The organism is Devosia sp., assembly GCF_035944845.1.
Classification (GTDB): domain Bacteria; phylum Pseudomonadota; class Alphaproteobacteria; order Rhizobiales; family Devosiaceae; genus Devosia_A.
This window is the reverse complement of record NZ_DASZAW010000071.1, coordinates 56,711-111,771: the sequence shown is the minus strand read 5'-3', so window position 1 is coordinate 111,771 and position 55,061 is coordinate 56,711. Positions and strand designations below refer to the sequence as shown.

The 55,061-nt window shown below is 64.7% G+C and carries 58 protein-coding genes (1 of these 58 cut by a window edge); 22 read left to right on the top strand and 36 right to left on the bottom strand.

Features of this window, described 5'->3' with window-relative positions; all coding sequences use genetic code 11:
• Window positions 1–61: 61 nt before the first annotated feature.
• Both VGV07_RS14220 and VGV07_RS14215 read left to right on the top strand, forming a co-directional pair.
• A complete protein-coding gene (locus VGV07_RS14220) occupies window positions 62–631 on the top strand; it encodes a GcrA family cell cycle regulator (RefSeq protein WP_326869367.1) in 570 nt (189 codons plus the stop codon).
• A 77-nt stretch (window positions 632–708) separates the two neighbouring features.
• A complete protein-coding gene (locus VGV07_RS14215) occupies window positions 709–1,269 on the top strand; it encodes a DUF1697 domain-containing protein (protein ID WP_326869366.1) in 561 nt (186 codons plus the stop codon).
• Window positions 1,270–1,387: 118 nt separating this feature from the next.
• Here VGV07_RS14215 and VGV07_RS14210 read toward each other — a convergent pair whose 3' ends face one another.
• From VGV07_RS14210 to VGV07_RS14195, 4 genes are read right to left on the bottom strand one after another with little or no spacing between them, the layout of a single operon-like run.
• The gene (locus VGV07_RS14210) at window positions 1,388–1,807 is read right to left on the bottom strand and encodes a hypothetical protein (protein ID WP_326869365.1); all 420 of its coding nucleotides are present in this window, start codon (window positions 1,805–1,807) and stop codon (window positions 1,388–1,390) included.
• A gap of 55 nt (window positions 1,808–1,862) precedes the next feature.
• On the bottom strand, window positions 1,863–2,537 hold the full coding sequence (locus VGV07_RS14205; RefSeq protein WP_326869364.1) for a dienelactone hydrolase family protein: 675 nt from the start codon (window positions 2,535–2,537) through the stop codon (window positions 1,863–1,865).
• A gap of 37 nt (window positions 2,538–2,574) precedes the next feature.
• Window positions 2,575–3,615, bottom strand: coding sequence for an aldo/keto reductase (locus VGV07_RS14200; RefSeq protein ID WP_326869363.1), 1,041 nt, complete (start codon window positions 3,613–3,615; stop codon window positions 2,575–2,577).
• Complete coding sequence (locus tag VGV07_RS14195) at window positions 3,600–4,241, bottom strand: ThuA domain-containing protein (RefSeq protein WP_326869362.1); 642 nt, start codon at window positions 4,239–4,241, stop codon at window positions 3,600–3,602. Before VGV07_RS14195 ends, VGV07_RS14200 begins: the two co-directional genes overlap by 16 nt.
• Before the next feature lie 163 nt (window positions 4,242–4,404).
• On the opposite strand from VGV07_RS14195, the gene VGV07_RS14190 reads away from it, so the two are divergent.
• Window positions 4,405–5,886 (top strand): amidase, encoded by a 1,482-nt coding sequence (locus tag VGV07_RS14190; protein ID WP_326869361.1) that lies wholly within the window; start codon window positions 4,405–4,407, stop codon window positions 5,884–5,886.
• A 133-nt stretch (window positions 5,887–6,019) separates the two neighbouring features.
• On the opposite strand, the gene phoB is transcribed toward VGV07_RS14190, so the two are convergent.
• The 7 genes from phoB to VGV07_RS14155 all read right to left on the bottom strand — a co-directional run bounded on the left by phoB (window position 6,020) and on the right by VGV07_RS14155 (window position 13,769).
• Window positions 6,020–6,721 carry a phosphate regulon transcriptional regulator PhoB gene (gene phoB, locus VGV07_RS14185; RefSeq protein WP_055047977.1) on the bottom strand — a complete coding sequence of 234 codons (702 nt, stop codon included), beginning with the start codon at window positions 6,719–6,721 and terminating at the stop codon, window positions 6,020–6,022.
• A 98-nt stretch (window positions 6,722–6,819) separates the two neighbouring features.
• Window positions 6,820–7,515: a phosphate signaling complex protein PhoU gene (gene phoU, locus VGV07_RS14180; protein ID WP_326869360.1), complete on the bottom strand. Its 696-nt coding sequence runs from the start codon at window positions 7,513–7,515 to the stop codon at window positions 6,820–6,822.
• Between the two features lie 20 nt (window positions 7,516–7,535).
• Window positions 7,536–8,345, bottom strand: a complete 810-nt coding sequence (gene pstB, locus VGV07_RS14175) for a phosphate ABC transporter ATP-binding protein PstB (RefSeq protein ID WP_414649952.1) — start codon at window positions 8,343–8,345, stop codon at window positions 7,536–7,538.
• A 21-nt stretch (window positions 8,346–8,366) separates the two neighbouring features.
• A complete protein-coding gene (pstA, locus tag VGV07_RS14170) occupies window positions 8,367–9,686 on the bottom strand; it encodes a phosphate ABC transporter permease PstA (protein WP_326869359.1) in 1,320 nt (439 codons plus the stop codon).
• Window positions 9,683–11,152, bottom strand: coding sequence for a phosphate ABC transporter permease subunit PstC (pstC, locus tag VGV07_RS14165; protein WP_326869358.1), 1,470 nt, complete (start codon window positions 11,150–11,152; stop codon window positions 9,683–9,685). The genes pstA and pstC overlap by 4 nt, the downstream gene beginning before the upstream one ends.
• Before the next feature lie 104 nt (window positions 11,153–11,256).
• A complete protein-coding gene (locus tag VGV07_RS14160) occupies window positions 11,257–12,279 on the bottom strand; it encodes a substrate-binding domain-containing protein (protein ID WP_326869357.1) in 1,023 nt (340 codons plus the stop codon).
• 209 nt (window positions 12,280–12,488) lie between these two features.
• Window positions 12,489–13,769: an ATP-binding protein gene (locus tag VGV07_RS14155; protein WP_326869356.1), complete on the bottom strand. Its 1,281-nt coding sequence runs from the start codon at window positions 13,767–13,769 to the stop codon at window positions 12,489–12,491.
• Window positions 13,770–13,871: 102 nt separating this feature from the next.
• Between VGV07_RS14155 and ppk2 the strand changes: the two genes are divergently transcribed.
• From ppk2 to VGV07_RS14105, 10 genes are all read left to right on the top strand, one after another.
• On the top strand, window positions 13,872–14,729 hold the full coding sequence (gene ppk2 / locus VGV07_RS14150) for a polyphosphate kinase 2 (protein ID WP_326869355.1): 858 nt from the start codon (window positions 13,872–13,874) through the stop codon (window positions 14,727–14,729).
• A 125-nt stretch (window positions 14,730–14,854) separates the two neighbouring features.
• Window positions 14,855–15,700, top strand: coding sequence for an N-formylglutamate amidohydrolase (locus VGV07_RS14145; RefSeq protein ID WP_326869354.1), 846 nt, complete (start codon window positions 14,855–14,857; stop codon window positions 15,698–15,700).
• On the top strand, window positions 15,693–16,202 hold the full coding sequence (locus tag VGV07_RS14140) for a TRAP transporter small permease subunit (RefSeq protein WP_326869353.1): 510 nt from the start codon (window positions 15,693–15,695) through the stop codon (window positions 16,200–16,202). Before VGV07_RS14145 ends, VGV07_RS14140 begins: the two co-directional genes overlap by 8 nt.
• The gene (locus tag VGV07_RS14135; RefSeq protein WP_326869352.1) at window positions 16,202–17,527 is read left to right on the top strand and encodes a TRAP transporter large permease; all 1,326 of its coding nucleotides are present in this window, start codon (window positions 16,202–16,204) and stop codon (window positions 17,525–17,527) included. Before VGV07_RS14140 ends, VGV07_RS14135 begins: the two co-directional genes overlap by 1 nt.
• Window positions 17,528–17,584: 57 nt before the next feature.
• Window positions 17,585–18,649 carry a C4-dicarboxylate ABC transporter gene (locus VGV07_RS14130; protein ID WP_326869351.1) on the top strand — a complete coding sequence of 355 codons (1,065 nt, stop codon included), beginning with the start codon at window positions 17,585–17,587 and terminating at the stop codon, window positions 18,647–18,649.
• Window positions 18,650–18,721: 72 nt separating this feature from the next.
• The gene (locus VGV07_RS14125; protein WP_326869350.1) at window positions 18,722–20,083 is read left to right on the top strand and encodes a glutamine synthetase family protein; all 1,362 of its coding nucleotides are present in this window, start codon (window positions 18,722–18,724) and stop codon (window positions 20,081–20,083) included.
• A gap of 56 nt (window positions 20,084–20,139) precedes the next feature.
• On the top strand, window positions 20,140–20,577 hold the full coding sequence (locus tag VGV07_RS14120; protein WP_326869349.1) for a DUF7662 domain-containing protein: 438 nt from the start codon (window positions 20,140–20,142) through the stop codon (window positions 20,575–20,577).
• 1 nt (window position 20,578) lies between these two features.
• On the top strand, window positions 20,579–20,983 hold the full coding sequence (locus VGV07_RS14115) for a type II toxin-antitoxin system VapC family toxin (RefSeq protein WP_326869348.1): 405 nt from the start codon (window positions 20,579–20,581) through the stop codon (window positions 20,981–20,983).
• Between the two features lie 21 nt (window positions 20,984–21,004).
• Window positions 21,005–22,387, top strand: a complete 1,383-nt coding sequence (locus VGV07_RS14110) for an aldehyde dehydrogenase family protein (RefSeq protein ID WP_326869347.1) — start codon at window positions 21,005–21,007, stop codon at window positions 22,385–22,387.
• A 143-nt stretch (window positions 22,388–22,530) separates the two neighbouring features.
• Window positions 22,531–23,688, top strand: coding sequence for an iron-containing alcohol dehydrogenase (locus VGV07_RS14105; protein ID WP_326869346.1), 1,158 nt, complete (start codon window positions 22,531–22,533; stop codon window positions 23,686–23,688).
• A gap of 198 nt (window positions 23,689–23,886) precedes the next feature.
• On the opposite strand, the gene VGV07_RS14100 is transcribed toward VGV07_RS14105, so the two are convergent.
• Window positions 23,887–25,365 carry a mannitol dehydrogenase family protein gene (locus VGV07_RS14100; protein ID WP_414649951.1) on the bottom strand — a complete coding sequence of 493 codons (1,479 nt, stop codon included), beginning with the start codon at window positions 25,363–25,365 and terminating at the stop codon, window positions 23,887–23,889.
• Window positions 25,366–25,557: 192 nt separating this feature from the next.
• On the opposite strand from VGV07_RS14100, the gene VGV07_RS14095 reads away from it, so the two are divergent.
• Window positions 25,558–26,475, top strand: a complete 918-nt coding sequence (locus VGV07_RS14095; protein WP_326869345.1) for a sugar kinase — start codon at window positions 25,558–25,560, stop codon at window positions 26,473–26,475.
• Window positions 26,476–26,502: 27 nt separating this feature from the next.
• Here the strand turns inward: VGV07_RS14095 and VGV07_RS14090 are convergent, their stop codons facing one another.
• The gene (locus VGV07_RS14090; protein WP_326869344.1) at window positions 26,503–26,835 is read right to left on the bottom strand and encodes a hypothetical protein; all 333 of its coding nucleotides are present in this window, start codon (window positions 26,833–26,835) and stop codon (window positions 26,503–26,505) included.
• A 110-nt stretch (window positions 26,836–26,945) separates the two neighbouring features.
• Window positions 26,946–27,857, bottom strand: coding sequence for a transcriptional regulator GcvA (gene gcvA / locus VGV07_RS14085; protein ID WP_326869343.1), 912 nt, complete (start codon window positions 27,855–27,857; stop codon window positions 26,946–26,948).
• Between the two features lie 141 nt (window positions 27,858–27,998).
• On the opposite strand from gcvA, the gene VGV07_RS14080 reads away from it, so the two are divergent.
• Genes VGV07_RS14080 through VGV07_RS14070 form a run of 3 tightly spaced genes read left to right on the top strand, consistent with a single transcriptional unit; the run spans window position 27,999 to window position 29,497 of the window.
• On the top strand, window positions 27,999–28,247 hold the full coding sequence (locus VGV07_RS14080; RefSeq protein WP_326869342.1) for a hypothetical protein: 249 nt from the start codon (window positions 27,999–28,001) through the stop codon (window positions 28,245–28,247).
• A gap of 12 nt (window positions 28,248–28,259) precedes the next feature.
• Window positions 28,260–28,715 carry a VOC family protein gene (locus VGV07_RS14075; RefSeq protein ID WP_326869341.1) on the top strand — a complete coding sequence of 152 codons (456 nt, stop codon included), beginning with the start codon at window positions 28,260–28,262 and terminating at the stop codon, window positions 28,713–28,715.
• A gap of 50 nt (window positions 28,716–28,765) precedes the next feature.
• Window positions 28,766–29,497 carry an SDR family oxidoreductase gene (locus VGV07_RS14070; RefSeq protein ID WP_326869340.1) on the top strand — a complete coding sequence of 244 codons (732 nt, stop codon included), beginning with the start codon at window positions 28,766–28,768 and terminating at the stop codon, window positions 29,495–29,497.
• A 34-nt stretch (window positions 29,498–29,531) separates the two neighbouring features.
• Here VGV07_RS14070 and VGV07_RS14065 read toward each other — a convergent pair whose 3' ends face one another.
• Both VGV07_RS14065 and VGV07_RS14060 read right to left on the bottom strand, forming a co-directional pair.
• Complete coding sequence (locus VGV07_RS14065; protein ID WP_326869339.1) at window positions 29,532–30,947, bottom strand: HAMP domain-containing sensor histidine kinase; 1,416 nt, start codon at window positions 30,945–30,947, stop codon at window positions 29,532–29,534.
• Window positions 30,944–31,600 carry a response regulator transcription factor gene (locus VGV07_RS14060; protein WP_326869338.1) on the bottom strand — a complete coding sequence of 219 codons (657 nt, stop codon included), beginning with the start codon at window positions 31,598–31,600 and terminating at the stop codon, window positions 30,944–30,946. The genes VGV07_RS14065 and VGV07_RS14060 overlap by 4 nt, the downstream gene beginning before the upstream one ends.
• 175 nt (window positions 31,601–31,775) lie before the next feature.
• On the opposite strand from VGV07_RS14060, the gene VGV07_RS14055 reads away from it, so the two are divergent.
• Entirely contained in the window at window positions 31,776–32,450 is a 675-nt protein-coding gene (locus VGV07_RS14055; protein ID WP_326869337.1) for a Spy/CpxP family protein refolding chaperone, read from the top strand.
• Between the two features lie 31 nt (window positions 32,451–32,481).
• Here the strand turns inward: VGV07_RS14055 and VGV07_RS14050 are convergent, their stop codons facing one another.
• The 5 genes from VGV07_RS14050 to VGV07_RS14030 form a co-directional block, all read right to left on the bottom strand.
• Entirely contained in the window at window positions 32,482–33,687 is a 1,206-nt protein-coding gene (locus VGV07_RS14050) for a TCR/Tet family MFS transporter (RefSeq protein ID WP_326869336.1), read from the bottom strand.
• Between the two features lie 304 nt (window positions 33,688–33,991).
• Window positions 33,992–34,360, bottom strand: a complete 369-nt coding sequence (locus VGV07_RS14045) for a DUF2200 domain-containing protein (protein WP_326869335.1) — start codon at window positions 34,358–34,360, stop codon at window positions 33,992–33,994.
• 10 nt (window positions 34,361–34,370) lie between these two features.
• Window positions 34,371–34,994, bottom strand: a complete 624-nt coding sequence (locus tag VGV07_RS14040) for a LysE family translocator (RefSeq protein ID WP_326869334.1) — start codon at window positions 34,992–34,994, stop codon at window positions 34,371–34,373.
• Window positions 34,995–35,235: 241 nt separating this feature from the next.
• Window positions 35,236–35,586, bottom strand: a complete 351-nt coding sequence (locus VGV07_RS14035; RefSeq protein WP_326869333.1) for a hypothetical protein — start codon at window positions 35,584–35,586, stop codon at window positions 35,236–35,238.
• Window positions 35,587–35,721: 135 nt separating this feature from the next.
• Complete coding sequence (locus VGV07_RS14030; protein WP_326869332.1) at window positions 35,722–36,264, bottom strand: DUF924 family protein; 543 nt, start codon at window positions 36,262–36,264, stop codon at window positions 35,722–35,724.
• A gap of 99 nt (window positions 36,265–36,363) precedes the next feature.
• Between VGV07_RS14030 and VGV07_RS14025 the strand changes: the two genes are divergently transcribed.
• On the top strand, window positions 36,364–36,576 hold the full coding sequence (locus tag VGV07_RS14025) for a hypothetical protein (RefSeq protein ID WP_055887892.1): 213 nt from the start codon (window positions 36,364–36,366) through the stop codon (window positions 36,574–36,576).
• Window positions 36,577–36,618: 42 nt separating this feature from the next.
• On the opposite strand, the gene VGV07_RS14020 is transcribed toward VGV07_RS14025, so the two are convergent.
• Window positions 36,619–37,620 (bottom strand): zinc-binding alcohol dehydrogenase family protein, encoded by a 1,002-nt coding sequence (locus tag VGV07_RS14020; RefSeq protein WP_326869331.1) that lies wholly within the window; start codon window positions 37,618–37,620, stop codon window positions 36,619–36,621.
• A 96-nt stretch (window positions 37,621–37,716) separates the two neighbouring features.
• Here VGV07_RS14020 and VGV07_RS14015 point away from each other — a divergent pair, with 96 nt between their 5' ends.
• On the top strand, window positions 37,717–38,742 hold the full coding sequence (locus tag VGV07_RS14015; RefSeq protein WP_326869330.1) for a low specificity L-threonine aldolase: 1,026 nt from the start codon (window positions 37,717–37,719) through the stop codon (window positions 38,740–38,742).
• A 129-nt stretch (window positions 38,743–38,871) separates the two neighbouring features.
• On the opposite strand, the gene VGV07_RS14010 is transcribed toward VGV07_RS14015, so the two are convergent.
• The 4 genes from VGV07_RS14010 to VGV07_RS13995 all read right to left on the bottom strand — a co-directional run bounded on the left by VGV07_RS14010 (window position 38,872) and on the right by VGV07_RS13995 (window position 42,183).
• A complete protein-coding gene (locus tag VGV07_RS14010; RefSeq protein ID WP_326869329.1) occupies window positions 38,872–39,789 on the bottom strand; it encodes a VOC family protein in 918 nt (305 codons plus the stop codon).
• Between the two features lie 276 nt (window positions 39,790–40,065).
• Window positions 40,066–40,950, bottom strand: a complete 885-nt coding sequence (locus tag VGV07_RS14005) for a hypothetical protein (protein ID WP_326869328.1) — start codon at window positions 40,948–40,950, stop codon at window positions 40,066–40,068.
• Window positions 40,947–41,831, bottom strand: a complete 885-nt coding sequence (locus VGV07_RS14000; protein WP_326869327.1) for an ABC transporter ATP-binding protein — start codon at window positions 41,829–41,831, stop codon at window positions 40,947–40,949. The genes VGV07_RS14005 and VGV07_RS14000 overlap by 4 nt, the downstream gene beginning before the upstream one ends.
• Window positions 41,824–42,183: a GntR family transcriptional regulator gene (locus VGV07_RS13995; RefSeq protein WP_326869326.1), complete on the bottom strand. Its 360-nt coding sequence runs from the start codon at window positions 42,181–42,183 to the stop codon at window positions 41,824–41,826. The genes VGV07_RS14000 and VGV07_RS13995 overlap by 8 nt, the downstream gene beginning before the upstream one ends.
• A 182-nt stretch (window positions 42,184–42,365) precedes the next feature.
• Here VGV07_RS13995 and VGV07_RS13990 point away from each other — a divergent pair, with 182 nt between their 5' ends.
• Window positions 42,366–43,358, top strand: coding sequence for an NAD-dependent epimerase/dehydratase family protein (locus VGV07_RS13990; RefSeq protein ID WP_326869325.1), 993 nt, complete (start codon window positions 42,366–42,368; stop codon window positions 43,356–43,358).
• 336 nt (window positions 43,359–43,694) lie between these two features.
• Entirely contained in the window at window positions 43,695–44,900 is a 1,206-nt protein-coding gene (locus tag VGV07_RS13985) for an MFS transporter (protein WP_326869324.1), read from the top strand.
• 152 nt (window positions 44,901–45,052) lie between these two features.
• On the opposite strand, the gene VGV07_RS13980 is transcribed toward VGV07_RS13985, so the two are convergent.
• From VGV07_RS13980 to VGV07_RS13935, 10 genes are all read right to left on the bottom strand, one after another.
• Window positions 45,053–46,066 (bottom strand): lactonase family protein, encoded by a 1,014-nt coding sequence (locus VGV07_RS13980; protein ID WP_326869323.1) that lies wholly within the window; start codon window positions 46,064–46,066, stop codon window positions 45,053–45,055.
• A 213-nt stretch (window positions 46,067–46,279) separates the two neighbouring features.
• Window positions 46,280–47,125, bottom strand: coding sequence for a sugar phosphate isomerase/epimerase family protein (locus VGV07_RS13975; RefSeq protein ID WP_326869322.1), 846 nt, complete (start codon window positions 47,123–47,125; stop codon window positions 46,280–46,282).
• A gap of 163 nt (window positions 47,126–47,288) precedes the next feature.
• Window positions 47,289–48,422 (bottom strand): Gfo/Idh/MocA family oxidoreductase, encoded by a 1,134-nt coding sequence (locus VGV07_RS13970; RefSeq protein ID WP_326869321.1) that lies wholly within the window; start codon window positions 48,420–48,422, stop codon window positions 47,289–47,291.
• A gap of 219 nt (window positions 48,423–48,641) precedes the next feature.
• A complete protein-coding gene (locus VGV07_RS13965) occupies window positions 48,642–49,691 on the bottom strand; it encodes a TIM barrel protein (RefSeq protein ID WP_326869320.1) in 1,050 nt (349 codons plus the stop codon).
• 174 nt (window positions 49,692–49,865) lie between these two features.
• Window positions 49,866–50,936, bottom strand: a complete 1,071-nt coding sequence (locus tag VGV07_RS13960) for an ABC transporter ATP-binding protein (protein WP_326869319.1) — start codon at window positions 50,934–50,936, stop codon at window positions 49,866–49,868.
• 9 nt (window positions 50,937–50,945) lie between these two features.
• Entirely contained in the window at window positions 50,946–52,109 is a 1,164-nt protein-coding gene (locus tag VGV07_RS13955) for an ABC transporter ATP-binding protein (protein ID WP_326869318.1), read from the bottom strand.
• Window positions 52,102–52,392, bottom strand: a complete 291-nt coding sequence (locus tag VGV07_RS13950) for a hypothetical protein (RefSeq protein ID WP_326869317.1) — start codon at window positions 52,390–52,392, stop codon at window positions 52,102–52,104. Before VGV07_RS13950 ends, VGV07_RS13955 begins: the two co-directional genes overlap by 8 nt.
• A complete protein-coding gene (locus tag VGV07_RS13945) occupies window positions 52,389–53,348 on the bottom strand; it encodes a carbohydrate ABC transporter permease (protein ID WP_326869316.1) in 960 nt (319 codons plus the stop codon). The genes VGV07_RS13950 and VGV07_RS13945 overlap by 4 nt, the downstream gene beginning before the upstream one ends.
• A 1-nt stretch (window position 53,349) precedes the next feature.
• Entirely contained in the window at window positions 53,350–54,240 is an 891-nt protein-coding gene (locus VGV07_RS13940) for a carbohydrate ABC transporter permease (RefSeq protein ID WP_055888021.1), read from the bottom strand.
• 81 nt (window positions 54,241–54,321) lie between these two features.
• On the bottom strand, window positions 54,322–55,061 hold the 3' portion of the coding sequence (locus VGV07_RS13935) for an ABC transporter substrate-binding protein (protein ID WP_326869315.1). It continues 574 nt past the right edge of the window; 740 of the gene's 1,314 nt are visible here — the last part of the coding sequence; its start codon lies off the right edge, out of view; the stop codon is at window positions 54,322–54,324.

Below are 55,061 nucleotides of genomic sequence, written 5' to 3'. Positions count from 1 at the left end.
GCAACGGCACGGCTGAGGAGTCTGTCAGAGTCCTGAATGGCGGTTTAGGAGCGGATAGTTGATGGGCTGGACTGAAGAACGCGTCGAGCTGCTCAAGAAACTTTGGCTTGAGGGGCTGAGCGCCAGTCAGATCGCGGGCGTTTTGGGTGAAGGCGTGACCCGCAACGCGGTGATCGGCAAGGTACATCGGCTGAAGCTCTCGGGCCGCGCCAAGCCGGCGACATCGACTCCGCGTGTCCGCAGCGCACCGCGTCCGGCGGCCCGCCGCGTCTCCTCGCCGGCCAGCACGTCGCGGTCGAGCGGGCTCGGCACGGTGATGAAGACCCGCAACTCGATGAATGTCGGGGGCGGCGGTGGTGGCGGTGGCGCCATCCAGGGCGCCACGGCGCTGAAGATGGAAGAGGAATTCGCGGTCGAGATGGAGATCGCGCCTCAGGCGGCCGAACTCTTCATCCCGGTCGAGCAGCGGCTGACCCTGCTGCAGCTCAGCGAACACACCTGCAAGTGGCCGATCGGCGACCCGCTGACGCCCGATTTCTACTTCTGCGGCCAGCACTCGAACGAGGGCAAGCCCTATTGCGAGTTCCACTCGCGCCGGGCTTATCACCAGATCGACAAGAAGAAGCGCTAAGCCGCACGTGAAATTTCGAACGAGGCCGGGAGCGATCCCGGCCTTTGTCGTTGGGCGCGGCAAAGCGGGAGGACGGCATGGCGACGACGACCTATCTGGCGTTGCTGCGCGGCATCAATGTCGGCGGCAAGAACAAGGTGCCGATGGCGGGGTTGAAGAAACTGCTCGAGGAGATCGGGCTCGAAGGCGTTTCGACCTATATCGCCTCCGGCAATGCCATGTTCCGATCGAAACTGATGGCGTCGACCATTGCCCGAAAGATCGAGGAAGGACTGACCGCTAGGTTCAAGCTCGATGACGAGCTGGTCAAGGTGCTGGTGCTCAGCCACGAGCAACTCAAGGCCGTGGTCGACAAGCGCCCCAAAGGGTTTGGCGACGAACCGACAAAGTATCACAGTGATGCAGTGTTCCTGATGGACATCGACAGGGACGAGGCGTTCGCGGTGTTCAAGCCGCGCGACGGCGTCGACAAGGTGTGGCCCGGCGAAGGGATGATCTATTCGCAGCGGCTCAGCGCCGAGCGCACCAAAAGCCGGCTCAGCAGCATCATGCAGTCGCCGCTCTACAAATCGATGACCATCCGCAGCTGGCAGACGACACAGAAACTGCTCGAGCTGATGGGGGCGATGGAGGAGTAGGTACGGGCCCGGTGCGTGGGGCTCCCCCCTCCACCGGCTCCGCCGGTCCCCCTCCCCCGCAAGCGGGAGAGGTGCGCCGACTGGACACTCAGAGCAGTTATGCGCCAGGTGGATGCCGTCAGGAGTCCTCTCCCGCTTGCGGGGGAAGGGGACCGGCGGAGCCGGTGGAGGGGGGTGCAAAGTTCACCAGGCCCAGCGCCGCGACCGCCGCCACCAACACTTGATGCACGTCCTGCCTTGCACCATCCGGCTCAACGATGCGCAGGCGCTGCACCGTGTGCCCATTGTAGAGGCTGACCATGAAGTCCTCGACACCGAGCTTGCCGTAGTCGGCAAGCGGCACTTCGACGGCTTCGGTGACGAGTTCGGCCCGGCCGGCGACCAGGTCGAAAACCGTGGCGAGCGCCGGATGGGCCGTCGCCAACCCAGCGCGAAACTCCAGTACATCAGCGGCCGGCTCGGCCCGGGCGGTGAACAGGCGATCAGCATAGGCATCGACGAGGTGCGCTGCCAGCATCGCCTTCCGGCGCGACAGCATCGCTCTGCCGGCCTCGGCGATCGCCTCCTCGAGATAGGCGAGGTGACGGGCGAGGTCAGCCGAGGTGCTTATGGAAGAACTCCAGCGAGCGCACCGAAGCCTTGGTGCACGAGGCTTCGTCGAACTTGTCCGGGCGGTCGCTGTTACAGAAGCCGTGGTCGCCGCTGTAGACGTAGATGTCGGCTTCGGGGTGGCGGGCCTTCAGCTGCTCGACCTGCTCGAGCGGGATGCCCTGGTCTTTGTCGCCATAGTGCATCTCGATCGGCACCTTGGGGGTGAGCTCGATGTAGTTGGGCACGCCACCGCCATAGTAACCCGAGGCGGCGCTGAGACCCCCGAGCTTGCTGGCGGCGATCCAGCTGATACGGCCGCCGAAGCAATAGCCGGTAATGCCGACCTTGCCGGCTTCGGAGGCTGCCGCGATGGCGGCCTCGACATCGGTCATGGCGGTATCCATCGAGAACTTCTTCATCAGCTCGCCGACCAGGGCGAAGTGGTCGGCGCCGTAGTTCTCGCTCTCGAAGCCGTACTCGGCGCGATCGAACATCGCCGGGGCGATGGTCAGATAGCCGTGGCGGGCCCAGCGATCTGCGACGGCGCGGACCCAGTTGCTGAGGCCCCACACCTCCTGAATCAGCACGACCCCGCCGCGCGGCTTGCCTTCCGGCACCGCGCGATAGGCGTTGAGGACGAAGCCGTCGGACGCAGTGAGTTTGATGCGTTCACCCATGGGGACCTCCGGTGGGACAGGTAACGAGTAAACCAGCTTACGCCAGTATCGGGGTAACGGGACCGGGCGCGTTCGGATGCAGCAGCCCCCCTGCGCGAAGCTCGGCCCAGAGCGCGTCCGGGATGGCCTTGCGGTAGCCGGCGAGGTTGTCATTGAACTCGGCGACATTGGAGAAGCCGGGAATAATCGCGGTGATCGCCTCATGGCCGAGCGGGAAGTTGAGCGCGGCGCGGATCAGCGTGGTGCCATGCTTGCTGCATAGTTGCTGGATGCGCCGGGTCTTCTCGATCATCTCGGGGCTCGCCTGGGCATAGTCGTAGATCGCGTTCGGGATCGGGCCGGTGGCGAGGATGCCGCTGTTGAGCGGCGCGCCGTCGACGATCGCGACGCCCTCGCGTTGCACCCGCGGCAGCAGGGTATCAATCACCTGCTGGTCGAGCAGGGTGTAGCGGTTGGCGAGGAGGAAAATGTCGAAGCGGGCATGGTTCATCAGCTCGTCGATGATCTGCCACTCGTTGACCCCTGCCCCGATGGCCTTCACCGCGCCAGCGGCGCGTAGCTCCTCGAGCGCACGGATGCCGCCGCCTTCGAGCGCCTGCGCCATGGTCTCGGCATGGCGCTCGCGCTGGCTGAAGGCGCCGATATCGTGGAGGAGCAGGATGTCGATGCTCTCGAGCCCGAGCCGCTGCAGCGAATTGTCGTAGCTCCGCATCACCCCGTCATAGGTGAAATCGAACTTCGGCCGGAACGGCAGGGCGCGCGGATCACCGTGACGTTCCATGGCGAAGGCTCGGTCCGGGACCAGCAGACGGCCAACCTTGGTCGAAAGCACATAGCTATCCCTCGGCTTGTCGCGCAGGAAATCGCCGATCCGCCGTTCCGACAGGCCGGCGCCGTAGAACGGGGCGGTGTCGAAATAGCGGATGCCGGCATCCCACGCGGCCTCAAGCACTTCACGGGCGCCGGCGTCGGTCGGGGCGCGCTTCAGGTCGCCCAGCGGCGCGCCGCCGAAGCCGATGCGGCTGATGTCGAGACCGGTGCCGCCGACCGGACGGGAGGGGATCAGCGGGCTGCCCACAGCAGCCCCCGGTGTAGGATGGTCTTGATCTCGGGCTTGTCGAACTCGGCCGGCTTGTGGCCGAGCGCGGTATAGAAGACCCGGCCATGGCCATAGGCCGACTTGTAGACCACCGGCATCTCGGCTCCCTTCTTCCAGAAGGCGTGCTCGCCCGAAAAGGTCGTGGTAGCGAGGACCTCAACGGTTGGATCGACATGCATGTAGTACTGCTCCGAGGTGTGCTCGAAGCTGCCGATGCCGGCCATGATCGGATCGTCGTTCGGCTTGGGGTCGACCCGGTAGCTGATGATATCGCCCGGATGGGTAGCGAAGGTACAGCCGCCGAGGAAGCGCATCCGCGCGTTGCCGGGGAAGCTGGTGGCCAGCGCGTGATGGAAACCTGCAAGACCCGTGCCGGCCTCGACGGCGGCGCAGAAGCGGATGGAATTCTCGCGGTCGAGTTCGCCGCCGGTGATCTGCGGCACGATCAGGTCGTAGGAGCCGACATTTTCGCCGCCCAGCGCGGTGTAGTCGCCAGTGACGGTGACCTCGAACCCCTCGCCCTCAAGGATCTCGCGCACGATGTGCGCGCCCTTTTCCGGCTCGTGAAGCTCGAGCCCACCCCATACGACCAACGCTGTCTTCATAGTCCTCTTCCTTCGCCGCTTACCGGCGGCAGACCTGAACAAAAGCAGCGCCTTAAGGCAAGCGCGAATTGGTATGGTAGTGCGTCGTTCCCCGCCGAAGGGCGCATTGTGCACCCCGCGCGTTCCCGCCGAGTATTCCGGTCAAGACCAAGGGGGGACACGTATGCCGACGACCGACTTTTCCTATCTGAGTGCTACCGAGATCGCCCGGCTCATCCGCCGGCGCGAAGTGTCGCCGGTCGAGGTGATGGATGCGACAGTCGCACGGATCGAGCAGCGCAACCCCAGCCTCAACGGCCTGATCTATCTCGGTTTCGATGATGCGCGTCGCGAAGCGAAGGCGGCCGAGGCGGCGGTGATGAGCGGAACGGACCTGCCGCCGCTGCATGGCGTACCCGCGGCGATCAAGGACCTGTTCGATTTCAAGCCGGGCTGGCCGACGACCTTCGGCGGGGTGCGGGCGCTCCGGGACAACATCGCGCAGTTCCACTGCCCGTTCGCCGAGCGGATCGAGAAGGGCGGCGCGATCCTCGTGGGCAAGACCAACGCACCGGTGATGGGATTGCGCGGGGTCACCGATAACTACCTGTTCGGGCCGACCAATAACCCGTTCGACACGACGCGCAACCCGGGCGGTTCCTCGGGCGGCAGCGCGGCGATCGTCGCCGATGGCTTGGTTTCCATCGCCGAGGGCACCGATGCCGGCGGTTCGATCCGAATCCCGGCGGCCTGGTGTGGAGTCTATGGCTACAAGCCAGCCTTCGGACGCGTACCAGTGGTGATGCGCCCCAACGCCTTTGCCGGTGACCTGCCCTATGTGTTCGAGGGACCGATCACCCGCACGGTCGAAGATGCGGCTTTGGCGATGAGCGTGCTCGGCGGCTACGACCCACGCGACCCCCTGAGCCTTAGCGAGACGGTCGATTATCTCGGCGCGCTGAAGCAGTCGATCAAGGGGTTCCGGATCGGCTACAGCCCGAACCTCGACGTGTTCCCGGTCGACCCGCGGGTGGCGGAAACCGTGGAGCGCGCGGTCGGCGCGTTCACCGACGCCGGAGCGCAGGTCGAGGAGATCAAGCTCGGCATCCGCTATTCGCAGCGCGAACTCAGCGACCTGTGGCTGCGGTTGATGATGCCGCTCAACATGGGGACGCTGGAAGCGGTGAAGGCCGGCGGGCTGGACCTGCTCGCCGACCATCGCGGCGACTTCCCGCCGGAATACCTGCACTGGATCGAAAGCTACGGGCAGACGATGACCGCCGCGGACCTCCGCCGCGACCAGGCGATGCGCTCGGAAATCTACGACGCCTTCCAGGCGGCGTTCGCCACCTACGACCTGGTGATCACGCCGACCGTCGCCGCATTGCCGGTGAAGAACGAAGCGGGCGGCAACACGCATGGACCGCGCGAGGTGAACGGCGAGGCGGTCGACCAGGGCATCGGCTGGTGCCTCACCTACCCGCTCAACTTCACCGGACATCCGGCCGCATCGATCCCGGCGGGGCTGGTGGACGGGCTGCCGGTGGGCATGCAGATCATCGGGCGGCGCTATGCCGATGCCGACGTACTGGCGGCAAGCGCGACGTTCGAACGGCTGCGCCCATGGGCGGAGAGCTATCGGATCTGCGCGGAGCGGGTGATTTAGTACCCGCTTGTCCCAGCCACCGGTGTCATTCCCGCGCAGGCGGGAACCTAGTGCGGACTATCCGCCTTCGCTGGCGTTGAGACATCCCACTGGGTCCCCGCCTTCGCGGGGATGACGCCGGTGGGTTAGTCGCTCAGCTGACCGCCGCAAAGCGCTCGTCAAACGCGTAGCCGGCGCCGCGGACGGTGCGGATGGGATCGGCGTCGCGGTGCCGATTGATCGCCTTGCGCAGGCGCCCGACATGCACGTCGACGGTGCGCTCGTCGACATAAACATCGTTGCCCCAGACGCCGTCGAGCAGTTGCTCGCGCGAGTAGACGCGGCCGGGGTGGCGCATCAGGTATTCGAGCAGGCGGTACTCGGTAGGGCCGAGGTGCACTTCGCGGCCACCGCGACGAACGCGGTGGCTGGTGCGATCGAGCTCGAGATCGCCGGCCTTCAGCACTGCGGTGACGAGCTGCGGGCTCGAACGGCGGAGCAGCGCATTGATGCGGGCCAGCAGTTCGGGGATCGAGAACGGCTTCACCACATAATCGTCGGCGCCGGTGGCGAGGCCGCGGACGCGCTCTTCTTCTTCGCCGCGCGCGGTGATCATGATGATCGGGGTGCGTGCGGTTTCTTCACGCGAGCGCCAGCGGCGGCAGAGTTCGATGCCCGAAAGGCCGGGCAACATCCAGTCGAGCAGGATCAGATCCGGGACGCCATCACGGATGCGTTCCACCGCCTCGTCACCCGAGGCGGCAGTTGCGACCCTGAAACCCTCGGCTTCGAGGTTGTAGCGCAGCAGGACGGCCAGATCGGCCTCGTCTTCGACGATGAGGATAGTGGCGGACATCGAACACCCCTAGAGTGCTTTCAGGACAGCTACGGCCCTGAAAGCTCTGGAAATCAAAGGCTTAGACCTTCGCCGTGGCAACGAAACGGCGAGGTGGTTCAGCGCGGCGAGCGCTGCTGTTCGTCGGCACCGAGATGGCGGCCGGTTTCGAGATAGTAGGCCGCCTCGGCGATGTTGGTGGCGTGGTCGCCGACGCGCTCGAGGCTCTTGGTGCAGAACAGCAGGTGCGTGCACTGCGTGATGTTGCGCGGATCTTCCATCATATAGGTGAGGAGTTCGCGGAACAGCGAGTTGTACATCGCATCGACCTCGTCGTCGCGGCTGCACACCTCGACCGCCGCGGCGGAGTCGCGGTTGAGATAGGCATCGATGGCGCTCTTCAGCTGGCGCGCCACCAGTTCCTTCATGTGCTTGACGCCATTGTAGAATTTTGGCGCGAGCCCGAGCGACTCGATCTGCATGGCGCGCTTGGCCAGTTGCTTGGCCATATCGCCGGTGCGCTCGAGGTCGTTGGCGACCTGGATCGAGGTCACCACCATGCGCAGATCCGCGGCCATCGGCTGGCGCCGTGCGATGATCGACACCGCTGCGTCGTTGATGCGCTGCTGCATCTCGTCGATTTTCTTGTCGAACAGGCGCACGTCCTGGGCCTGCTTGTGATCGAGCTTGAGCAGGGCGACGGCCGACTCGGTGATGGCCTGTTCGACCATGCCACCCATCTCGGAAATGGCCTTGTTGAGGTTGGTGAGTTCGTCCTCGTAAGAGGAAACGATGTGCTCGTTGAGCGATGCCATATTATCGATCCTCTAGGACGTCAGCCGATACGGCCGGTGATGTAGTCCTGCGTCTGCTTGTTCTTGGGATTGGTGAAGATGTCCTCGGTCTTGCCTTCCTCGATGAGCTTGCCGAGGTGGAAGAACGCAGTCTTCTGGCTGACGCGGGCGGCCTGCTGCATGGAGTGGGTGACGATGACGATGGTGAAGTTCTCACGCAGTTCGTCGATCAGCTCCTCGATCACCGCGGTGGCGATCGGATCGAGCGCCGAGCACGGCTCGTCCATCAGCAGCACTTCGGGCTTGGTGGCGATGGCGCGGGCGATGCACAGGCGCTGCTGCTGGCCACCGGAAAGCCCGGTGCCCGGCTCCTGCAGGCGGTCCTTCACTTCGTTCCAGAGGCCGGCTCGACGCAGCGAGGAGTGCACGATCTCGTCGAGATCGGCCTTGTTGCGGGCAATGCCGTGGATCTTGGGACCGTAGGCGACATTCTCGTAGATCGACTTGGGAAACGGATTGGGTTTCTGGAACACCATGCCGACGCGGGCGCGCAGTTCCACCACATCGATCGACGGATCGTAGATATCGTCGTGGTCGAGGGTGATCTTGCCGATCACGCGGCAGCCGTCGATGGTGTCGTTCATGCGGTTCAGCGAACGCAGGAACGTCGACTTGCCGCAGCCCGAGGGGCCGATCAGCGAGGTGACGTTGAACTGCTCGATCTTCAGATCGACGTCGAACAGGGCCTGCTTCTCACCATAAAAGACGCCGACCTTCTCGCCCTGCATCTTGGGCGGGGCGTTGGGGCGCGAGACGGGAGCGGCAATGGTCGCAGCGGATTCGAGGGACATGTCGGTCATCCAGGTCAGGGGTTACCAGCGGCGCTCGAAGCGGCGGCGGAGGAGAATGGCGGCGAGGTTCATCAGGGCGAGGAACAGCAGCAGCACGATGATGGCGCCCGAGGTGCGCTCGACGAAGGCGCGCTCAGCCTCGTTGGCCCACATATAGATCTGCACCGGCAGCGCGGTCGCCGGATCGAGCGGCGTGGTCGGGCGGTCGGCGACGAAGGCCACCATGCCGATCAGCAGCAGCGGCGCGGTTTCGCCCAAGGCACGGGCGAGGCCGATAATGGTGCCGGTGAGGATGCCCGGGGTCGCGAGCGGCAGCACATGATCGAACACCATCTGCATTTTGCTGGCGCCGATGCCCAAGGCAGCGGAGCGGATCGAGGGCGGCACCGAACGAAGCGCGGCGCGGGTGGCGATGATGATGGTGGGCAGGGTCATCAAGGTGAGGACGAGGCCGCCGACGAGCGGCGCCGAACGCGGCATACCGAAGAAGTTGATGAACACCGCCAGCCCGAGCAGGCCGAAGACGATCGACGGCACGGCGGCGAGATTGTTGATGTTCACCTCGATGAAATCGGTGAAGCGGTTCTTCTTGGCGAATTCCTCGAGATAGATCGAGGCGGCGACACCGATGGGCAGCGCACAGAGCAGCACGATCGCCATCATGTAGAGCGAGCCGACCAGCGCCACGCCGAGCCCCGCGGTCTCCGGGCGACTGGACGCGCCGAAAGTGAGAAGGCCCCAGTTGAACGGCGTCGAAATGGCGCCTTCCTGCTTGAGCCGATCGAGCCAGGCGACCTGCTGGTCGGAGACCTTGCGCTTGCTTTCGGGGACGCTGAGATCGATCTGGCCCTTGTTGGCGCTGTCGATATCGGCGGCGGCGAGCAGTGTGACGTTCCGAGTGGTGCCGATCACCGAAGGGTCGTTGACCACGATCTCGCGCAGGGTCGAGCGCGAACCGTCGGAGACGAACTTGCCGATGTCGCGCATCGCCGCCTTGTCGTCGGGCGAGACGCCAAGCGCCTTGGCCACGGCGTTGCGGGCGATGACCGGGTAGTTGGCGGAGACGAGGACGCGCGGGTTGGTGGCGCGCTCATTGTCCTTGTCGATGATGGAGGCCGAGAACTCCACCGGCACGGTGATCGCGGTCTGGACGAAGGCCGTGTAGCCCTTCGAGAAGATCGAAACCAACAGGATGGCGAGGAAGCCGAGGCCGATGACGATGGCGACGATGCCATAGAGGCGGAAGCGAAACTCGGCGGCGTGGCGGCGCTTCAGGCCGAAATCACGACGGGTCGAAGCCGCGGTGGCCACGGTGGCGTGGGGCAAGGCTGCGTCGGTCATTCATACTGCTCCCGATACTTGCGCACGATGTAGAGCGCGTAGACGTTCATGCCGAGCGTCAGCGTGAAGAGGGTGAGGCCGAGGGCGAAGGCGACCAGGGTCTGCGGCGAGTTGAACTCGAGGTCGCCGGTGAGTTGGTTGACGATCTTGACGGTGATGGTGGTCATCGCCTCGAACGGATTGAAGTTGATGCGGGCGGCGACACCGGCGGCGAGCACCACGATCATGGTTTCGCCGATAGCCCGCGAGGCGGTGAGCAGCAGGGCGCCGACGATGCCGGGGAGCGCGGCCGGCAGGATCACCTTACGGATGGTCTCCGACCGGGTGGCGCCGAGCGCCAGCGAACCGTCGCGCATGGAACGGGGCACCGCGGTGATCACGTCATCGGAAAGCGAGGAGACCACCGGGATCAGCATCACGCCCATGACGATGCCGGCGGTGAACACCGACTGCGCCTGGATGAAGGAGAATCCGCCGGCAAGGGCCGCCGAAAGATCGCGGAAGAACGGCCCGAGCGTCACCACGGCGAAGATGCCGTAGACGATGGTGGGAATGCCGGCGAGCAGTTCGAGCAGCGGCTTGACCGTCGAGCGCACCCGGTTGGAGGCGTATTCGCCCATGTAGACGGCGGCCATCAGGCCGACCGGCACGGCGAACAGCATTGACACCAGCGCAATGTAGAGCGTGCCCATGAGCAGCGGGATGAGGCCGAACTGGCCCTCGCTGCCGGTGGAGCCAGCGGCGGCAAAGCGCGGATCCCACACGGTGCCGAAGAAGAAGGTCAGCGGGTTGACCTCGGAGAAGAAGTGGATGGTCTCGCCCAGCATCGACAGGATGATGCCGACAGTGGTGAGGATGGCGACCGTCGAGGCAGCCAGCAGCGACCACAGCACGACGCGTTCGACCTGGTTGCGGGCCCTGAGGCGCAGCCGGATGCGGGAGTAGGCGAAGGCGGCGCCGGCGAGCGCCAGCAGCAGGGTCAGGCCCTGGCCGATCAGCTTGTGGACACCGGCATCGGCATTCACGCCGGCCGCGAGCGGCACCATGTAGTCCTCGCCGCTCTCGGCAAGGCTGATGCCGGACGACGTCGCCATATCGCGCAGCGTAGCGTAGGAAGGCGGAACGTTGGCGCCCGACAGATTGAGCTGGGTCAGCGCGCTCGACGCATTGCGGACGATGCCGATGGAGAGGCTGGCGGCCGCAGGGTCGGCAATGTGGGCCGTGACCTCACTGCGGATACGGCTATCGAGCAAGCCGGCCGAGACGAAACTGACGACGAGAAAGACGAGCAGCGCCGGGACCGTGGCGAAGATGAAGGCGAGCCAACCGTGATAGGTCGGCAGCGAGTGCGCGACTTCTTTGGACCGATCGGTGCCGTCGCGCTGCACGCGGGCGCGCTGGGCGGCAAAGAAATAAGCGACGGCACCAATGGCCAGAACGATTGCAACTACCCAGCCTGCTGACATGACGCCTCACTTGCCCCGGTTAAACCGCCACTCCGGACGGATAGACCCGCGCTATACGCGGGGGGAGACGGCGCGGACCCGAGAGCCCGCGCCGCCAAGTCGGATCAGAGAGCCGTACCGGCTTCGAACTTGGCGCGAATTTCTTCGCGCTCGGCATCGGGAGCCGCCACGAGGCCGTACTGAGCGAGCGGCGAGTCCGGCCCGATCATGTCGTCCGAGATGAAGAAATCGACATACTCCTTGAGGCCCGGGATGACGCCGATATGCGCCTTCTTGACGTAGAAGAACAGCGGACGGGAAACCGGGTATTCACCCGACGAGATGGTGTCGGTCGAGGGGACGATGCCGCCGACGGTCGCGACCTTCAGCTTGTCGGCATTGTTCTCGTAGAAGGCGAGGCCGAAGACGCCGACGCCGGTCTTGTTGCTGTCGATGCGAGCCAGGGTCTCGGTGTAGTCGCCGTCGATATCGACGGCCTTGCCGTCCTTGCGGACCGCGACGCAGGCGTTGAACAGGTCGGCATCGGCAACGCCGGCGGCGGTCAGGGCAGGCTTGTCGCAGCCGGCTTCGAGCACCTTGGTCTCGAACACTTCACGAGTGCCGTGCTTTTCGCCCGGGATGTAGGCGGCGATATCCCACTCGGGGAACGCGGCGTTCACTTCCGACCACTTGGTGTAGGGATTGTCGACGAGCTTGCCGTCAACCACGACCTGGGCGGCGAGCGCCTTGTAGATGTCGACGGGCTGGATGGCGAAATCCGGGCCGGCAATGTCGGTGGCGAAGACGATGCCGTCGTAGCCGATCTTGACTTCCTCGACTTCTGCAACGCCGTTGGCCTTGCAGGTCTCGAGTTCCTCCGCCTTCATGGCGCGCGACGAGTTCGCGATGTCGATCTTGTCTTCGCCGACGCCTTCACAGAACTGCTTGATGCCGGCGCCCGAACCACCGGACTCGACGACCGGGGTCTTGAAATCCGGGAACGCCTCGCCGAACGACTCGGCGACGATCTTGGCATAGGGAAGAACGGTGGACGAACCGGCGACCTGGACCTGGTCGCGCGCCGCGGCCGCACCAAGGCCGGCGGCAAGCGCGATAACCGCGGCGCTCGCGAAAACTGCAATCTTCATGATGTGTTCCCTTTCGGAAGGATCGGCCCTTTCGAGGCCAGTCGACGGTCCCGGTTCCTCCGGCCGCCCTGTCTGCAAGGCGGAACCTAGGGGCGTTGCCACAAGGTTTTATGACACTGGGATTGCATTTCTGTGACAGGCTAGGTCGTTGATTCAAAATGACTATTGTTGATGTCTTTGGTTTCAGCCTGTGGAAACCCCGGCAACTGTCATTTTCTCAGCAGCACGTCGACGCGGGTCCCCTGCCCCGGCTGGCTCTTGATCGAGAGCACGCCGTGATGGCGGGTAACGATGTGCTTGACGATGGCGAGGCCGAGGCCGGTGCCCTTCTTCTTGCGGCTGGAATCGGCATCGACGCGATAGAATCGCTCGGTCAGGCGCGGCACGTGCTCGGCGGCGACACCAATACCGTGATCGACCACCGAAACGACGGCATCGAAGCCGCGCCGGCCGGCATCGGGCGACAGGGTAATATCGATGGTATCGCCGTCCGCCCCGTACTTGATGGCGTTGTCGATCAGGTTCTCGAACACCTCGTAGAGCTCATCGCGGTCGCCGCTGACGACCACAGGCTCGTCGGGCGCCAGGACCTTGAGCTTGGTGCCGGAGTCCTCGGCCAGCTTGTGCAGGCCCTCGGCCACCTCGCGCAGCAGCGCTCCCAGTTCGACCGGAGTGGTCGGACGCATGTGCTGGCGCATTTCGATGCGGCTCAGCGACAACAGGTCCTCGATCAGTTTGGCCATGCGGCCGGCCTGGCCGCGCATCAGGCCGAGGAAGCGCTCGCGCGCCTCCTTGTCGTTGGCGGCGGGGCCGAGCAGCGTATCGATGAAGCCGACCAGCGAGGTCAGTGGGGTGCGCAGCTCATGGCTGGCATTGGCGATGAAGTCGGTGCGCAGCATCTCGAGGCGCTTCTCCTCGGTCTGGCTCTGCAGCGTGATGACCAGCACCCCATCGTTGAGCGGATCGCCGGCGGCGAGCGGCGCCACCGTCGCCTTGTACCAGGTCTCGGTCGGGACGGTCTGGTGCAGCTCGATGGTCTGCGAGGCGCCCAGCCGCGCTGCCTCGATGGCAGCCAGCAGTTGCGGAAACCGCATGCTGAAGGCGATCGGACTGCCGGCGACGACGCCCGGGAAGTGCCGGGCGGCGTGGCCGTTGAGATGGACGATGACGCTGCGACGGTCAATGACGATCGAGGGATCGGGCAGCGCATCGGCAAAATGCCGGACGGCATCGGCGAAGGCCAGCTCCGTGGTGCTGGCGCCAGGGGCGGCGCCGCTGGCGGGCTCACTGGTTTCAGGGACCAGGGCGGCGATGCCCACGATGATGGCGTAGGCGAGAATGTCTAGCCAGGGATCGATGAGGTTGAGCCCGGCCAGGGTCATGAACACCAGCCCCATGGCAAGCAGCATCAGCAGCCGGCCGTAAAGCCGGCTCCTCACCGTATCGAGCCATGTGGTGCCAGCCACCGAGCGCTGCGCTTCTTCCGCCATCGAGTTGTCCTTGGGAGCCAGGGGCGATTCACCCCGGCTTGCCAGATCGGGGTGTTCATAGCACGGTTGTGACACCGTCATGACAGGCCACGGAGTTCGTTCATGTCCGACGCATTGGAGGGCTTCGATCTCGAAGACCCGGTGCTGCCCCGCTCGATCAAGAAGAAGGCGCTCGAGTCCGGGGGCTTTCCTTATGACGAGAAGCTGGATTCGGACGTCTACGAGGCTGAAATGCTGCAGGTGCAGCGACAGCTGGCGCTGCTGCAGCATGACCAGGCCAAGACCGGCAAGCGCATCGTCATCGTGTTCGAAGGCCGCGACGCGGCCGGCAAGGGCGGCTCGATCGCCACCTATCTCGAGAACCTCAACCCGCGCTACAACACGGCCGTGGCGCTTTCCAAGCCGAACGACCGGGAGCGTACGCAGTGGTACTTCCAGCGCTATGTCGACTGGATGCCGGCCGGCGGCGAGCAGGTGCTGTTCGACCGCTCCTGGTACAACCGGGCCGGGGTCGAGCCGGTCATGGGGTTCTGCACGCCCGAGGAAACCGAGAAGTTCCTCGAAGAGGTGCCGGATTTCGAGAAGATGCTGGTGCGAGACGGCATCCACCTGTTCAAGTTCTGGCTCACCATCGGGCGCGAGATGCAGCTCAAGCGTTTCCACGACCGGCGGCATGATCCATTGAAGGTGTGGAAGCTCTCGCCCATCGACCTCGAGGCGCTGAAGCGCTTCGACGATTACAGCAAGGCGCGCAACCGGATGCTGGAGGCGAGCCACACCGAGCACGCGCCGTGGCGGATCGTTTTCAACAACGACAAGAAGCGCGGGCGGCTGGGGATCATCCGCTCGGTGCTGCACGGGCTCGACTACGAGGGCAAGGACGACAAGCTGATCGGCGAAATCGATGGCAAGATCGTCGTCGCGCCGCAGACGTTCATGAAGTCCCACAGCGAGATGTAGCGGATGGATTGACCAGACGGTCAAAAACCCGTCAACTGCCTGTTAACGATCCACTCGGGAGGGGCCCGCGCGGGATCGACAGCAAGGGCGAAGGCTTGGGGCCGGCGCGTCCTACAGGGGTCAGTATGGTGGGCCACGAGGCCGGCGCAAGCCTGGAGGCGAGCGTCATTCCGCCAGTGCTGGTGTTCAACGCCGAGGGGCGCTCGCCTTTCGTGCTGGCCTGCGATCACGCCTCGAACCGCCTTCCCGAACGCTACGGCGACCTTGGCCTGACACCGCACCAACGGCTGATGCATGTCGCCTGGGATCCTGGTGCGATGGCCGTGGCGCTGGAACTCAGTGACCTGCTCGATGCGCCGCTGATCGCCTCGACCGTCAGCCGCCTGGTAATTGACTGCAACCGCGATCGTGACGCGCCTGACCTGATTCCGGTGGTGTCCGAACGGACCGACATTCCGGGCAACCAGGGGATCGGCGACAACGAGCGGGCAGAACGGATCGCCGCCTATCACGCGCCGTTCCACCGGGCGCTGCAGGATGTCCTCGACGCCCGCAAGGCGGCCGGTGTCGCCACGGTACTGGTGACGGTGCATTCGTTCACTCCGGTCTATAGAGATGTGCCGAGGCCCTGGCCGATCGGGCTGATCCACGGACGGGACGAGCGCTTCACCCGGGCGTTGCGCGAGGCGCTCGCAGCCGAAGACGCAAGCCTCGATATCGGCTGGAACCAGCCCTATTCGGCGCTCAACGGCGTCACCTACACGCTCGAGCATCACGGCGACGGACGAGCGCTTGAATCGTCGATGATCGAAATCCGGCACAACGAAATCCTCGAACCAGCAGGGGTGAAGCATTGGGCCGACCGGCTGGCCCGCTGCCTCACTGCAGCGCTGGTGTCGCGCGGCACGGCGGAGCAAGAGCCGCTGCGACCCGGTTCCACGACACAAGCGGAGACCTCGCTGCGTGCCTAAGCCCATCCGCATGTTCGTTCATTTCGTCGATCGGCTGAACCTGTGGGTCGGCCGGTTCGCGATGCTGCTGTTCTACGTTCTGGCCGGGGTGCTGCTGACCTCCACCCTGTCGCGGCTGTTCTTCGGAGCGCCGGTCAACTGGGCGCTGGAGATGAGCCAGTTCATCCTGTCGGCCTACTACCTGCTGGGCGGGGCCTATACGCTGCAGCGCCACGGTCACGTGCGGATGGATCTATTCTGGAGCCGCCTGCCACCTGAACGACGGGCCGGCCTCGACGCGTTCACGGCGCTGTTCGTGATGTTCTATCTCGGGGTGATGATCTGGGGCGGCGTTTCCAGCACGAGCTATGCCATCACCTATGGGCAAAAGAACTACTCGGCATGGGCACCGGTGCTGTGGCCGGTCAAGACCGTCATGACCATCGGGTTGTTCCTGATGCTGCTGCAGTTCATCGCCAACTTCTTCCGCGATATCGCGGCGTCGCGCGGAAAAACCATCTGATGAGTTCAGAACTTATCACCCTGTTCATGTTCGCCACGATGATGATGCTGCTGTTCACCGGGCAGCGCGTGTTCGGCGTCATCGGTTTCGTGGGGTCCGTCGCCGCCTTGTGGCTGTGGGGCCAGGGATCGGCGGAGCTGCCGTTCAATGCGGCGTTCCAGGTGCTCAACTGGTACCCGCTGATCACGGTGCCATTCTTCGTGTTCATGGGCTACATGCTCAGCGAGAGCGGCATTGCCGCCAACCTCTACCGCATGTTCCACGTGTGGTTCGGCCCGGTGCGCGGCGGACTGGCGATCGGCACGATCGGGCTGATGGTGCTGATTTCCTGCATGAACGGGCTGAGCGTCGCCGGCATGGCGATCGGCGCCACGGTGGCGCTGCCCGAATTGCTGCGTCGCGGCTATGACAAGGTGATGGTCACCGGCGTGATCCAGGGCGGCTCTACGCTGGGCATCCTGATCCCGCCCAGCGTCGTGCTGGTGCTCTACGCCATGATCGCCCGGCAGCCGATCCTGCAGCTGTGGCTCGCCGGTATCCTGCCCGGACTGCTGATGGCGACGCTCTTCATCGCCTACATCTATGTTCGCGCCCGACTGCAGCCGGAGATTGCACCGGCCATGCCCAAGGAGGAGCGCGACCAGATCACGTGGCGCGAGAAGCTGGTACTGCTGCGGGCAGGATTTCTCCCGTTGGCGGTCTTCGGCATCATGATGGGGCTCTTCCTGACCGGGGTAACCAGCCTCGTCGAGAGCTCGGTCATCGGGGCTTTGCTGGCCACCCTCGCCGCTCTCGTTTCCGGGCGCCTCACCTGGCAGGTGCTGGAATCGACGACGCGCAATACGCTGGTGATCAGCTCGATGTTCCTGTGGATCATCCTGGGCGCGCTGTGCTTTTCGGCCGTCTATGATGGACTTGGAGCCGTGCGGGCGATCGAGAACCTGCTGCTCAACACCTTCGGCCTCGACCCGTGGGGCATCCTCATCCTGATGCTGCTCAGCTTCGTTGTGATGGGCATGTTCCTCGACGATACCGCCATGCTGGTGATCGTCGCGCCGCTCTACATCCCGCTGGTCAAGGAGCTGGATTTCAACCTGATCTGGTTCGGCATCCTCTACACCATCACCTGCCAGGTCGCGTACATCACGCCCCCCTTCGGCTACAACCTGTTCCTGATGCGCGCCATGGCGCCGCCCGAGATCACGCTGGGAGACATCTACAGATCGGTTCTGCCATTCGCGCTGCTGATGGTGCTCACCATCGTCATCCTGATGCTCTTCCCGCAGATCGCCCTGTGGCTCCCGCAACTGTACACCGGGCGCTAGGCATGAAGCAGACCAGTTGCGGCAACATCGACGGTTCAACAAGGGAAAGGGACGACAATGAGTGAGACTGAAAAGCTCAACAAGCGCGACTTCTTCAAGAAGGCCGGCCTCGCCACCGCCGGTGCGGTGGGCGCCACTGCCCTGGCCATGCCCTATGTCAAGGCCCAGACGCCGATCAAGTGGCGGTTGCAGACCTATGCCGGCCCGGCCCTGTCGGAGCACGTGGTCGGCAACGCGATCGAATGGTTCAATACGGCCGCCAATGGCGAGATGCAGATCGAACTCTACACCGCCGACCAACTGGTGCCGCATGGGGAACTGTTCCGTGCGGTGCAGAGCGGCACGATCGACGCCGCACAAAGCGACGACGACTCGGCGGCCGCACCGGTGGACGTGAAAGTTTTCGGCGCCTATTTCCCGCTTGCGTCACGCTACTCGCTGGATGTGCCGGCGCTGTGGCACTGGCGCGGGCTCAAGGAGATCTGGGAAGAAGCCTATGCCGAGATCCCGGACGTGACGTGGCTGTCGACGGGTGCCTGGGACCCCTGCAATTTCGGTACGACCAAACCCATCCGCAGCCTCGCCGACCTCAACGGATTGCGCGTCTACACCTTCCCGACGGCCGGGCAGTTCCTCGCCAAGTATGGGGTGGTGCCGGTGTCGCTGCCTTACGAAGACGTCGAGCCGGCGCTGCAAACCGGTGAACTCGACGGCATCTGCTGGTCCGGCACGACCGAACTGCACACGGTGGGCTGGGCCAACGTGCTCAAATACTACCTGACCAACCCACTCTCGGGCGCCTGGGCCGGCTCGTACTTCGTCAACACGGCAAAGTGGAATGCGGTGCCGCCGCACCTGCAGCAGCTCTATCGCATGATGATCGACTCTTCGCACTATTACCGGCAGCACTGGTACTGGAACGGCGAGGCAAACTTCCGCATCAACGGCAAGCTGGAACTCACCTCCATTCCAGCCGAGGAGTGGAAGACCGTCGAAAGCGATGCACTGGCGTTCTGGGACCAGATCGCGTCGCAGAGCCCCCGCAGCGCCAAGGTCGTCGAAATCATCAAGCAGTACAACGCCGATATGGAAAAAGCCGGCGCCCCGTATCGCTACAGCTGAGCATAAACATCTGGTCCGGCCGCAACCAGCGGCCGGACTTCAACGACAAGAAACCAGCAACGGGAGGCGGCAATGGCCGCATATTCGCTCGACCAGCTCAAGGCCGACGTGAAAGCCGGCGATATCGACACCGTGCTGGTGGCGTTTCCCGACATGCAGGGTCGACTGATCGGCAAGCGTTTCCAGGCCGAGTTCTTCCTCGAGGGGGCGATCGACGAAACGCATGGCTGCGACTACCTCTTGGCCGACGATATCGACATGGAGCCGGTGCCGGGCTACGAGGCGGCGAACTGGGCCAAGGGCTATGGCGATTTTGTCATGAAGCCGGACCTTGCGACGCTGATGAAGGCAGCCTGGCTGGAGGGAACGGCGATCATCCTCGCCGACCTCGTCGACCACCACCATCACGAGCCTGTTCCGCATAGCCCGCGCGCCATCCTGAGGGCGCAGTTGAAGCGCCTGGAGAAGCTCGGGCTGACGGCGAACTTCGCCTCGGAGCTGGAGTTCTACCTGTTCGACGACAGTTTCCGCTCGGCCTGGGACAAGGGCTACAGGAACCTCACCACCGCCGGCTACTACATCCAGGATTACCACATCTTCCAGACCACCAAGGAAGAAGGCGTGCTGCGCGACATGCGGCGGCAGCTGCAGGCTTCGGGGATTCCGATAGAGAACTCGAAGGGCGAATGGGGCCCCGGGCAGGAAGAGCTCAACGTCCGCTACGCCGATGCGCTGACCATGGCGGACCGGCATGTGGTGATGAAGAACGCCATGAAGGAGATCGCGCACCACCACGGCAAGGCCATCACCTTCATGGCGAAGTGGGACTTCGGCCTCGCCGGCTCGTCGAGCCACATCCACATGAGCCTCGCCAAGGGCGGCAAGAACGCCTTCGTCGACAGCAAGGACAAACTCGGCATGTCCGCGCTGATGAAGCATTTCATGCAAGGGCTGCTGACCTATGCCGGCGACATCACCTATTTCCTCGCCCCGTACATCAATTCCTACAAGCGCTTCCAGGCCGGCACCTTCGCGCCGACCAAGGCGATCTGGTCATCGGACAACCGCACGGCCGGCTTCCGGCTCTGCGGCGAAAACACCAAGGGAGTGCGCGTCGAGTGCCGGATCGGCGGCGCTGACCTCAACCCCTACCTTGCCTATGCGGCCTTGATCGCCGCGGGGCTGAAAGGGGTGGAGGACAAGCTGCCACTGGAGCCGGCTTTCACCGGCGATGCCTATGTGGGCGAAAAGCTGCGCGAAGTTCACAAGACGCTGCGCGATGCGGTAGCCGCGATGGAGAACTCGAGCATGCTGCGCGAGGCGTTCGGCGAGCCGGTGATCGGGCACTACGTGCATACCGGCAACTGGGAGCAGTTCGAGTATGACCGGCGCGTCACCGATTGGGAGTTGAAGCGCGGCTTCGAGCGCAGTTAGCTTTACAGAGATATACACAGTGTGTATGTGTGTGTAAGGTTGCGCAGGAGGGTTCAGTGTCCAAGTACGACCCGCTGACGGTATTCCTGCAGTCCCGGTCCGGCCGGGACGTACGGATGAGTTTCGCTGAGATTGAAGGGATCCTTGGACTGAGGCTGCCCGAAAAATCGAAGCGCATTCGCGCCTGGTGGAGCAACAATCCGAGCAACAACGTGATGACGCGGGCGTGGCTGGCGGCCGGCTATAAGTCGGCGCAGGTGGATGTCGCGGGAGAAACACTCGTATTCGTACGGGTGGATGGGGTCGAAGGATTTGGCGAGATGAAACAGGCGACATTCAAGCCAGAACAGATAGCGAAGCCGGACGGCGGCAAGGGGACAAAGGCAGGTCGCCACCCTGCCTGGGGAGCGTTGAAGGGCATGATCACCCTGCTTCCGGACGTCGACTACACGGCGCCGGCGGACCCAGATTGGGGCAAGGTGTATGAGGAGTAGGTTGCTCTTCGACACTTGCGTGTTGTTGTACATGACCGAGGACGTACCGCTCGCCAAGCCTGCCATTGCAGCGATCGACGAAGCTGCGGGTCTGGGCGAGTCCTGCAGTGTGTCGCCGATCACCGCCTGGGAGATTGGGCTCCTGTCGGAGCGAGGGCGGCTGCCGATGACGGTGACGCCATTGCGCTTCTTTCAGCAGTTCGTAGGGCTGGGGAAGATGCGGATCGAGGAACTAACGCCCGATATTCTCGTCGAGTCGTCGTTCCTCCCCACCCCCGTGCATCGCGATCCTGCCGATCGGATCATCATCGCCACGGCGCGGGCGCTTGACTTGACCATCGTGACGCGCGACCGACTGATCCTCGACTATGCGGCCCAAGGGCACGTGCGAGCATTGGCCTGCTAGTGGCCCGGAGATGAAGCAACAATGACCGACAGGGTCCAGATCGTCTCGCCCATCGACGGGCGAGTGTATGCCGAGCGCAAGGTCGCAACCGGCGCCGAGATCGACGCCGCCGTGGCCAAGACCCGGCGGGCCCGCGAGGTGTGGGGTGAGATCACCGTCAAGGAGCGCGTGAAATTCCTCGAGCACTTCCTCGATGCGCTGCTTGCCAAGAACGACGAGATCGTGCCGGAACTGGCCTGGCAGATGGGCCGGCCGGTGCGCTATGGCGGCGAGAAACGCGGCGTCGAGGAACGTTCGCGCCATATGATCGGCATCGCCGAGGAGAGCCTCAAGCCGTCGATGCGGCCGGACAAGCCGGGGTTCGAGCGCTGGATCGCGCGCGAGCCGCTCGGCACGGTGATGGTGATCGCGCCCTGGAACTACCCTTACCTCACGGCGATCAACACCATCGTGCCGGCGCTGATGGCGGGCAATGCGGTGATCCTGAAGCACGCCTCGCAGACGCTCCTGGCCGGCGAGCGCTTCGCCGAGGCGTTCCAGGCCGCGGGGATGCCCGACGGGCTGTTCCAGAACCTGGTGCTGAACCACGCCGACACCGAGAAGCTGATCGGCTCGGGCAAGATCGACCACATCAACTTCACCGGCTCGGTGGAAGGCGGACGGCGGATCGAGCGGGCTGCGGCCGGCACCTTCGCGACGCTCGGACTGGAACTCGGCGGCAAGGACCCGGCCTATGTGCGCGAGGATGCGAACCTCAGCCACGCCGTGGAAAATCTCGTCGACGGCTCGTTCTTCAACTCGGGGCAGAGTTGCTGCGGGGTGGAGCGCATCTACGTGCACGCGGCGGTCTATGACCGCTTCGTCAAGGATTTCGTCGAGAACGCCCGGGGCTGGACGCTGGGCAACCCGCTCGACGCCGATACCATGGTGGGGCCGATGGCAACGCCACGCTTTGCCGACCTGGTGCGTGGGCAAACGCTCGAAGCGCTGCGCAAGGGGGCCAAGGCGCACCTCAACACCAAGCACGACCTCGACGAGGAAAGTTCGCCTTACCTCGCGCCTGAAGTGTTGACCAACGTCAACCACCAGATGGCGGTGATGCGCGAGGAAAGTTTTGGGCCGGTGGTCGGCATCATGAAGGTGCGCGACGATGCCGAGGCGATCGAGCTGATGAACGACAGCCCCTATGGGTTGACTGCGTCGATCTGGACCGAGGACCTGGGTGCCGCCGCCAAGATCGGCGCGAAAGTCGAAACCGGAACGGTGTTCGCCAATCGCTGCGACTATCTCGATCCGGCGTTGGTGTGGACCGGGGTCAAGGAAACCGGCAAGGGCGGTGCGCTGAGCGAGATCGGCTACGCCAACCTGACGCAGCCCAAGAGCTATCACCTGAGGAAAGTCTGAGGCGCCATTTTGCTGCCACCCACCGGCGTCATTCCCGCGAAAGCGGGAACCTCCGTTTGGGGATGGTGCGGCAAACAGAGATCCCCGCTTTCGCGGGGATGACATCGAGTGTGGGGACGGCCCCAGTGGCCAGGAGAACTGACATGACGACCAAGGCCAACTGGAACTATCCCACTGCCGTGAAGTTCGGCGCCGGCCGCATCGCCGAGCTGCCGGAGGCGCTGAAAACCGCCGGGATTACACGACCGCTGCTGGTGACCGATGCGGGGCTGGCGAGTTTGCCGGTGACGCAGGACACTCTCAAACTGGTGCGTGACGCCGGGTTCGAGGTGGGCTTGTTCGCCGACGTGAAGCCCAATCCGATCTCGGCCAACGTCAACGCAGGCATCGAGGTGCTCAGGCAAGGCGGGCATGACGGGGTGATCGCGTTCGGCGGCGGCTCGGGGCTCGATACCGGCAAGGTGATCGCCTTCATGGCCGGGCAGACCCGGCCGATGTGGGATTTCGAGGATATCGGCGACTGGTGGACCCGCGCCGACCCCAAGGGGATTTTCCCGATCGTCGCGGTGCCGACCACCGCCGGGACCGGCTCTGAAGTCGGCCGCGCCGGGGTGATCACCGACGAGGCGACCCACACCAAGAAGGTGATCTTCCACCCGCTGATGATGCCCAAGGTGGTGATCGCCGATCCGGAGCTGACGGTCGGCATGCCGACCTTCATCACCGTCGGCACCGGGTTCGACGCGCTGGCGCATTGCCTCGAGGCCTATTGCGCCAAAGGCTACCACCCGCTGGCCGACGGTATTGCGGTGGAAGGGGTGCGGCTGGCGCTCGAGAACCTGCCCAAGGTGGTGGAGAATCCCAATGACATCGAGGCGCGCGGCCACCTGATGAGCGCTGCGGCGATGGGCGCGACTGCCTTCCAGAAAGGCCTCGGCGCCATCCACTCGCTGAGCCACCCGGTCGGGGCGCTCTACGATACGCATCACGGCATGACCAATGCTGTGTTCATGCCTTATGTGCTGGTGGCCAACCGCGATGCGATCGAAGCCAGGATCGCCCGGCTTGCCGCCTATTGCGGACTGTCGCCGAACTTCGATGCGTTCCTCAGCGCCATCAATGGGCTCCGCGCCAAGCTCAACGTTCCCAACACGCTCAAGGATTTCAAGGTCACGGGGGAAAAGCGCGACCTGATCGCCGAGATGGCCATCGTCGATCCAACGGCGGGCGGCAATCCGGTGGAGCTGACGAAAAAGCTGGCGCTGGAGATATTTGATCGGGCTATGGACGGGCGGCTGTAGTCGCTCCTCGCTAACGCTCGGATCGCGCGTCGCTTGCAACGCGATACCCCTCATCCGCCCTTCGGGCACCTCGCGGCGAGGGCTACGCCCTCGTCCGCTGACCTCAAGGGGCGAAAGGTGATGCGGCACCATCGCAGTCTTCCCTCTCCCCTTGAGGGAGAGGGTGGCTCGGCGTAGCCGAGACGGGTGAGGGGCAGGTCAGCCGACCCGCCGCACCGCTTCCTTCGCGCCGTTTTCCAGCAGCGATTTCAAATGGTTGGTCACTGTGTCGCGGAACACCGCCACCTCAGGCAGGTCAGTGCCGAACACTTCGGTCACGGCCAGCAGCCCATTCGCCAGCTTCACCGGATCCCGCCCTGCCCCGTCGGCGATCTGCCGTAGCCGTGCCGCCAGCGGATCTTTCACCTCGATCGGCTGGTCGGCTTCGTCGATGCCGGTGATGTAGCGCATCCAGGCGGCGACGCCCAAGGCGAGACGGGGGAACGGCTGCGCCGCCTCGAGCCGGTCGCGGATGGTGCCCAACAGACGCTGCGGCAGCTTCTGCGTGCCATCCATGGCGATCTGCCAGGTGCGGTGCTTGAGCGCCGGGTTGGCGAAGCGCGCCAGCAACTGATCGCGGTAGGCTTCCAGCGTCGCGCGCGGCATCGGCAGGGTCGGCATCGCTTCCTCGGTCATCAGTCCGTGGATCAGCCGGCGGATGTCGGCATCGGCGATGGCCTCGTTGACGTATTGATAGCCCGAGAGATAGCCGAGATAGGCCATGGTCGAGTGGCTGCCATTGAGCATCCTGAGCTTCATCAGCTCGAACGGTTCGACATCCTCGACCAGCTCGGCCCCCACGCTTTCGAAGGGCGGCCGGCCGGTGGGAAAATCGTCCTCGATCACCCACTGGGTGAAGGGCTCGGTCATGATCGGCCAGGCGTCCTCCAGGCCGGTCAGCTCTGCGACGATGGCGCGGTCGGCATCGGTGGTGGCGGGAACGATCCGGTCGATCATGGTTGAGGGGAAACTAACGCCCTGCACGTAGCCGGCGAAGCTCTCGCCCAGGCCCCTCAGCTCGGCGAAGCGGCGCACGATGCGGCCGGCGGTCTTGCCGTTGGACGGCAGGTTATCGCAGCTCATCACCGTGAAGGGCGCGAGGCCACGGCGCTGCCGAAGCGCGAGCGCGGCGACGATGATGCCGGGCGCGCTGATCGGCATCTCAGGGTGCGCGAGGTCGTGGACGATATCGGGGTGCTTCTCATCGAGCTCGCCGGTCGAAGGATCGTGGCAATAGCCCTTCTCGGTGACGGTCAGCGATACGATGCGGATCGCCGGGTCCGCCATGGTTTCGATGAGCTGGGCGCGCTGGGTGTTGGCATCGAGCACATCAAGGATGGCGCCGATGATGCGCGGTTTGGTGCCCGAGGCATCGCGGATGGCGAGGGTGTAGAGGAAATCCTGCGGCTCGAGCGCGTCGCGGGTATCGGGACGGCGCAGCGAGGCGCCGATAATCCCCCAGCTGGGGTTTTTGGCGAGCAGGCTGTCGACATAGGCAGCCATGTGGGCCCTATGGAAAGCGCCGATCCCGAGGTGAACGATGCCTGGGGTGACCGTCGATCGGTTGTAATCGATGACGTCGACGCCACGTGGACGAAGGGTGTCTGACTGGATTTCGGACATGGACAGGCGTGGCATGTGTCGGTGTTCCCCCTGATGACGGCTTCCCCTTCCACCACCCTTGGGGCGGTCTCCCGCCCCCGCCACGCAGGAGGGGATAGGAAGAGGTGCGTGCATCAATACCGGAGCATCCCGGGGACTGCCATACCAGGCGGTTGCGTGGGCAAAATATCCCCGGCATAAGCATTGGGCAGTTGAGGGGAAGACGGCGTGACCAAACGGTTCGTGAGCATCGGCGAAGCCATGATCGAAATGTCTGGCGGCGAAGGCGGCATGTACCGCCTCGGCTATGCCGGCGATACGCTGAACACCGCATGGTACGCGCGGGCCCTGCTCCCCGAGGGCTGGGACGTGGACTATGTCACGGCGCTCGGCGACGACATGTATTCAGGTGAGATGCGGGCATTCATCGGCAAGGCCGGGATCGGCACCGAGCGGATCCAGACCATCGCCAACCGCCGCCCCGGGCTTTACCTGATCCACCAGGAAAAGGGCGACCGGCACTTCACATACTGGCGCGGGCAATCGGCGGCAAAGCTCCTTGCCGACGATGTCGAGGCGCTGGAGGCGGCGGTGGTCGGCGCCGATACTGTGTATTTCTCGGGCATCTCGATGGCGATCCTGGCGCCGCGGGCCCGCGGCAAGCTGATGCGCACCATCGTCAAGGCGCGCGATGCCGGCGCAACGGTGGTATTCGACACCAACCTGAGGCCGGCGCTGTGGACCAGCCCGAAGATCATGGCCTCAACGCTGACGGCGGCCGCGGCGATCGCCGATATCGTGTTGCCGACCCACACTGACGAAGCACCGCTGTTCGGCGATGCCTCGCCCGAGGCGACGGCGGAACGTTACCTGAAGCTGGGGGCCCGGGAAGTGGTGGCCAAGGACGGTTCGAAACCGGCTTTCGTCGCCACGGCCGACGGCGTGCGCCAGTACGTACCGGCGCCGAAGGCGGAGAAGGTGGTCGACGCCACCGGCGCCGGTGACTCGTTCAACGGCGGCTATCTCAGCGGCCGGGCTCGCGGCCTGACGCCGGTCGAAGCCGCCCAGCGCGCCCACCGGGTTGCCGGCGTGGTGATCGGGCACAAGGGCGCGCTGGTCGACCCGTCGCTGGTACGCGAAGTCTAGCGGCGCGCGCCGCACTCGCTCTTCGGCCTACTCCTGCGATTCCTTGAAGACGATCTCCTGCTCGCAGGCATCGTATGTCAGGTGCCAGTACACCCGCTTACCGTCCATCTTCGGCTTGGAGGCGCCGAAGAAGTAGCGATACTCCCTGGAATACTGGGGGTAGTGCTGCACATGGGTGTAACCTTTGCGCAGGAGGATCTTGGCGACCCGTTCAGGCCCAAGGCACTGGTTGAGGTGCTCGCCGCCGAGGTCGAAGCCGCCCTTGGCGCCAGCGGCAAAGGCCTGAGGCGAGGCCAGGGCGGCGACGACGATAGTCGCAGTGAGGCCGAACTTAAGGATCGAGACGCTAGGTGAAAACATCGCTTGCTCCGCAACTGGCGGACAGTGATTTGCCCGCCGACGGGGTACGCTAGGTCGATCGGACTGAATGCCAGCCGACAGCGGCGGTCACCGTATATTCATCAGTCGTATTATGATTCTTTGCCGACCTGCTGTTTGTCGAGAGCACTCTCGGCCAGCAGCCAGTCGCGGAAGGCTCTCACCCGGCGCTGCCGCAGGGCGCTCTGCAGGTAGACGACATAGTATTTGGAACTCGCCTTCAGTTCGAGGCCGAACGGGCGGACCAGCCGCCCGGCGGCGAGGTCGGCCGAGACCAGGGTACTACGCCCCAGCAGCACGCCCTCGCCATGGACGGCGGCCTCCGTGGCATAGGTGGCGGAATCGAAGCGCACGCCGCTATTGGGGTTGATGTCGGTGACCCCGGCTCGCTCCAGCCAGAGCTTCCAGTCGATCGGAAAGCCATCGTGGATCAGAGTGTGATGCTTGAGGTCGGCAGGCTCGCGCAGCGGGTGCTCGCCTTGTAGCAGCTCAGGGCTGCAGACCGGGAATACGTCCACCTCCGAGAGCAGTTCGGACACCGCGCCCTCGTATTCGCCCGCGCCGTAGCGGATGGCGATATCGACGCCGTCGCGGACGAAATCGGCGAGCAGGCCCGAGGTCGAGATGCGCACATCGATATCGCGGTGCGCGCGATGGAAGCGGTAGAGCCGCGGCACCAGCCAGCGACCGGCGAAGCCATCCGAGGTGCTGACATTGAGTACACCGGCCGGGCGCGGCGCCGCCACCGCCATGGTGGCAGTACTGATCTGATCGAGCGCCGCAGCGACCTCCGCCGCATAGGCGGCGCCCTCGGGCGTGAGGCTGACCGACCGGGTGCCGCGCTCGAACAGCTGCACCCCGAGCCGATCCTCGATGTTGCGGATGGCGCGGCTGATGGCGCCGTGCGTGAGGTTCAGCTCGGCCGCCGCATTGGTGAAGCTCAGGTGCCGTGCCGCAGCATCAAAGGCCGGCAGGGCGGAGAGCGGTGGAAGCTGGCGTGGCATGCGTTATCTGTGAGTTCTCCTCACAGATGGTGCAGCAATTCTCGTTTGTTGTCGAGGCGTTGATCGCCCAGATTGTGCCCATGGAAACAGCGGTTTCCGGCTCAGCTCAAGCGACTACTCAGCAAACGAAAGGAACATCCTGTGAGCAATTATCATGCATATGTCGACGAGTGCCATGCTGTGGCGCCGACCGGCTCGCAGACGATCCGCGACCTCATTGGGGCGATGCGGAACGCACTGGTGGTGGCGGTATCGCCGCTGCGCAAGACGATGGCGCGCCGCACTACCGAAGATCGGGTCGCCGGTCTCTCGGCTCATCTCCTGGCCGACCTCGGCTACGAGCGCGACTGGGATGGCTCGATCCACCCGGTCGGCCGCGACAACACCTGAGGGAGAAGCATCATGGCAAAGGTCTTTCCCCACCTCTGGTTCAACGACCAGGCCGAAGCGGCGATGGCGTTCTACACGTCGATCTTCAAGGATTCCGAGGTGCTCGGGCGCAGCGTGATGCCCGATCCGGAACTGTCGGTGGTGCGCTTCGCACTCGCCGGCCAGCCGGTGGTGGCGCTCAACGCCAATTCTCCGGCGCACTACAACGAGTCGTTCTCGTTTCTCATCGAGACGGCCGACCAGGAGGAGACCGATTACTACTGGAACGCCCTGATAGCAGATGGCGGCAAGGAGCAGCCCTGCGGCTGGCTCACCGACAAGTTCGGCGTCTACTGGCAGGTGTCGCCGACCCGGCTGCTGCAACTGGTGGCCGATCCGGACCGCGAGAAAGCCGGGCGCGTGCTGCAGGCGATGTACCGGATGAAGAAGATCGTCATCGCCGACCTCGAGCGCGCCGCGCGCGGCTGAGCCGGCGCCCGTTCCTATCCAACTCGAAATCGCAACAACGGAGAAATCCCATGGCACAGCTGATGGGCAGAAAAATCGTCGTTGTCGGAGGCAGCTCCGGCATTGGTCTCGGTGTCGCCGCAGCGGCGCTGGAGCGCGGCGCAGAACTGGTGATCGTCGGCCGCTCGCAGGAGAAACTGCTGAGGGCGCAGCGCGACCTCGGCGGCAATGGCCGGGTGAGCACGGTCACCGCCGACATGACGCGAGAGGGCGAAATTTCTGCGGCTTTTGCCGGCATCGGTGCCTTCGATCACCTGGTATCGACCGCCGGTAATCCACCGCCGGGCGACCCGATCGGCGAGACGAATGCCGACGAGGTGCGGCGCTTCATCGACGACAAGCTGGTCGGCGCAGTGCTGGTGGCCAAGCACGCCGTTCGCACCCTCAAGCGAGGCGGCTCGATGACCTTCACCTCGGGTATCAACAAGGACCGGCCGCCGGTGCCCGGCGGTGCGGTGGTTTCAGCCATCGCCGGCTCGTTCAGCTACTTCGCCCGCGCCCTGGCGCTGGAGCTCGCCCCAAGCCGGGTGAACATCGTCTCCCCCGGCTGGGTCGATACGCCGATGTTCGACGAATTGGTGGGCGAGGCGAAGGCGGGCTATTTCGAAGCCATGGCGGCCCGCCTGCCGATCGGCCGGATCGCCGCACCCGCCGATGTGGCGCCGGCCTACATCTACGCCATGGAAAACGAGTTCATGACCGGCGAGACCATCCATATCGATGGCGGACAGCGGCTCATCTGAACCAGCTGAGCCGGCAGGCGTCGGCTGATCTCGATCAGTCGACGCTTCTGCGGCGATCGACCGGCGCTTGCGGATCGAGCAGCAGGGTCGCCTCGAAGCCATCGGTCCAGCCAGTGGCCGGGGAACTGAGGATCAGCCTGCCGCCGGTCTGCTGCATGATCGTATCGACGACGGCGAGTCCGAGCCCCGAGCCGCTGGCGCGCGTAGCGCCACGGGTGAAACGTTCGCTGAGGCGGGCAACGACATCGGCCGCCAGTACGGCGCCGTGATTGCGGACGCGCACCATGGGCCCCGGTCCGGATTCGACCACGACGTCGCCGTCTGCCGCCCCGTGCAGCAGCGCGTTGTTGATCAGGTTGCGGACCGCGATGGCAAAGGCATCGGGGTTGATCCGATGCCGCAGGTCGGCATCGGCATCCGCCTCGAACCTGACGCGTGGCGCGGTAGTGGATTGCATCTCGAAGTCGCGAACCACCAGCGCCAGCACCGGCGCCAGGTCAACCACCTCCTCGCCGCGGGCGAAGCCGGCCTCGAGCCTCGAGAGTTGCAGCAGCCGCTCGGCGAGCTCGGATAGGCCGCGCAGCGCGGACTCGATTTCCTTGAGGCGCGGCGCCGAGGCATGCTCGCCCAGTTCGCGGGCGAGCCGCTGGGTTTGCGCCAGCGCCCCGGCGATCGGGGTGCGCAACTCGTGGGCACTGCTCGCCGCGAAGGTGCGTTCGGCGTCCATCGCCGCGCGCAGCCGCTCCAGCAACCCTTCGATCTCCCGGGCGATCGGCGCCAGCTCAGCCGGCTGATCGTCGTCGTTCAACGGGGCGAGGTTGGCTCCGTTACGCAGGGCGACGTCGTGGCTGAGCCGCTCGACCGGCTTCAGCGCGATGCGGACCGCCAGCCAGATGCCGAGCGCCACCAGCGGCAGCAGCGCAGCCAGGGGCCACAGTAAGCCGGCGATGGCGCCCCACAGCGCAGCGCTGCGGGCGTCGGTGGTTTCGAGCACCACGATGCCGAGGCCGCTGCGCCGGTCGGTCGATTTGTAGGCGCGGCGGCCATCAACCGAGAAGAAGCCGTCGGCCGCGGGCAGCGCCGGCAGCACGGTCGGCGCGTCCTCGGCGCGAACCCGCACCGTTCCGGCAGCGTCATAGACGATATAGGTGAACGCCTCCCGACTTGGCCCGATGGCCCGTGGCGGCGGCCCCTTGCGCCCAGGTCCGCGATTGCTATCGTCGAACTCCATGCGCGGGATGGCGTCGCGGCGCCGGCCACGGTCGTCGCCGACTTCCTGATTGGCCAGCGGCAGCAGCCGGAACGCGCTCTGGCGCAGGGTTTCGTCAAAGGCCTGCTCCAGCTCGCTGCGCAGCACGAGGCTCGAAATTGCCGCGCCGCCGAGCCAGAACACCAGCATTGCGGCACTGAGCCAGACCGCCAGTTGCAGCGCGATCGACCGGCGCTTCATGTTTCGATCCTGTAACCCATGCCGCGCACCGTGGTGACGACATCCGGGCCGAGTTTCTTGCGCAGCCGGCTGACATAGACTTCCACGGCATTGCCTTCGACCTCGGCCCCGAACGGGTAGAGCGAATCCTCGATCTCGGACTTCGTGACGATGGCGCCGCGCCGGCTCAGCAGCCGTTCGAGCACCGCCCATTCGCGCGAGGTGAGGCTGATCGGCTTGCCAGCGATGCTCACCGACTTGGTCGCCAGGTTGACGCTGGCCGCTCCCACCGTCAGTTGCGGCGCGGCAATGCCGGCATAGCGGCGTGCCACCGCCGAGACCCGCGCACTCATCTCGTTGAGGTCGAAGGGTTTGACCAGGTAATCATCCGCCCCGGCGTTCAGCCCGTCGATACGGATGGCGATCTGATCCTGCGCCGTGGTGATGATCACCGGCACGGGGTTGCCCTGCCGGCGCAACTCCTTGAGCAGATCGAGCCCGCGCCCGTCGGGCAGGTTGAGATCGAGCAGGATCAGGCCGTAGTCAACGGTGGCCAGCGCCGCCCGCGCGTCGTCGAGCCGCTGCATCCAATCGACACCGTGCCCATCCGCGCTGACCTGGTCGCGCATGGCTTCGCCGAGCACATAGTCGTCCTCAATCAGCAGAATGCGCACGCCACGGGCCTCGTTTTCCGATCCTTCTAGCCCAGCAACCTGTCGCCAGGCTTACGAAAAATCTGTGCCGGTGCAAGGTCGCCGACAGCTTGGGATGATTGCCTCCACCTCAGTCGCGGCACCCCGCCGCAACGGACCCGGCCCTCCCCGGCCGGTCAGCCAGAGGAAGACCATCATGAAGAAGTCGAGCCATTTGCTTGTTGTCGCCACCCTCGCCGGCGTCATCGGCGCCACGACGCTGGTCCCGAGCGTGTTCGCTCAGCCGGCGCCGACCGATGTGTCCGGCCCTGCCCAGCCGGGCGACAAAGGCGGCATGCGTCCCCACGGCAAGCACGGCGGTGGGCGCGGTGGCTTTGCCGGCCTGATCTGCAGCACCGATGGTGCAACGCAACTGCAGACGCGTCTCGACGCACTGGCGACCCGACTGACGCTGACCGCGACGCAGCAGCCGCTGTTCGACGCCTACCGCACTGCCGCCCTGGCCGCCCAGACCACGTTCGCGGACGCCTGCGCCACAGTGCAGCCGGCCGCCACCGCGACGACGAAGCCCGATATGCTGACGGCCATGCAGAACCGGCTGACCAATGAGAAGGCCGAAGTGGCTGCACTGGACTCGGTCCTGCCCAGCTTCGAGGCATTCTTCAACAGCCTCACCGACGCGCAGAAGGCGCTGTTGACGCCGACCGGAGAGCACGGTCTCGGCGGCGTCGGCCATGGGCGCGACGATCGCGGGCACCGCGGGGATGATCGCGGGCACCGAGGGGATGACCGCGGCCATGGCGACAGGCGCGGCGATCGATCGGCGATCGATCCGGTTGGGATCGAGCCCTCGGCTGCCACCGCGGGCTGATCCAGCAACCAGGCCGGCGATCGGGTCTCCTTCACCGATCGCCGGCAAGCGCCGCGAGCGGCGGCGTCGGCTTGAAGCGAAGGCCGAGGACCAGCGGCACCAAGCCAGCGTAGAGCCCCACCACGGAGAGCCAGATGGCGCCGGGCCAGTGATCGCGGAAGACGAAATAGAGGCTCGAAAACAACAGCGGCGCTGCGATGGAGGCCAGGCTGACCACCGAGGCAAGGACGCCCTGGAACTGGCCTTGCCGGCTCTCATCGACCTGCCGCGTGGCCAGCGACTGCAGCGCCGGGGCGCCGATGCCACCGAGCGCGAAAACCGGCATGATGGCAAAGATCAGCCAGCTCTCAGTGGCAAAGGCCACGACGACGAGGGCGATCGATGCGCCGCCGATGCCGGTGAGAACGGCGCCGCGCTCGCCGAGCAGCTTCACCGCGGGACCAGGAAGGAAGGCCTGCGCCAGCGTCTGGCAAACGCCGAAGGCGCCGAGCGACAGGCCGATCCACAAGCCGTTCCACTGGAAAGTGTCGCCGCCCCACAGCGCCCAGCAGGTGCCATAGACCTCGCCGGTAGCGGCGAAGGCGAAGAAGATGAAGATCATCGGCCTGAGGCTCTTGATCGAGAGGGCCCAACGCAGCGAGCGAAGCGGGTTGAGCGCGGCGAGGTCGAGCCTTTCCCGGCTCGGGGTGCGGGACTCGGGCAGCACCAGGAACGCCAGCAGCAGGTTGCCGGCGTTCAGCACCGCCGCGGCGATGAAGGGCAGGCGCAGCCAGTGGTCCCCCAGCGCACCGCCGAGCACCGGTCCGATAATGAAGCCGATGCCGAACATGGCGTTGAGCAGCCCGAAGCGGCGGGCCCGCCTGTCCTCGGGTGAGATGTCGGTGACATAGGCGGTGGCGACCGAGACATTGGCGCTGGTGAGACCGGCAATGGCGCGGCCGAGCAGCAGCAGCCAGAGGTTGGGCGCGAAGGCGAGAAACAGGTAGTTGACCGCCGCCCCGCCGAGCGAAATCAGCAGTACCGGACGACGGCCGAGCCGATCGCTGAGGGCGCCGAGAACCGGGGCGAAGACGAACTGCATGACGGCATAGAGCGCGGTCATGATGCCGATATAGGCGGCAACGTTGCCGGCGCCGGTCACCTCGGCGAGCAGCGAGGGCAGGATGGGGAAGATGAGGCCGATGCCGACGGCGTCGAGGACAATGGCGGTGTAGATGACGGTGAGTGATCTCTGCATGGCAAGCTTGCTCCACGCGAAGCAGGCAGACGCCACGCAGGCGCCGACAGCTTCGCGATCATACCCGACAAGACGGGCGACTGGGGTTCTGGGAGACGCTGACCAGACCATGCGCGAGGCATGAGCTGGCGTGTGCTTGACCACCTGGACGACTATTCGTCCACCTGTTTACTCCGCCACTGAGCGGATCAAGGGAGGCGGTCGCTTTTCGCGACGGTTGGGAAATACGCCCGACCCGTCGGTGGCGCAAGTGCGTTGCATGAATGCCAGACCGGCGCGGAGACGATGAGGCGCGTGCGGAGGATCAGGCCCGCAGGATCTTCGCCATCGGCTTGCCCTTGGCGAGTTCGTCGATGAGTTTGTCCAGGTAGCGGATCTCGCGCATCATCGGCTCTTCGATGTTCTCGACGCGGACGCCGCAGACCACACCTGTGATCAGCGACCGCGCCGGATTGAGCGCAGGCGCCGAGGTGAAGAAGGCTTCGAGGGTGGCGCCGTTCGTCAGTTGATCGTCCAGTGTCTGCTGGGTGTGACCGGTCAGCCAGCGGAGGATCTCATCGACCTCCGCCTTGCTGCGCCCCTTGTTCTCCGCCTTGGCGACGTAGAGCGGATAAACCTTGGCGATGTTGTAGGCGTAGACCCGATCTCTGACCTTCTCTGTCGCTTCCCGCATGCTGGTCCCCTTAGCGCGCCTCGATGATCAGGCGGATGCCGAGTATGCCGATGAAGGCGGCGGCAGCGCGGTCGACCCAGAGCTTGGCACTGAGATAGAGGGCGCGTGGCCTGGCCGCCGAAAAGGCGACGGCGACGACACTGTACCACAGGGTTTCCTGCAGGAAGATCAGCGGCGGCAGGGCCCAGTAAAGCCAGGGTTCAGGATTGGCAGGCAGAAGCGCTGCGAACACCGCGCCGAATACCGCGACGATCTTCGGGTTGGCGAGCTGGGTGAGGAGGCCGAAGCTGAACGCCTTCTGCGGATTGGCGGCGGGTGCGGCGCCGGCCTCGACGGTGATGGGGTCGGCGGCGTGGCTCCAGATCTTCCAGGCGAGATAGACCAGGTAGAGCCCGCCGGCGACTTTCAGTGCGGTGAACAGCAGGCCGCCATCCTGCATCAGCGTGCGCAGTCCGAGCACGGCGAGTGCGCCGTACAGCATCGCCCCTACTCCCATGCCGAGCGCCGCGGCGAGCCCTTCGGTGCGCGACTGGGCGACGGCGGTGCGCACCACGAAGACGAAGCTGGGGCCTGGGCTGATGGCGCCGAGCAACAGGGCGCCGAGAATGGCGAAAAGCGGCAGGAAATGGTCCATGAGGGCCTCGCACGGATGAACGAGCGAGTTGAACGGGAGATGGCAACGGGGTCAAGCGGGCGAATGCCGACGTGCTGCTACCCCGGTGTCATCCCCGCGCAGTCGGGAATCTGGTGGGATCTCGCAACACTGTTGGAAGCTGAAGCATCCCATTGGGTCCCCGAGGTGGAAGACGACCAAGACAGCTCTCACCCGAAACCCCGACGTCCGGGTGAGAGCCGCGTGCAGGGGCCGGTGGCCCTTACATCTTTTCTTCCTTGATCGGGGTGCGGCTGACGATCTCGTGGTCGCAGGCGTCGTAGGTGATGTAGTAGGCGACGTACTCGTGCTCGTAGTTCTTCTTTTTGGCAGAGAACAGGTAGATGCCTTCCTCGGCCTCCTTCTCGAGCTTTTCGATCATCTTGTAGTTGCGCTTCTTGAGGTAGCGGATCGCCTGCTTGACGCTGTGGCAATCGTACTCGTCGTGGTGCTTCTCCTCGAAGACCGGCTTCAGTTCGCCGGCCATGACAGCGGGAGAGCCGGAAACGGCAACCAGCGAGAGAGCAAGGGCAGCAAAGGTCGGGCGGGCGAAGCTATTGAGACGTGCGAACATGTTGTCCACTCCATTGAGGCAGGCACGATTGCCTGCGGGTGAGAGAGGACTAATGGGGCTCGGCTGAACCGATGCAGAGCCGCAGGTTCAGCGGGCATTCATAAGTCGTATTATGACTTTGTAGGTTGCGTCGCGTCAGAACATGCCGTCGCCCGAATTGATGTACTCGATCTCCTCGGGAGTGGAGGTGCGGCCGAGGGCGGCGTTGCGGCGGGGGTAGCGGCCGAAGCGAGCGATGCAGTCGCGGTGCATGATCTCGTACTTTAGCGTGTCTTCGTCGCCGAGCGCAGTGAACAGGCGCATGGCCTCGTCATGCACCGCGAGATCTTCCGAATGCATGTAAGGCATATAGAAGAACGTGCGGCGGCGCGGCTCGACCCGCAGGTCGTCGCCGAGCGCTAATGCCTCCTGCGCGAGGCGCAGCGCCATGGCGTCAGCGGCAAAGGCCTGGGGTTGCTTGCGGTAGAGCTGCCGGCTGAACTGATCGAGCACGATGACCTCGGCAAGCCGGCCGGAGGGTGAGTTGCGCCACCAGGCAGCTTCGCCCCTAGCGACGGCCGCATGCGTTGCCGCGAAACGTGCAGCCAGCACGGCATCGAACTCGGGCTTGCCCCCGAACCAATCCGGCTCGCCATGCTCGACGAACCAGAAGTTCAGGATGTCATCTGGGGAAGTCATGCGGCGGGTCTCCGGTTCACGCTTCATTTCCCATGGGCCGGTATGATGTCACCGGCCGCACGGCGCTGGGATATGTGGGGCATCAGCGAGGAGATTTCTATGCGGCTGGTTAAGCTCGATACGCCCGACGGCATCATCTACGTAAACCCTGAACACGTGGTCGCGGTGGTGAAGGGTCTGCGCGACACCAAGATCGACACGGTCTCGGGCGTACATGTGGTGAAGGACCCGCCCGAAGTGGTAGCGCGGCTTCTCGGGATGGAAGAAATCGAGCTCGATGTGACGCCGAAGGCGGTGGGCTGGAAGGCCTAGGGGCCAGCCCGCGCAGGGCTGCCCCACGGTATTCCCGCCCCCTCAGACGGTCACGATCGCCTTGATGACGCCGGTCCGGTCATGGGCCCAGACCGGCATGTCCTGCGGCACCCTGTCCATGCTGGTGGCGTGCGTCGCGAGCTTGTCGGTGGGCACTTTGCCCTGCCGGATCGAGTCCATGACATGTTCGAAATCGGCACGGATGGCGTTGCGTGAAGCCCGGATGGTGAGTTCGCGACGGTGTACTTCGCTGTCGGGGAACACCAGGTCGCCCTTGATCACGCCGACCAGCGTGTAGCTGCCGCCATTGCGGATGTGGAACAGCGAGGCGTTCATCGCCCTGATCGAGCCGGTGGAATCGAACACCGCGTCGAAGCCGGTCGACTTGATGCCGCTGAACTCGCTGCCTTCCAGATCAGCGGGCGCGAAGGTGCGGAAACCGAGCGCCCGGGTCGCGGCGATCTTGTCCGGCGCCGCATCGATGACGGTGACATCGGCTCCAGCGATCTTGGCGAAGAAGGCGACGCCGAGCCCGATCGGGCCCGAACCGACCACGAGGGCCCGCGAGCCGGGCTTCAGCTCGGCGGTGCGGCGGATGGCGTGGGCGCCGATGGCGAGGAACTCGACCATGGCGGCATCACGAAGGCTGAGGCCGTCAGCCTTGTAGAGATTGCCCGCGGGCATGACGATTTCTTCGGCCATGCCACCCGGCGCGTGAACGCCGATCACCTTGAGGGTTTCGCAGCAGTTGGCGCGCCCCTCGAGGCAAGCCGGACAATGGCCGCAGTTGAGATAGGGGTTGATCACTACCGGATCGCCGGCGGCGAAAGCCTCGCCATTGGGATCGACGACGACCCCGCTCAGTTCGTGGCCGATGACGCGGGGATACTCGAAGTAGGGAAAATTGCCTTCGAAGATGTGGTAGTCGGTGCCGCAGATGCCGATGTGGCGAATGGCAACGCGGACCCAGCCGGGCTTCAGCTCGGGACGGTCGATGTCGATCAGCGCCAGCTGTTCGGGCGCGGTGCAGGATATGGCTCGCATGGGGTCTCCTCTTGCACGGGATCATAGCGGGGCGTGGCTTCACCACAAGCACCCGGCAGGCTACAAACCCCCGCGTCTTTAGTGGGGTATTTCAGCGTGGATTTTGCGAGCGACAACTGGGCTGGAGCGACGCCCGAAGTCATGGCGGCCCTGGCGCGGCACAATGCCGGCTACTCGCCGGCCTATGGCGGGGATCCGCTGAGCCTCGGCATCCGGGACCGGTTCTCGGAGCTGTTCGAGCGCGAGGTGGAGGTGTGGTTCACCGCGACGGGGACCGCGTCGAACTCGCTGGGGCTCGCGGCGCTGAGCCGGCCGGGCGGCGTGGTGTTCTGCGGCGAGGATGCGCATGTCCACACCGATGAAAGCGGCGCGACGGAGTTCCAGTCGGGCGGCATGAAGCTGGTGCCGGTGGCGAGCCCGCTCGGGTTGATCGATGCGGCAGCCTTCCGCACGGCGCTTGGCAAGCACTCGCCTGGCGGTCGGAGTGTGCCGGTGGCGCTCAGCCTCACCAATGCCACGGAATGGGGCACCGTCTATTCGGTCGAACAGGTCGCAGAACTGGCAGAGATCGCCCGTGGCAGCGGGCTGAAGGTGCATATGGATGGGGCGCGATTCGGCAATGCCGTGGCGGCGCTGGACGTGACGCCGGCCGAGCTGACCTGGAAGGCCGGGGTGGATTTTCTGTCGTTCGGAGCAACCAAGAACGGTTGCTGGGCCGCCGAAGCGATCGTGGTGTTCACCCCGGGGCTGCTGGGAGACTTCGAAGCGCGGCGGCAGCGGGCCGGACACACCTTCTCGAAGGCGCGGTTCGTTGCGGCGCAGTTCGAGGGGTATCTTGAGAACGGCAACTGGTTGCGTCGGGCCGGCCACGCCAACGCCATGTCGGACCGGCTGCGTTCCGGTATCCGGGCCAGCAGCACGGCGCGGCTCGGCTGGGAGAATACCGCGAACGAGGTGTTTGCGGTGATCTCGAAGACGGCGCTGGCGCGGGTGCGGACAGCAGGCGGCGCGGCGCATGAATGGCCGACGAACGGGCTGGCGGTGGATGAGGTGCTGGTGCGGCTGGTGACCAGCTGGGCGACGAGCGAGGCGGATGTCGACGGGTTTCTGGCGGCCCTTTAGGCGGCAATAGAACCGAAGCAGACGGCCCCCTCCCGGCCTCCCCCATAAAGGGGAGGTGAAGAGTCGTGGCTCCGTCTTCGATCGTGCCCCATGCACCAGCGGGGCACCTTCGGGGCCGTCTGCCGGCAGTCAGCCCACCACCACCTTCACCACATTGCCGGCCGGGTCCTTGCTCTCGATCCCTTCGTTAGTCTCCGAATAGCTAGCGCCGATTGCCGCCAGCCGCGCCTTCACCGCCTCGAGCGTCGCCTGATCCGGCACCGCGACGTGGAACCAGCGCAAGCCTGCAGAACCCTTCGGCGCCTGGGCGGCATTGGGGCCGGACCAGATGTTGAAAGCGATGGTGTGCGGCGGGTAGTCGAGCCCGAGATCGCCCATGCCGAAGCGGCGCATGATGAACAGGCCGCCGAAGCCCAGGCCGTCGCGGTAGTAGCGCATGGCCTGTTCGAGATCGTTCACATGCAGGTGGATGTGGCCGATACGGGTGCCCTCGGGCATCAGCGCCGGAACGGCATTGACGTCGTCGAGTTCGGCCAAGAGGTCATCGACATCGATCGCCTCGCGGCCCGAATGCGGCGAGCCGTCGACGGTCTTGACATAAAAGCCGTCCTCGCCGTCGCCGATGATGCCACGCCAGGGCGTCTCGAAGGTGATCTCGATGCCGTTATTGTCGTAGTCCCAAAGATAGATTGCCTCGGAGACGAGATGATCGGTCGGCGAAATGCGGACGCGGCGCATCAGGGCGCGCACCACCATTTCGGCCAGCGCCTTGCGGTCCGGCACATGCACGGCGACGTGATAGAGGCCGAGCGAGCGATCGGGGAACGGGCTCTTGGCACCGAGCTCGAGGGTAATCAGCTCGCGACCTGCGGCGCCGAGGTGCAGCGCTTCGGCATCCTCGGAGATGAGCTCGAGGCCGACGACGTCACGCCACACGCTGAGCGCCTGGTCGCGATCGGTGACGCCGATGCGGACGGCGCCAAGATGGGTGGTGAGCGGCAGCGTCGGAGCAGAGCGGACCGCGGCCTGGGATTCGACGGTGATCATGATGGGTCTCGCAACGGGGGTTAGCTTGACCCTGATATGGCGGAGGCCGAGGGGCAAGCCAATGCTGTCGAGGCGGCGGACAGTCGATACGTTTTTGCGCGAATGGCCGGCACTGAGTGCGCGATTAGGTACGCTGATGGACGCTGCAATCGCCTTCTCCCACAAGGGGAGAAAGCCTGACTGCGACGCCGGCTCAAGAAAACGGCCACCACCCCCATCCCCGTTTGGGGATGGATGGTGGGGAGGGAGTGGTGGCTGCTGCCGGTGGCGCCGAGGTCAGGTGGCGACGGTGCGGCGGCGGTACTCGCTGGCGGCGTAGACGAGGAGCGCGGCGACGATCAGCCCGCCGACCAGTTGCGCCCAGTCGACGGTCGCAAGAAAGCGCGGCATCATCGACATGGCATCGAACGGGGCATCGGCGAAGATTTCGCGCTCGAGGTGCAGGTTGTCGGCGCCGAACTTCAGCCGCTCGCTCAGGTAGTGAAGGAAGTAGCCGGCGCGCGGACCCGTATCGTTGAAGATCAGGTTCTCGGCGAGCCCGATCAGGCCCGGGATGAGAAAGGCGAGCGGGATCGACCAGCGGCGGAACACCGTCGAGAGCGCCCCGACCCAGGCGAAGAACGGGGCATACCAAAGCAGCGCGACCACCAGGCCGACCAGCGCGAAGAGAGCGATCTGGAAGCCGGAGGCGAGGAACTCGAATATCCCGGGGACACCGAGCCGCGGCAGGATCATCGCGGTGATCATGGTGACCACGTAGATGAGGACGCCGGTGATCAGGTAGGCGCCGAAGATCAGGGCCGGGAAAATGGTCATGCCGGCGAGCGACTTGGAGGCCAGCATCTTGAAGTCGGTGACCGGCATCGACTTCCAGAACAGCATGGCATTGTTCCGCCGATCGGCGCTGAAGGCGTTGGCGTAGTAGAAGAACAGCGCCGCCAACAGGTACATGCTCCACAGCGCCGCCACCGCGAGGAAGCCGAACTCGAAGAACTTCAGCGCCGAGGGGACGCCGATCTCCTGGTGCATCTGGAAGCGGTTCGAGGCAATGCCGAACACCAGCACCAGCGTCATGATACCGAGGATCACGCCGGGGGCGTAAAGGAACGCACCCCGATGCTCGAGATACTCGCGCTTGATAAGGGCAACGAGAGACTTCATTTGGCGGGACCGCGCTGCATGAGGGCGACGAACAGGTCGCTGAGAGTGGGAGTGGTGACGTCACCGAACTGCGCGAGTTCGTCTCGATCGACGCCGTCGAACACCATGGCGGTCTGGCCGAAGCGGGTTTCGCTGTAGATCGGGCCGAGCGCCGTGGCAGCAGCAACCTGATCGGCGCGGACCAGCACCTGGCTGAACTTCGAGCTGACCGTTTCCATCTGCATGTGGAGGATCAGCTCGCCATCGCGGATGAACATGATGTCAGAGAGCATGAACTCGATTTCATCCACCTGGTGGGTGGTGATGAGCAGGGTACGCTCCTCGGTCATGTAGTCCTCGAGCAGGCGCCGGTAGAAGCGCTTGCGATAGGTGATGTCGAGCCCAAGCGTGGGCTCATCGAGCACCAGGAGCTTGGCATCGATTGCCATCACCACCGCAAGGTGGAGCTGGGCGATCATGCCCTTCGAAAGGTTCTTGATCCGGGCTTCCATCTTGACGTCGGTGCCCTCGAGGAAGCCGCGGGCCTTCGCCTGATCGAAGTTGGGGTGGATGTTGGTGAGCAGCGCGAACAGCTCACGGACCCTGAGGAACCGCGGCAGGCTCGCGACATCGGAGATGAAGGCGACGTTCTTCATCAGCGAGGCGCGCTTCTGGTATGGATCTTCGCCCAGAACGCGCACGGTGCCCTCGTAGGAGGTGAGCCCAAGCAGCGCGTTCAGCGTGGTGGTTTTGCCAGCGCCATTGTGGCCGACAAGGCCGTAGATGCGCCCGGCGGGGATGTCGAAATCGAGCCCGTGGAGGATTTCGGTGCGGCCGAAATGTTTCTTGAGGCCACGCGCCGAGACGATCGGAGCAGCTGTGGTTTGAGCCAGATCATTCATCTTTACCGCCTTGCTTCAGCAATAGTGTGGGGTCGAGATCGAGGGCGGCGAGGCGCGCCATGACGCGCGGCCACTCCTCGGTCAGAAACTTCTGGCGCTCGTGGGCGAGCAGCCGCTGGTGGCCGCCTTCGGCTACGAACATGCCCATGCCACGGCGTGACTCGACGACGCCGATGTCGACGAGCGACTGGTAGGCACGGGTAACGGTCAACGGGTTGACCGAGAGGTCGGCGGAGATCTGGCGCACCGACGGGAGCGCCTCACCCTCCTTGGTGGTCTTGCTCAGGATCATGTCGGCAATCCTCTCGCCAATCTGTACGAAGATCGGCTGGCTGTCGTTGAATTGGCTCATGCGTGATGCCTTGGTAGTGTGCTAGTTATGTAGCACACCAAATCGGCGGTGCAAGCGAAATCTTCAAGGGGCCAGTGCGGAGGCGCGGTTCGCGGACTTGGCATTGCCGAACGAAGGTGCGTAGTTTCAACAACGCTGCGACGGTAAACACCTTGTGCGACAGCGACTTCAGGGGGGACAGGGTGCGCGTTCTGGTCACCGGCAGCGCCGGGTTCATCGGCTATCATCTGAGCCGCCGGCTGCTCGCCGCGGGACACGAGGTGATCGGGCTCGACGCACTGACCCCCTATTACGATGTGCGACTCAAGTCGCAGCGGCACGCCATGCTGGAGGCCGACGGGCGGTTTCGCGCGGTAATCGGACGTCTGGAGGAGCAAGCCGCGATCGATGCGGCATTCGCCGACGCGCCACAGGTGGTCGTACACCTCGCGGCACAGGCGGGCGTGCGCTACAGCCTTGAGGCGCCGTTCAGCTACACCGACAGCAACGTCACCGGAACGCTCGCGGTCCTGGAGGCGGCGCGGCGCACGCCACCCAGGCACCTGCTGATCGCCTCCTCCAGCTCGGTCTACGGCATGGCGGGCAAGCCTTCGGCGGAACTGGACCCGACCGACCGCCCGGTGTCGCTTTATGCGGCGACCAAGAAGGCGACGGAGGCGATGAGCCATTCCTATGCCCACCTGTTCGGGGTGCCGATCACCTGCCTCAGGTTCTTCACCGTTTACGGGCCGTGGGGTCGGCCGGACATGGCGCTGTTCAGGTTCGCCGAGGCGATCGCCGCTGACCAGCCGATCAGCATCTACGGCGAGGGCCGGATGCGGCGGGATTTCACCTATGTCGACGACGTGGTGGCAGCGATAGACCGACTGATCGGAGTTGCGCCGGTAAGTGGGCAGCCCGTGTCGCCAGCGGACTCGCTCTCGCCGGTGGCGCCCTGGCGGGTGGTGAACATCGCCGGCGGCCGGCCGGTCGAACTGCTGCGGTTCGTTGCGGCGATCGAAGCAGCGATGGGGCGCGAGGCGACGAAGCAACTGCTGCCGATGCAACCGGGAGACGTATCCGAGACGGCGGCGGAGGTCGGCCTGCTGCGGGCGCTGGTCGGAGAACTGCCGCAGACGCCGATCGAGGCTGGCGTGCAGGCGTTCTGCGAGTGGTTCAGAGCGTGGCGAGGCTGACTGGTCCGGTGCTTCCGCAAACCCCGGCCGTCATCCCGACGAAAGTCAGGGGACCCAGTGCACCGGCTGTTCCAACCGCATAATTTCTGCCGACCTTGCTGTGATAGACCGCCACGGTTCGTGCTGCCCTTACTCTTCGAGCAGTGGGTCCCGGCCTTCGCCGGGATGACGACCGGTGGGGTAGGAAGATTGGTGGTCGAAATCATGCAAGGCAGTTCTGTCGACCGAACGGAAACTCGCTTGAGTGCTAACGACTCGCCCCGCCTGACATGTTAGGGACAAGTATTCGTTTCTGATCGGCATTCGCCGACCGCCCTACTCCTCCGGATTTCCAAATTGACGGCCACAGCTTCGGCATCGGCGACTTCGGTCGCCAGCAAGACCACGCTCTCGATCATCATCGCGGTGTCGGTCTGCCACCTGATCAACGACACCATGCAGTCGCTGCTGTCGGCGATTTATCCGATCCTCAAGCAGAGCTACGGCCTCGACTACGTGCAGATCGGGCTCCTGACACTGACCTTCCAGTGCACGGCGTCGCTGTTGCAGCCGGCGATCGGCATGTACACCGATAAGCGCCCCCTGCCCTTCTCGCTGCCGGTGGGCATGGCGTCGAGCCTCGTCGGGCTGCTGATCCTGGGCTTCGCGCAGAGCTACTGGCTGCTGCTGGTCGGATCGGCCTTTGTCGGGCTCGGCTCGGCGATCTTCCATCCTGAGAGTTCGCGCGTGGCGCGACTCGCTTCGGGCGGACGGCACGGGCTCGCACAATCGCTGTTTCAGGTGGGCGGCAATGTCGGCTCGGCCATCGGGCCGCTCTTGGCCGCCTTCATCGTGCTGCCGCGCGGGCAATCGAGCGTTGCCTGGTTCGCCGCTGGCTCACTGGTGGGCATCTTCATCCTGACCCGGGTGGGCATGTGGTATGCGGCGCACCGCAAGGCCAATGCCGGCAAGGCGCCGGTGAGCACCGCCCTGCTGTTCGACAGGCGCACCACCGCCATTGCACTCACCGTCTTGACGGTGCTGACGCTGACCAAGAACGCCTACATGGCGGGGCTTTCGAGCTACTACACGTTCTTCTTGATCGACAAGTTCCAGGTCGGCGTGCAGGACGCCCAGCTGTTGCTGTTCGTCTATCTCGGCGCCTCAGCGGTCGGGGTGTTCCTCGGCGGGCCTATCGGCGACCGCTTCGGCGCCAAGTTCGTGATCTGGTTCTCGATTCTCGGGGTGCTGCCGTTCACCCTGGCCCTGCCCTATGCCGATCTCACCTGGACGGTGATCTTGACAGTGTTGATCGGGCTGATCTTCTCGTCGGCTTTCTCGGCCATCGTGGTGTTCGCGCAGGAGCTGCTGCCGGGTCGGGTCGGGATGATCGCCGGGATCTTTTTCGGCTTCGCCTTCGGCGCGGGCGGCATTGCCGCCGCGGCACTCGGAGCCCTGGCCGACGTCACCGGCATCCAGTACGTGTTCTGGCTCTGCTCGTTCATGCCGCTGGCCGGGCTGCTGACGGTGTTTCTGCCGGAAATGCAGCACAAGGTGCGGTAAGGTGGTGGTCTGCTGAGGCAGACGACCCCCTCCCATCCTCCCCCATGAAGGGGGAGGTGCCGCGCCGGTGCACTTGGCACGATAGAGCCACAGCCTCGACTCTTCACCTCCCCCTTTATGGGGGAGGCCGGGAGGGGGCCGTCTCCATCAGTCTAAATCTGCAGCAACGCCACCGGCTTTTGCAGCTTGAACACCGTGCCGGTGGCGCTCAGCGTGCCGTCTGCAGCGACGCCGAACACCACGAGGTCTTCGCTTTCCTGGTTGGCGACGATCAGGTGTTTTTCCAGCAGCAGGAAGAAGCGGGGCCAGTTGCCGCCGCAGGCGATGTTCTGCTTGAAACTGATGCGCCCGTCGGCCGCGATGGCGAAGGCGGTGATCGAGTTGTGGCCGCGATTGCTGACATAGAGCACCGTACCGGCAGCATTGATCTGGATGTGCGCGCCGGTGGAGGTGCCCTTGAAGTCGGCGGGCAGCGCCGAGAGGGTGTTGAGCTCGCTCAGCTTGCCGCCGGGTTCGCGGGCCAGCGCGGTGACGGTCTCGGCATATTCGGTAAACAGGTAGGCGAACTTGCCGCCGGGGTGGAACGCCAGGTGGCGCGGGCCGGCGCCCTTCGGGGTCGAGAACGCGGTCTCGGGGCCGTCGATGAAATTGCCGGCTTCGTAACGGACGCTGCGCACTTCGTCATGGCCGAGATCGACGGTGTAGAGCCGGTCGGCTTCCGGTGACCACTGGGTCCAGTGGGCGTGGCCCTTGTCATGCGCGTGCGCACTACGCAGCACGGTGGGGTCGGATTTCAGCGCGCCGGTCGCCGCATCGATCGAGAACACCGGGGTCGAGTCGTCGCCGTAGTTGGCGACGGCGAGCTTGGTGCCCTTGGGGCTGATGCGGAGGTAGCAGGGATATTTCGCGCCGGTCGACTGGTAGCCGAGCGGGGTGGCGGAGCTGTTATCGGCGGCGAGGCTGAAGGCGCCGGCCTGCTCTGCCATCTCGTTGGTGACGTAGACGGTGCGGGTCGAAGGCGCGAAGGCGATCCACGAGACGTCGGGTGTGCCGGGAAAGCTGCGAGTGAGCTCGATATCGCCGGTGGCGGTGTCGAAGCTCAAGAGCTTCAGTCCCTCGCCGTTCGGGCCGGTATAGGAGCCGGACAGCAAGTTGAGCTTGGACATACGCAATTCCTCCTCGGTAAGTCGGGCGGAAGTGTTAGGGGAGTCACGGGGTTATGGCTAGTCGGTCTTCGAAGGGCTGAGCGCTTGGCGCCCCTCACCCTGACCCTCTCCCCAGAGGGGAGAGGGGACGCACTTTGCACCGGCGGTGCCCCCATCGCCCCCTCGCCCCTTTGGGGAGAGGGCCGGGGTGAGGGGCGCCAAGCGACGGATGCGTCAGCGCGCCCTATCCCAACCCTCACGCATCAGTGCAAAACCCTTCTCGTAAACCTCGGCTTCCGAAGCGAACAGCGGGCGCCAGATCTTGGTGGCGGCGGCGAGGTCGGGCAGTGCCGAGCCGAAGGCTTCGATGGTCATCCAGCCATCGTAGCCGGATTGCTTCAGGGCGTTGAACACCGACTGGAAATCGATGTGGCCGGCGCCGGGAACGCCGCGGTTATTCTCGGTGATATGGACGTGGTTGATCTGACCGATGGTCGAAGCGATCAGCGGTGGAACGGCGTTTTCCTCGATATTGGTGTGGAAGGTGTCGAAAAGGTAGCCGTAGTTCGGCTCGTCCACCCGACGCACCAGGCTGGCCGCCTGCTCCATGGTATTTAGAAAGTAGCATTCGAAGCGGTTGAGCGGCTCGACCGACAGCGCAACGCCCTGCCGCGCGGCGTATTGCGCCGCCTGCTTGTGGACGTCGGTGCACCAGGCGACCTCATCGTCGGTTGGGCCACGACCCGAGAACTCACCGAGCGGCTGATGGAACGGGCCGCAGACCAGCGTACCGCCGAGAGCGGCCGTGCAGTCGGTCAGCCAGTTGAGGTGCGTCAGCGCAGCGGCGCGCTGGACGTAATCAGGGGAGATGGCGTTGCCGCCGGCCATGACGCCGACGCCAGTCGCGCCGAGGCCAAGATCGCGGAGGCGGCGACCGAGTTTCTCGTAGTGGTCGGGCGTCCCCTCGAACATCGGCACCTCGACGCCGTCATAGCCGGTGGCCTTGAGGCGCTCGATGATCGGCCAGTGTTGGTCGGTGACGTGGGTGGTCCAGAGCAGGAGGTCGAAGCCGAGTTTCATTGGTGTTCTCACTATCGTGGGGAAGGCCCCCTCACCCGGCCCTTCGGGCCGACCTCTCCCCCCAAAGGGAGAGGCGGAGTTGCGGCGCGATGGTGCCCATCCACCACCTCTCCCTGGGGGGAGAGGTCGCCGCGTAGCGGCGGGTGAGGGGGCCTTTCCGCCCTTACAAATTCACCCAGCTACCCGACTTGCCCGAGCTGATGATCGCGTCGCAGAGCTTATTCGTCGCCAGCGCATCCCGGAACGTCGGCGCCGCGGGCTTTCCCGTCTTCAGCCCCTCGAGGAAATCGGCGGCGGTGTGGGTGAAGCTGTGCTCGAAGCCGATGACGAGGCCGGGGACCCACCATTTGCCGAGATAGGGATGATCGCCGTCGGTGACCAGAATATTGGTCCAGCCACGCAGCCGCCCTTCGGTCGAGTGGTCGAACCACTGCACGCGGTTCATGTCGTGCAGGTCCCAGGCGAGCGAGCCCCTCTCGCCGTTGATTTCGAGCGTGTACGCCGCCTTGTGGCCGCGGGCGTAGCGGGTGGATTCAAAGGTGCCGAGCGCGCCGTTGGCGAAACGGGTCAATACAGCCGCCGCATCGTCGATGCCGACCGTCTGCTTCTTGCCGGTATCGGCGTGGGTGCGCTCCTTGACGAAGGTTTCGGTCATGGCGGTGAGCGAGGAAATATCGCCGTTGATCCACAGCGCGCTGTCGAGGCAATGGGCGAGAAGATCGCCGGTGACGCCGGAGCCGGCAGCATCGACATCGAGCCGCCAGGTCCCCTGCCCGCCCTGCGGCACGTCGGGCGAAATGGTCCAATCCTGCAGGAACTTGGCGCGATAGTGGAAGATGCGGCCGAGTTTGCCCTCATCGACCAGTTGCTTGATCAGCGTGACCGCGGGGACGCGGCGGTAATTGTACCAGACGAGATTGGGAACGCCGGCTTTCTCCACGGCATCGACCATCGGCTGGCCTTCGGCGGCGGTGCGGGCCAGGGGTTTTTCGGTGAGCACCATCTTGCCGGCCTTGGCAGCGGCGATGGCGATCTCGGCATGGAGGTCATTGGGCACGCAGATATCGATGGCGTCGATATCGCGCCGTTCGATCAGCGCGCGCCAGTCGTGCTCGACGCTGTCATAGCCCCATTGTTCGGCGAAGCGGCGCACCTTGCTGTCGTTGCGCGCCGCCACCGCCTTCAGCACCGGATGATAGCCGGTATCGAAGAAATGGCTGACGGAGGCCCAGGCATGCGAGTGGCAGCGGGCCATGAAGCCATAGCCGACCATGCCGATGTTGAGTTGTTTGGTCATTGGAGTGTTCCTTTGGCTGGGCAGTCGCCACACCCACGGATGTCATCCCGGCGAAAGCTGGGACCATCTCGCGGTCAGCGCCTGCGGTGAGTTGGGTCCCAGCTTTCGCTGGGATGACACCTGTGGATGGGATAGGGCGTGCCCACGCCCAAACGGAGGTTCCCGCTTTCGCGGGAATGACCCTGTGGGCGGGGAGAGAGCGAGCGCACGTTGCGCCGCCTATTCCCGCCAGCCATGCGCTTCGCGGACCTTGAGCATGGCGCCGAGAATCTTGTTCCAGGTCTCCTGCTGCTCCATTACCGCGTTGGGGAACATGCAGCCGTCCCAGCAGATGTGGCGCATCTTCCTGGTCAGCTCGCCCTTGTCGTCGCGCAGCCAGTAGCCGGCGTGCTTCACCACATCCAGCCGGCCGTTGGGGTCGTCGATCTGGCAGTGACGACCGGTCTTTTCATGATCCCCGGACCCAAAGGTGGTGCCGTCGTTCTGGGCGACGTGGAAATCCAGCGTCCAGGGGCGGAGCGCATCGGCGACCTGGTGATAGGCGGCATCGAGCGCGGCCTTGTCGCTCCAATCGAAATTCGCGGGCAGGATGCGGTCCTTCTCGGCATTGGCGCCGAGCACGAACAGCATCGAGTGCGCCATGTCGGCCTGGTAGCCGACAATGCCGGGCATGTTGACCAGCTCGAGCAGCTTCACGTTCTCGCGCCACGAATGCATGCCGCCCCAGCAGATCTCGCCCTCGGCGACGATGTACTCGCCATAATGCTGGGCAATGCGGCCGGCCTCGCGAAAGGTCTCGGCGATCTTGCTGGTATTGCCGGCGGGATCAGCATCCCAGGCTTCGACGCCGGTGGAGCTATCGACCCGCACGCCGCCGGTGGGGCGAATGCCGAGCTCGCGCATTTGCTGGCCGATCCTGCAGGCCTTTTCGACCTGGGTGAGGAAGCGCTTGACCTCATCGGCGTCGCCCATGGCCGAACCGCCGCCGGCGCCACCCCAGATCGGGGCGACGAACGAGCCGACCTTCAGGCCGAAGCTCGCGATGTGATCGGCCATGCGCTTCACATCATCTTTCGAGCTGTCGATCGAGATATGCGGATCAGCCAGCCACAGGTCGACGCCGTCGAATTTCTGGCCGTCGACCTCGGCATTGGCCGTGAGCTTCAGCAGCGTATCGAGGGGGATGATGGGCTCGGCCCCGGGAGCGCCCTTGCCGACCACGCCGGGCCAGGTGGCATTGTGCAGTTTCGGGTAGTTGTTGGATGCCATGATCCCCCTCCCCTGGGGTCTAACGCTTTGCTGAAATAGACGTGAGACCGGTGCCCCAACCCAGTCGGCAGTCGGCAGTCGGCAGTAGGCAGTCGCATCCTCTTCTTCCGATTGCCGACTGCCGATTGCCTACTGCCGTCATGGGTAGGGGTCGGATATCACCCGCTGACATCATCACGCCGCCTGCCCCCTGAGGTTTACCCCGGTCTTGGCGTCGAACAGCATCACCTTGTCGGGGTTCCAGTTGAAGCGGACGGCTTCTTCGACCTTCACCTCGACGCGGGCCGGTACGGCGGCGCGCATCAGGTTGTCGCCGACGCGCAGGGTGACGATCTTTTCGATGCCGTGGTTTTCGACGTCATGGATGCGCGCTTCGTTCGCTGCACCGGCCGCAACCTCGACATCTTCGGGCCGGATGCCGAAAGTGACAGGGCCCTCGACCGCGGCGCTGCGCCTGATCGGCATCTGAAACGCCTGCGCCACGTTCGCCACATCGCCGGCGAGGCTGCCGGGCAGCAGGTTGATGGCGGGCGAGCCGACAAAGCTCGCAACGAACGTGTCGCGTGGGTTGGTATAGACGTCGCGCGGCGTGCCGACCTGGACGATCCTGCCCTTGTTGAGCACCGCTATGCGGTCGCCCATGGTCATCGCTTCGACCTGGTCGTGGGTGACGAAGATGAAGGTGGCGCCGAGCCGCATCTGCAGGTCCTTGAGCTCGGAACGCAGGGCCTCGCGCAGCTTGGCGTCGAGCGCCGAGAGCGGCTCGTCCATCAGGAAGACCTTGGGTTCGCGCACGATGGCGCGGCCGATCGAGACACGCTGCATTTCGCCGCCGCTCAGGCGGTCCGTCTTGCGATCGAGCAGGTGCGAGATACGCAGGGTCTTGGACGCGTAGTCGATGCGCTTGTCGATGTCGGGCTGGCTCATCTTGCGCACATTCGAGCGCAGCGGGAAGGCCAGGTTGTCGCGCACCGAGAGGCGCGGATAGAGCGAATATTGCTGCAGGACAAGGGCAACGTCGCGCTCGGCGGGACCCCAGGCATCGACGTTGTCGTCGTCGATGTAGATGCTGCCGGCGCTGGGCTTTTCGAGCCCGGCGATCATGCGCAGTGTCGTAGTCTTGCCGGCGCCGGTGGGGCCGAGCAGGACGAAGAATTCGCCATCGGCCACATCGATGCTGAGGTCGGAGACGGCGGTATGCACACCGAACTGCTTGGAGACTTCATCGAGACGGATACGGGCCATGTCGGTCGCCTAGAGCTCCACTTTTTGTCGCTTGGTCGGGGCAGGATCGTCTCGCGACCCTTCCTCGTCACGCGCCAGCCGGATGTCGAGCGAGGCGCCCGATCTGGTATCGAAGAAATGCACCTGCGACGGGTCAATTCGAGCCCAGACCTGGGTGCCGGCCTTGGCCACGAAGCCCGACGCGGTGCGGGCCCGTATGGTTTTCTCGCCGAGCTTGAGATCGACGATGTCGAAGCTGCCGAAGGGCTGAATGATGTGAGCCTCGGCCGGCTCGTAACCCGCCTTGCTGTCGCGGCTGAGCAGCACCCCCTCGGGACGCACGCCGAGCGAGAGATCGGTGCCGGCCTTCTTCTGCTGCAGCATGCCGAGCAGTTCGCGCGGCAACTCGAAGCTGGCGCTGTCGAGAGCGATCCGGGCGCTGCCATTGGCCTCGCTGACCCTGGTGGGGGCAATGTTCATGATGGGTGAGCCGATGAACTGCGCCACGAACAGATTAGCCGGATACAGATAGACCTCGGTCGGGGTGCCGACCTGCTGCAGAACGCCCTCATTCATCACGACGATGCGGTCGGCGAGCGACATGGCCTCGACCTGGTCGTGCGTCACGTAGATGGAAGTGGAGCCGTTCTCGAAATGCAGGCGCTTGAGTTCGACACGCATGGTCTCGCGCAGCTTGGCGTCGAGCGAACCGATCGGCTCGTCGAGCAACAGCGCCTTGGGCCGGCGCACCAGGGCGCGGCCGATGGCGACGCGCTGCATGTCACCGCCCGACAGCGACGACGGGCGCGCATTGAGCATGTGGCCGATGCCCAGCGACTTGCCGACCGAGCGCACCGTTCGATCGACCTCGTCCTTGCTGGTGCCGACGGCGCGCAACGGGAAAGCGAGGTTTTCGTAGACGGTGAAATGCGGATAGAGCGCATAATTCTGGAACACGAAGGCGATGTCGCGATCAGCGGCGCTGAGGTTCTGGATCGGCTTGCCGTCGAGCAGGATATCGCCCGAGTCGATTTCCTCGAGCCCGGCGATGGCGCGAAGCGTCGTGGTCTTGCCGCAGCCGGAAGGGCCGAGGAAAACGACGAACTCGCGATCCTTGACGGTGAGGTTGACATCGCGAATGACGTGAACCGGTCCGAAATGCTTGTCGATGTGGCGCAGTTCAATCTCAGCCATGTGGATGCCCCTTGACGGCGGCCGAGATGGAGACCGGGCCCGTATCGTCCTCGTCAACCTCGGGACCGTCCGGCGGTGGGATATGCACGGCGACGTTAAAGCCGATGAGGCCGATCAGCATGACGAGGACGGAGTACTGGTGAAGGAATTCGACCCAGGGCTGGCACAGGAACAGTATCCCCAGCAGCATGAAGGCCATCGAACCGGGTTCGAGGACACGGGCGTTGAAGCGTCGGAACGCCTGCTTCTTGTGGCGCTCGGCCTTGGTTTCTCCAGGCGTCATTTGCGGATCGCTCCGAAGCTCATGCCGCGCAGCAAGTGGTTGCGCAGGAGGAAGGTGAAGATCGCGACCGGGATAAGGAACAGCACCGTACCGGCAGCGATGACGGTCCAGTCCTGCAGACCCGTGCCAACCTGGCTGGGAATGAAGGGAGGCGCCGTCTGCGCCCGGCGATTGGTGAGGATGAGCGCGAAAGCGTACTCGTTCCAGGCCGTGATGAAGCAGAAGACTGCGGTTGCAGCGATGCCCGTGGCGGCCTCGGGCAGGACGATCTTGAAGAACGCCTGCATGCGCGTGTAGCCGTCGACCAGAGCAGCCTCTTCATACTCCTTGGGGATCTCGTCCATGAACCCTTTCATCAGCCAGACCGCAAACGACACGTTGAACGCGGTGTAGAGAATGATCAGTCCGACATGGGTGTCGTTGAGACCGACCGCCCGATACATCAGGAACATCGGGATAGCGACCACGATGGGTGGCAGCATGCGCGTCGAGAGGATGAAGAATAAGAGGTCCGCCTCGCCCTTCACCCGGAAGCGCGAGAAGCCATAGGCGGTGATCGTGCCCATCGACACCGCAAGGATGGTCGAGGTTATGGCGACGATCAGGGAGTTGATGAAGCGATCCGGATAGGCGGAAAAGACGACCTCGCCCTTACCGTCGCGGGCGAGACGTTCACCGCCGTCGAGAACCAGGCGCTCCCACCAGGGCGCAGCCTCATAGACCTCGGGTGCAACGGGCGCGGTCAATTGGGCCCGCTTGGTGAACAGCTTCACGAAAGGCGTGATCTGGGGCTCGAAGAGCACCGAGGGCGGCACCGACGTGGCCTGCACGAGCGGCTTGAAGGCCGTCGTCGTGATCCAGTAGATCGGGGACAGGAAGATCAGCGTGACGACGATCACGACGGCGATCGCAATGCGGTTACCCAGCCGTCCGGAGCGCGTTGAAACGACAGCCATTCTAGCGCTCCTTGGCCTTGTTGAGGTATTTCACGTAGATGTTGGTAATGCACAGCACCATGATCAGCACGATGTAGGCGAGCGCCGAGGCCGGCCCCGTCTGCCACTGCGCGAACGCCATCTTGTAGAGGCGCGACGAGATCAGTTCCGCCTGCGGCTGGCCGGTCATCACGAAGGCGATGTCGAAGGTCTTGAACGCCTCCATGGTGCGGAAGATGACGGCGATGAGCAGGATCGGCGCGACCAGCGGGAGCGTGACCCGAAAGAAGGTGTAGAGCTTGCTGGCGCGGTCGATCGAGGCGGCTTCGTAAAGATGCTTGGGCACCGCGCTGAGGCCAGCGAGCGAGAGCAGCATGACGAAGGGCGACCACATCCAGATATCGGTGATGGCGACTGCATAAAGCGCCAGGTTCGCGTCGGTGAGCCAGGCGGTTTTGCCCAGGCCCAGCGCGTAGTTCAGGATACCCCAGGACGGATCGTAAATGAGCTTCCAGAACAGCCCCACTACGACCGGCGAGAGCATCATGGGCAAGAGCAGCAGAGTGGTCAGTAGCCCCTTGCCGGGGATCGGCCGATTGAGCAGCAGCGCCAGCCCGAAGCCGACGACGAACTGCCCGCTTACCGAGACGATGACATACCAGAGCGTCGTGGCGAAGCTGCGCCAGATCACCGGATCGGCCAGGATGTCGGCGTAGTTCTGGAGCCCGACGAAATTGGCGGCGTCCTTGCTCGATGCACGGAAATCGGTGAACGAGAAGCCCAGCGAATAGAGCAGCGGGAAGACATTGAAAATGATGAGGAACGCGACCGTCGGGATGACAAAAAGGTTCCTGATGGTGATGTCGCTCCAGCCGCGCGTAGCCGCTCGCGAAGTCGGGCTGAGCGTCGTCATCATGGTCGTCAATGCTTGATCCCCCGATTAGCAATTGGCCCGGGGAGGAGGTTCTCCCCTCCCCGGGTCGCAGTCGTTGGGTTACTCGGCCGGGTAGCCGGCAGCCTTGAGGCTTTCGACCCAGGTCGCGGCGAGCTTGTCGAGCGCCTCCTGAGCGGTGCCATTACCGTTCACGACATAGTCGTAAAAGCCCTGCTGGCCCTCGTCGAGCAGCTCGGCGTATTCGGGAAGTGCCCAGAAATCGCGGACCTTGAACATGGTCTCGAAGAACGCCTTGTTGTACGGCGTCGCGTTCTGGAACTCGTCCGACTCGAGGATGGCCGCAGCAGCGGTATAACCGCCCAGTTCGGCCCACTTCTTCTGGGTCTCGTCCTTGACCAGCCACTCGAGGAACTTCATCGCCTCGTCTTTGTTCTGGCTGTAGGAGACCAGCGAAATCCCCTGGCCGCCCAGAGCGGCGAAGTCGTCGCCACGCGGGCCGGGGGGGTTGGCAAAGAAGCCCATATTGGCGGCCTGCGGATTGGTCGCCTCATTGAGCAGCGACGGGAAGAACGCGAAGAAGTTCATCCCCATCGCGACCTGGCCCTGCGCGATTGCCGTGTTCACTTCGGCAAAGAAGGCATTGCCCCAGCCCGGAGGGCCGTAGGTATAAAGCTTCTTGTAGTCCTCGAGGCCCTCGGCCGACTCCTTCGAGTTCAGCAGACCGGTGACCTTGTAGTTGGCGTAGTCACCGAGCGACCCGCCATAGGAAAAGATGAAGGTCTCGGCGCCCATGGTGATGGCGTCGCCGGGGACCTGCGTATAGACGGCCGCGCCGTACC

What these genes read in the sequence shown, in the direction of transcription:
- VGV07_RS14220 (WP_326869367.1), top strand. Translation starts at nt 62, where the DNA reads ATGGGCTGGACTGAAGAACGCGTCGAGCTGCTCAAGAAACTTTGGCTT.
- VGV07_RS14215 (WP_326869366.1), top strand. Translation starts at nt 709, where the DNA reads ATGGCGACGACGACCTATCTGGCGTTGCTGCGCGGCATCAATGTCGGC.
- VGV07_RS14210 (WP_326869365.1), bottom strand. Translation starts at nt 1,807, where the DNA reads ATGCTGTCGCGCCGGAAGGCGATGCTGGCAGCGCACCTCGTCGATGCC.
- VGV07_RS14205 (WP_326869364.1), bottom strand. Translation starts at nt 2,537, where the DNA reads ATGGGTGAACGCATCAAACTCACTGCGTCCGACGGCTTCGTCCTCAAC.
- VGV07_RS14195 (WP_326869362.1), bottom strand. Translation starts at nt 4,241, where the DNA reads ATGAAGACAGCGTTGGTCGTATGGGGTGGGCTCGAGCTTCACGAGCCG.
- VGV07_RS14190 (WP_326869361.1), top strand. Translation starts at nt 4,405, where the DNA reads ATGCCGACGACCGACTTTTCCTATCTGAGTGCTACCGAGATCGCCCGG.
- phoB (WP_055047977.1), bottom strand. Translation starts at nt 6,721, where the DNA reads ATGTCCGCCACTATCCTCATCGTCGAAGACGAGGCCGATCTGGCCGTC.
- phoU (WP_326869360.1), bottom strand. Translation starts at nt 7,515, where the DNA reads ATGGCATCGCTCAACGAGCACATCGTTTCCTCTTACGAGGACGAACTC.
- pstB (WP_414649952.1), bottom strand. Translation starts at nt 8,345, where the DNA reads ATGTCCCTCGAATCCGCTGCGACCATTGCCGCTCCCGTCTCGCGCCCC.
- pstA (WP_326869359.1), bottom strand. Translation starts at nt 9,686, where the DNA reads ATGACCGACGCAGCCTTGCCCCACGCCACCGTGGCCACCGCGGCTTCG.
- pstC (WP_326869358.1), bottom strand. Translation starts at nt 11,152, where the DNA reads ATGTCAGCAGGCTGGGTAGTTGCAATCGTTCTGGCCATTGGTGCCGTC.
- VGV07_RS14160 (WP_326869357.1), bottom strand. Translation starts at nt 12,279, where the DNA reads ATGAAGATTGCAGTTTTCGCGAGCGCCGCGGTTATCGCGCTTGCCGCC.
- VGV07_RS14155 (WP_326869356.1), bottom strand. Translation starts at nt 13,769, where the DNA reads ATGGCGGAAGAAGCGCAGCGCTCGGTGGCTGGCACCACATGGCTCGAT.
- ppk2 (WP_326869355.1), top strand. Translation starts at nt 13,872, where the DNA reads ATGTCCGACGCATTGGAGGGCTTCGATCTCGAAGACCCGGTGCTGCCC.
- VGV07_RS14145 (WP_326869354.1), top strand. Translation starts at nt 14,855, where the DNA reads ATGGTGGGCCACGAGGCCGGCGCAAGCCTGGAGGCGAGCGTCATTCCG.
- VGV07_RS14135 (WP_326869352.1), top strand. Translation starts at nt 16,202, where the DNA reads ATGAGTTCAGAACTTATCACCCTGTTCATGTTCGCCACGATGATGATG.
- VGV07_RS14130 (WP_326869351.1), top strand. Translation starts at nt 17,585, where the DNA reads ATGAGTGAGACTGAAAAGCTCAACAAGCGCGACTTCTTCAAGAAGGCC.
- VGV07_RS14125 (WP_326869350.1), top strand. Translation starts at nt 18,722, where the DNA reads ATGGCCGCATATTCGCTCGACCAGCTCAAGGCCGACGTGAAAGCCGGC.
- VGV07_RS14110 (WP_326869347.1), top strand. Translation starts at nt 21,005, where the DNA reads ATGACCGACAGGGTCCAGATCGTCTCGCCCATCGACGGGCGAGTGTAT.
- VGV07_RS14105 (WP_326869346.1), top strand. Translation starts at nt 22,531, where the DNA reads ATGACGACCAAGGCCAACTGGAACTATCCCACTGCCGTGAAGTTCGGC.
- VGV07_RS14100 (WP_414649951.1), bottom strand. Translation starts at nt 25,365, where the DNA reads ATGCCACGCCTGTCCATGTCCGAAATCCAGTCAGACACCCTTCGTCCA.
- VGV07_RS14090 (WP_326869344.1), bottom strand. Translation starts at nt 26,835, where the DNA reads ATGTTTTCACCTAGCGTCTCGATCCTTAAGTTCGGCCTCACTGCGACT.
- gcvA (WP_326869343.1), bottom strand. Translation starts at nt 27,857, where the DNA reads ATGCCACGCCAGCTTCCACCGCTCTCCGCCCTGCCGGCCTTTGATGCT.
- VGV07_RS14075 (WP_326869341.1), top strand. Translation starts at nt 28,260, where the DNA reads ATGGCAAAGGTCTTTCCCCACCTCTGGTTCAACGACCAGGCCGAAGCG.
- VGV07_RS14070 (WP_326869340.1), top strand. Translation starts at nt 28,766, where the DNA reads ATGGCACAGCTGATGGGCAGAAAAATCGTCGTTGTCGGAGGCAGCTCC.
- VGV07_RS14065 (WP_326869339.1), bottom strand. Translation starts at nt 30,947, where the DNA reads ATGAAGCGCCGGTCGATCGCGCTGCAACTGGCGGTCTGGCTCAGTGCC.
- VGV07_RS14055 (WP_326869337.1), top strand. Translation starts at nt 31,776, where the DNA reads ATGAAGAAGTCGAGCCATTTGCTTGTTGTCGCCACCCTCGCCGGCGTC.
- VGV07_RS14050 (WP_326869336.1), bottom strand. Translation starts at nt 33,687, where the DNA reads ATGCAGAGATCACTCACCGTCATCTACACCGCCATTGTCCTCGACGCC.
- VGV07_RS14045 (WP_326869335.1), bottom strand. Translation starts at nt 34,360, where the DNA reads ATGCGGGAAGCGACAGAGAAGGTCAGAGATCGGGTCTACGCCTACAAC.
- VGV07_RS14040 (WP_326869334.1), bottom strand. Translation starts at nt 34,994, where the DNA reads ATGGACCATTTCCTGCCGCTTTTCGCCATTCTCGGCGCCCTGTTGCTC.
- VGV07_RS14035 (WP_326869333.1), bottom strand. Translation starts at nt 35,586, where the DNA reads ATGTTCGCACGTCTCAATAGCTTCGCCCGCCCGACCTTTGCTGCCCTT.
- VGV07_RS14030 (WP_326869332.1), bottom strand. Translation starts at nt 36,264, where the DNA reads ATGACTTCCCCAGATGACATCCTGAACTTCTGGTTCGTCGAGCATGGC.
- VGV07_RS14025 (WP_055887892.1), top strand. Translation starts at nt 36,364, where the DNA reads ATGCGGCTGGTTAAGCTCGATACGCCCGACGGCATCATCTACGTAAAC.
- VGV07_RS14020 (WP_326869331.1), bottom strand. Translation starts at nt 37,620, where the DNA reads ATGCGAGCCATATCCTGCACCGCGCCCGAACAGCTGGCGCTGATCGAC.
- VGV07_RS14010 (WP_326869329.1), bottom strand. Translation starts at nt 39,789, where the DNA reads ATGATCACCGTCGAATCCCAGGCCGCGGTCCGCTCTGCTCCGACGCTG.
- VGV07_RS14005 (WP_326869328.1), bottom strand. Translation starts at nt 40,950, where the DNA reads ATGAAGTCTCTCGTTGCCCTTATCAAGCGCGAGTATCTCGAGCATCGG.
- VGV07_RS14000 (WP_326869327.1), bottom strand. Translation starts at nt 41,831, where the DNA reads ATGAATGATCTGGCTCAAACCACAGCTGCTCCGATCGTCTCGGCGCGT.
- VGV07_RS13995 (WP_326869326.1), bottom strand. Translation starts at nt 42,183, where the DNA reads ATGAGCCAATTCAACGACAGCCAGCCGATCTTCGTACAGATTGGCGAG.
- VGV07_RS13980 (WP_326869323.1), bottom strand. Translation starts at nt 46,066, where the DNA reads ATGTCCAAGCTCAACTTGCTGTCCGGCTCCTATACCGGCCCGAACGGC.
- VGV07_RS13975 (WP_326869322.1), bottom strand. Translation starts at nt 47,125, where the DNA reads ATGAAACTCGGCTTCGACCTCCTGCTCTGGACCACCCACGTCACCGAC.
- VGV07_RS13970 (WP_326869321.1), bottom strand. Translation starts at nt 48,422, where the DNA reads ATGACCAAACAACTCAACATCGGCATGGTCGGCTATGGCTTCATGGCC.
- VGV07_RS13965 (WP_326869320.1), bottom strand. Translation starts at nt 49,691, where the DNA reads ATGGCATCCAACAACTACCCGAAACTGCACAATGCCACCTGGCCCGGC.
- VGV07_RS13960 (WP_326869319.1), bottom strand. Translation starts at nt 50,936, where the DNA reads ATGGCCCGTATCCGTCTCGATGAAGTCTCCAAGCAGTTCGGTGTGCAT.
- VGV07_RS13955 (WP_326869318.1), bottom strand. Translation starts at nt 52,109, where the DNA reads ATGGCTGAGATTGAACTGCGCCACATCGACAAGCATTTCGGACCGGTT.
- VGV07_RS13950 (WP_326869317.1), bottom strand. Translation starts at nt 52,392, where the DNA reads ATGACGCCTGGAGAAACCAAGGCCGAGCGCCACAAGAAGCAGGCGTTC.
- VGV07_RS13945 (WP_326869316.1), bottom strand. Translation starts at nt 53,348, where the DNA reads ATGGCTGTCGTTTCAACGCGCTCCGGACGGCTGGGTAACCGCATTGCG.
- VGV07_RS13940 (WP_055888021.1), bottom strand. Translation starts at nt 54,240, where the DNA reads ATGACGACGCTCAGCCCGACTTCGCGAGCGGCTACGCGCGGCTGGAGC.